Raw genomic sequence first — 55321 nt, 5'->3', positions numbered from 1 at the left:
CTGGTACGGCGAGATCGTGCGCCTGCTCGACCACGGCCTCGGCTGGGCCCGCCTCACGCCTTCGCCCGACGGCGGCCAGATGATCGACGACCCGCTGGTGCGCGAGCGCCTCGCCCGCATCGCCATCGGCAACGAGATCTCCAACCTCCTCGGCTGGCGGGCCGCGTGGATGGCGGCCGAGGGCACCCTGCCCGGCGTCGAGGGCACCATGGCCAAGCTCTTCACCACCGAGCACTACCAGTGGGCCGGCAACGAGCTCATCGATGCGCTCGGCGCCGAGGGCCTGCGCCGCCACGGCGATGCCACCACCGGTCCCGACGATGGCTGGATCGAGGCGATCTACCGCCACTGCCAGGTGACCACCATCTACGGCGGCACCAGCGAGGTCTGCCGCGGCATCATCGCCGAGCGCGGCCTCAAGCTCCCCCGCAACCGCTGACCGCGGCGCCTACGGGGCGCCTGATGGGTCGCAGGCCTTGCCTGGCAACAGATCGCGCGCATTGCATTGTGCAATGCACGATGCAATGCTCTCGACCATGACGCAGGTCGTGGCCCGACTCGACGATGCCCTCGCCGCTGATCTCGATGCCCTCGTGGCGAGCGGTGTGGTGGCGAGCCGATCCGAGGGGATCCGGGTGGCCATCGAGCGGTTCGTCGACGAGCACCGCCGCGCCGAGGTCGGCCGCCAGATCGTCGCGGGGTACGTCGCCGTGCCCCAGGACGACGATGACGGCCTCTGGTCCGATGACCAGACGATCGCCATGATCGAAGCGGAGCCGTGGTGAACCCGGTCCAGGGCGACATCTGGTGGGCCGAGGCCAGCGACAAGCGGCGGCCGGTCCTGATCGTCACCCGAACCGAGGCGATCCCCGTGCTCAGCCGCGTCGTGGTCGCCCCGATCACGCGCACGATCCGAAGCATCCCGAGCGAGGTCCCCCTCGGTCCCGAGCACGGTCTCAGCGCACCGTGCGTGGCGTCGTTCGACAACCTCCAACCCATCCGCCGCAGCTTCCTCACCGAACGGGTGGGTCACCTGGAGGTCGATCAGCACGACGAGGTCTGCCGGGCGATCCGAGCCATGACCGACTGCTGATCCCCACCGCCCCCGCAACGAGCACCGCGGCCGCCCTCCGCGTCGTGCGCACCATCAGCCGGACCCCGCTCCCGACCGGACCGCCATCGTACGGCCGGCTCCGGTGCAGCCGGCGGCGGGTCCGCTGTAGACCGGGGCCATGGGTACGCACGAGGTGTTCAACCAGTCGGTGCCGCTCCAGGACCACGATGCGGCCGGGCTGGACACCGCGCTGCTCGACGGCGTGGCCCGAGAGGGCGGCGAGCTCCACATCGAGGACCTGCGGCGGCTGGGCCGCCTGGCCGGCGACCCGGCGTGGATCCACAAGGGCGAGCTGGCCAACCAGTACCCGCCGGTGTTCAAGCCGTTCGACCGCTTCGGCCACCGCACCGACGAGGTCGAGTACCACCCGGCGTACCACGACCTCATGACCGTGGCGGTCGCCGAGGGCCTGGGCGGCGCCCCGTGGGCCGACGAGCGCCCCGGCGCGCACGTGGGCCGGGCCGCCAAGTTCGCGGTGTGGACCCAGGTGGAGGCGGGGCACGGCTGCCCGATCTCGATGACGTACTCGATCGTCCCGGCGCTGCGGGCCGAGCCGGCGCTGCGCGCCGCATGGGAGCCGCTGCTCACCTCGACCACCTACGACCCCGACCAGCGCCACGCGCTCGGCAACGGGGTGGGACCCAAGGCCGGCGCCATCGCCGGGATGGCCATGACCGAGAAGCAGGGCGGCTCCGACGTGCGGGCCAACACCACCCGGGCCGTGCCCACCACCAACAACGCGGGTCCAGGCGAGGAGTACGCCCTCACCGGCCACAAGTGGTTCTGCTCGGCGCCGATGAGCGACCTGTTCCTCACCCTCGCCTACACCGACGCCGGCCTGTCGTGCTTCGCCATGCCGCGGTGGCTGCCCGACGGCACCCGCAACGGCATCGAGATCCAACGGCTCAAGGACAAGCTCGGCAACCGGTCGAACGCCAGCAGCGAGATCGAGATGGACGGCGCCCTCGCCCGGCTCGTCGGCGAGGAGGGCCGGGGCATCCCCACGATCCTCACGATGGTCAACCACACCCGGCTCGACTGCGTGATCGGTGTGACCGGGCAGATGCGGGCCGGGTTCAGCCAGGCCGTCCACCACGCCCGGCACCGCAGCGCGTTCGGCAAGCCGCTCATCGACCAGCCGCTCATGCGCAACGTGCTCGCCGACCTGGCGGTCGAGTCGGAGGCGGCCACCACGCTGATGACCCGCCTGGCCGGCGGCTACGACCGGGGCGAGGGCGACTTCACGCGCATCGCCACCGCCATCGGCAAGTACTGGGTGTGCAAGCGGGCCCCCGTGTTCGCCCACGAGGCGCTCGAGTGCCTGGGCGGTGCCGGCTACGTGGAGGAGGCGCCCATGGCGAGGCTCTTCCGGGAGTCGCCGCTGAACGGCATCTGGGAGGGGTCGGGCAACGTGATCTGCCTAGACGTGCTGCGCGCCGCGGCCAAGGACCCCGAGTCGGTGCAGGCGCTGCTCGCCGAGATCGGCCTGGCCGCCGGCGCCGACCCCCGCCTCGACCGCGCCGTCTCCGACCTCCACGCCGAGCTGGCCGATCCCACCGACCTGGAGGTGCGGGCGCGGCGCATCGTGGAACGGGCGGCGCTGGCGCTGCAGGGCTCGCTGCTCATCCGCACCGCGCCCCCGGCGGTGGCCGACGCGTTCTGCGCCACCCGCCTCGGCGGTGACGGAGGCCGGGCGTTCGGCACGCTGCCGCCCAGCAGCGACCTCACCGCGATCATCGACCGGGCGTGGCCCCAGGACTGATCAGCTGGGGTACACGGCGTCGTCGGAGGTGGGGTCGGGGCCCTTGGGCACCTCGACCGGGCCTCGGGCCGACGACGTGGCCGCGGGAGCGGCCGCACTGGAGGCGACCGCCGGCGACGAGGTGGACGACGGCGCCGGGGTGACCGGCGGGGCGACGGCCCGGCGCACCACGATCTCGGTGTCGAAGTCTCGCCAGCCGCGGTAGGTGCCGCGCATCCAGCTCAGGGCCTTGTACGGGCCGCCCGCCGCGATGGAGGGGCGGAGGTTGTCGAGGACGCTGTCCTGCGTGAGGGCGGTGAACTGCCACGACCCCTCGCCGACGCGCTTGCCCTGGAACAGCTCCCAGTGGACACGGCCGTCGGCCTCCGACACCAGGGCCTTGCCGGTGACGGGGTGGACGTTGGTGGAGACCACCACGCGGGTGGCATCGGACGGGTCCTGGGCGACGAGGCCGGAGTAGTCGGGCTGGGTGGAGCACAGCTCGCTGCCGCCCCAGCACAGGGGCTCGACGATCCAGCCCGTGGGCCGCTGGCGGATCCACAGGTAGCGGTGGCGGTACGACCCCACCGAGGTGGGCCCGTCGTCGTCCTCACGGTCGCCGTCGGCCGGCCAGTTGTCGCGGTGGCTGAGGACACCGGTGGGGTGGTTGTCGATGAACCGGAGGTCGCACTGCCAGAAGTCGTCGTCGAGGGCCTCCGAGAACCCGGGGATCCCTTCGACCAGGCGGGTGAACTTCTTGGGCATCGGTGCCTTGGCCCCCACGGAGCCGACGACCGTGCCGTCGGACCGCTTCATCGTGAGGTCCCACTCGAGGGTGCCGGCGTAGACGCTGGTGCCGCGGTACTCGGTGGGGTTGTTGTCGGTGACGGTGAGGTGGAGGCGATCGCCGTCGCTGACCGCCACCACGTAGGGCCGGGCGCCCGAGTACGCCGGCTTGATGACCAGGCCCCGGTACTGCCACGTGACGCCGTCGAGCGAGGTGAGGAGGTTCCACGAGAACTCCTCGCCCCGGTACAGGATCCAGCGGACGCCCTTGACGATGTGGGCCGACGAGTACGCCATGCCCCGTCCCGGCGCGGTGAGCGCCCCCGGGCGCTTGATCCGCCGCGACACGAGCGACCCGTTGGTGGACCCGTCGGCGATGTCGAGGTAGTTGACGCGCTGGTGCAGCGCCCACGAGATCTGCACCTTGTCGCCCAGCGCCAGGACCGACGGCGACGTGTGGTCGTCGACCTGGGTGGTGGTGAGCGTGCGCTTGAGGATCACCTTGCGGGCCTTGATGTCGAACGCGGTGGCCTGGACCGCACCCTTGTCGGGGGCGCTGGTGCCGACGCTCGACCCGAGCCACAGGACGCCGTTGGGGCCGAACGAGGTGCGGGGCGACTGGAACCAGCACCACGCCCCGGTGCCGAGCACCGTGTCGGTGCCCCCGATGAAGCCCAGGCCCCGCATGGAGGGATCGGGCGTCAGGGGCTGGGGCTGGGGCGGCGTGGCCGGCTCGCACGCGGCGAGGCCGATCGGCACCGCGGTGGCCGCCCCGGCGATGCCCATCCAGCGCAGCACCTGGCGGCGCGATGGGCGGCCGGAAGCGGTGGCCGGGTCGAGAGGCGTTCCGCCGCTGGTGTTCTCGAGCATGGGGGAACGATCTTCGCAGACCGGCCCGGGTGACCCGAAGTCACCCCCTGTGACGGCCATGTGAAGGCGCCGTGAACGAGGCCCGAATGGCCCCGATCAGCCCCGCCGGCGCGCGTACCCTCCCAGCGTGGACGAGTTGGCGAAGCGAGCCATCGAGGTGCTGCACGGGAACGACCGCGGGACGTGGACGCGGCCGTCCCCCCGCCTGTACCCGCACCAGTGGAGCTGGGACGCCGCATTCGTCGCCATGGGCTGGGCCCAGCTCGACCCGGTCCGGGCGCTGAACGAGCTGTGGTCGCTCCTGCGGGGCCAGTGGTCGACCGGGATGATCCCGCAGATCGTGTTCGACCTCAACGTCGGGCGGGGCAAGTACGAGCCCGGTCCCAACACCTGGGGCACCATCCTCAACGCCCCGCCCGGCATCGCCACCAGCGGGATCTGCCAGCCGCCGGTGCACGCCATCGCCGTCGCCCGCATCCGCGAGGTGGCTGCCGGTCGGGCCGACGGCACCCTGCACGAGGTCGACGACGCCATCGTCGACCTCTACCCCCGCCTCGACCGCTGGCACCGCTGGCTGCGCACCGCCCGAGACCCCGAGGGCACCGGGCTGGTCACGATCCTGCACCCGTGGGAGAGCGGTCTCGACAACTCGCCCCGCTGGGACCGTCCCCTCTCGAGGGTCGAGCCCGACGAGATGGACGACCTGCCCCGGCCCGACCTCACCTGCGTGGCCGACCCCGCCGAGCGGCCCACCAACCCGGAGTACCAGCGCTACCGCCACCTGGTCGATCGCCTCATCGCGGTCGACTACGACCAGGACAAGGCCATGGCCGAGCACCCCTTCCGCGTCGCCGACGTCTTCTTCAGCGCCATCTTGGCGACGGCCGACGACGTGCTCGCCGACCTGGCGGCCGTGGCCGGGCGGCCCGAAGAATCCGACCGCCACCGCACCGACGCGGCCCGCACCCGCCAAGCCCTCGACTGCTGCTGGGACCCCGACCTGCAGGCCTGCCTCGACCAGGACCGCATCACCGGGCGCCCCATCCGCGCCGACACCATCGGCGGCTTCGCCCCGCTCATCGCCGGGTGCGACCTCGACCGCTCCGCCGTGCTGGTCGACCGCCTCCTCGGTCCCACCTACGCCGGCGCCGACGGGCTGGTCTGGCCGCTCCCGCTGTCGACGGCCACCACCGACCCGCGCTTCGACCGCCGCGGCTACTGGCGGGGCCCGCAGTGGCCCCCGATCACCTGGCTCCTGTGGCGGGGCCTGAAGAAGGCCGGCCACCACCGCACCGCCAACACCATCCGCACCACGGCCATCGATCAGCTCCGCGACGTGGGGTGCACCGAGTACGTCGAGCCCTTCAGCGGCCGCCCGCTCGGTTCAGCCGCCCAGTCCTGGTCGGCCGCCGTGGCGCTCGACCTGCTCTCGTACGACCCCTGACCGGGCCGTCCTAGGCTCGGCCGCGTGAAGGTCGACGCACTCTTGATGGCCCGCCCGCCCCAGCTCGCCGAGCGGGCCGAGGCGCTGGCCGCCACCGGGGTCGACGGGCTGTTCACCTTCGAGGGCCCCCACGACGTGTTCCTGCCGCTGGCCATCGGGGCCGGGACCGGCTGCGACGTCTACACCAACGTGGCCATCGCCTTCCCCCGCTCCCCCATGCACCTGGCCCACCAGTCGTGGGACCTCGCCGAGCTGAGCGACGGCCGCTTCGCCCTGGGCCTCGGCACGCAGATCAAGGCCCACATCGACCGCCGGTACGGGTCGACCTGGACCAAGCCGGTGGCGCAGATGACCGAGTGGATCGACGCCCTGCGGGCCATCTACGCCCGCTGGCAGGACGGCGCCGAGCTGGCCTACGAGGGCACCTACACCCGCCACACCCTGATGACCCCGGCGTTCGATCCCGGCCCGCTCGCATCGGGACCGCCCCCGATCTGGCTCGGTGCGCTGGGCCGGAAGATGGTGGAGCTGGCCACCGCCAAGGCCGACGGCATGCTGATCCACCCCTTCACCTCCGACCGCCACCTGCGCGACGCCACGCTGCCCCGCATCGACGCCGGGCTCGCCGCCGCCGGCCGGGCTGCCGCCGACCTGACGCTCGTCGGCCAGTCCATCGTGGCGTGCACCTCCGACCCCTCGAAGCAGGCCGACCTCGATCTGGCGGCGCGCTGGATGATCGGGTTCTACGGATCGACCCCGGCGTACGTGGCCGTGCTCGAGACCGAGGGCCGCGACGGCCTCCACCCCGAGCTGCGGCGCCTGTCGCGCGAGGGCCGCTGGGACGAGATGGCCGGGCTGATCGACGACGACCTGCTCGACGCGGTGGTGCTCCGCGGCGACCCGGCCACGGTGGCCGCCCGTCTGCAGGCGCGCTACGGCGACCGCGCCGACCGGGTGGCCCTGAGCACGCCCGGCGGCATCGACGATGACGACCTGGCTGCGCTGGTCACCGAGGTGCGGGCGTGACCGGCCCCGCCATCCGCGACGCCACCGAGGACGACCTCGAGCAGATCACCGCCATCTACAACGACGTGATCCTCACCTCCGACGCCATCTGGCTCGACGAGGTCATCGACCTCGAGGACCGGCGGGCCTGGTTCCGCGGCCTGCGCGACGACGACGTCGTCCTCGTCGCCGACGACGGCCACGGGACGGTCCTCGGGTACACGGCCTGCTTCGAGTTCCGCACCAAGTCGGGTTACTGGCCGACCGTCGAGCTCACGATCCTGCTGCACCGCGACCACCGCGGGACCGGCCTCGGCGAGCAGCTGCTGGGCGCGCTCATCGAGCGGGCCCGGGCCGCCGGCCGGCACGTCATGATCGCGGGCATCGACGGCAGCAACACCGGGTCCATGCGCTTCCACGAACGGCTCGGGTTCCGAGAGGTGGCCCGGATGCCCGGCGTGGGCCGCAAGTTCGGACGGCCCGTCGACCTGGTGCTGCTCCAGCTCGACCTCGACGCATGACGGCCCCCACCGTGCTGGTCATGGACCTCGGCGGGGTCACCTGCCGCTGGCTGCCCGACCGCCGCCTCGATGCCCTGGCCGCGCTGTCCGGCCTGCCCGCCGGCACCATCGACCAGCAGGTCTTCGGATCCGGCTTCGACGACGCCGGCGAGCGCGGCCGGTTCACGCTCGCCGCCTTCACCGAGCAGCTCGTCGCCGTGCTGGGCCTGGCGGCGTCGCCCGACGACGACCAGGCGGTGCGCACCGCCTGGTCGCTGGCGTTCGAGCCCGACCGCGCCGTGCTGCGCCTGATCCGGGCGGCCACCTGCCGCACCGCCCTGTTCACCAACAACGGCCCCCTCCTCGAGGCCGCCCTGCGCGCCGAGCTGTCCGACGTCGGCGATGCGTTCGACCAGCTCGTGCTGTCGCACCGGCTCGGCGTCACCAAGCCCGAAGCGGCCGCGTTCGAGCGCGCCACCGAGGCCCTCGGAGCGGCGCCGGGCGACGTCTTCTTCGTCGACGACAGCCCCGCCAACGTGGCGGCCGCGGCCGCCGCCGGCTGGCGCTCTTACCACTTCACGACGGCGCTGAGCCTTCAGGCCGCCCTCACCGACGCCCACATCCTCTGATTTCACGACAGATGCCCAGGTCAGCGGCGTGACGGAGGTCCCATCTCGGCTTTACCTCCCTCTGCGGTCCGATCCGTCAATGTCGACGGCGTACACCAACCGGTGACCCGTTGAGGGACGAAGGAGCAGAGATGGACGAGGCCGATGTCGTGTGGATGCAGGAAGGGCACTGCCGCTACTACCCGCCCGCTGCCTTCTTCCCCAGCGACGGTGTAGGCGTCACCCAGGCCCGCCAGATCTGCGGCGAGTGCCCCGTCCGCGAGCAGTGCCTCGAGTACGCCCTCGAGAACCGCATCGAGCACGGCGTCTGGGGCGGGTGCTCCGAGCGTGAGCGCCGCCGGATCCTCAAGCGCCGCCGCCAGGAGACCCTGGTCGCCAGCTGACCGTCCCGCCGATCTGATCCCCCCACACGACGAAGGGGCCCCTTGCGGGGCCCCTTCTTCGTGTTCCGGACAAGCCCCCAGCGGGCGCCAGATCTGTCCGGCGATGCTCAGCGGAGACAGGTGTGGCGGGCGGGGGGAGGGATCAGGAGAGCCGCTCGATGATCATGGCCATGCCCTGGCCGCCACCGACGCACATCGACTCGAGGCCGAAGGTCTTGTCGTCCTTGGTGAGGCCGTTGATCAGCGTGCCCATGATGCGGGCGCCGGTCATGCCGAAGGGGTGGCCGACGGCGATGGCACCGCCGTTGACGTTGAGCTTGTCCCAGCTGATGCCGAGGTGCTTGGCCGACGGGATCACCTGGGCGGCGAACGCCTCGTTGATCTCGACCAGGTCGATGTCGTCGATGGTCATGTTGGCCCGCGAGAGCGCCTTGCGGCACGCCTCGATGGGACCGAGGCCCATGATCTCGGGGTCGAGCCCGGTGACGGCCGACGACACGATGCGGGCGAGCGGGGTGAGGCCCAGCTCCTTGGCCTTGGTGTCGCTCATGACCACGACGGCAGCGGCACCGTCGTTGAGCGGGCAGGCGTTCCCGGCGGTGACGGTGCCGTCGGGGCGGAAGGCGGGCTTCAGGCCGGCGAGGCCCTCGGCGGTGGTGCCGGCGCGGATGCCGTCGTCGCGGGTGACGGTGACCTCGTTGCCCTCGTCGTCGGTGGTGACGACCGGGGTGATCTCGTTCTCCCAGAAGCCGTTCTCGAGCGAGGCGGTGGCCCGCTGCTGCGAGAGGGCGGCGAACTCGTCCTGCTCCTGGCGGGAGACCTTCTCCAGGTTGGCGACGTTCTCGGCCGTCTGGCCCATGGAGATGTAGACGTCGGGGAGGCTGCCCTCGATGGGGGCCCACTCGGTCTGGGCGTTGGCGGTGCGCTCGGCGGTGCGGGCCTCGGCGGCCGCGTACAGCGGGTTGTGCGGGCCACCGTCGGCCATGCCGTGCAGGAAGCGGCTCACGGTCTCGACGCCGGCCGCGACGAACACGTCGCCGTCACCGGACTTGATGGCGTGGGCGGCCATGCGGATGCTCATCAGCGACGACGAGCAGTAGCGGTTGATGGTCACGCCCGGCACGTTGGCCATGCCGGCCTGGATGGCGACGATGCGGGCCAGGTTGTAGCCGGACTCACCGGCGGGCTGGCCGCAGCCGAGGATGAGGTCCTCGACCAGGTTGCGGTCGAGCTCGGGCACCTTGTTGAGGGCGGTGTCGACGATGAACGACGTGAGGTCGTCGGGGCGCTCGTTCTTGAGCGAGCCCTTCATGGCCCGTCCGATCGGAGTGCGGGCGACGGAAACGATGACGGCTTCGGGCATGTGAGCTCCTTGTGAGATCCCCTGGGAGACCAACTTGTCTAGCCAAAGGCCCCACCGGCGCCCGAATCCGGCAGCCCTACGCGCCCAGCCACTCCATCCACTTCCCGTGGGGGTGCTGGTCAGCCAGCCGGGTGATGGTGCGGTCACCTCGCCGCCACTCGATGCGGACCAGGGCCGTGGCGCGCCCGTCGGGGCCGCCGTCGGGGCGGGGCGGGACCGGGATGCCCGGCACCCGTTCGGGCTGCTCCGAGAACACCATGGCCAGGTCCCGTCGGGAGCCGATCAGGTCGAGGATGGCGATCAGCTCCTGCTGGCGGTCGATCGGCAGGTAGGTGAGCACCCACGTGGAGACCACCACCGGGAGGGCGTGGGACGGGACCCGCTCCACGTACGACCGCAGCTCGGTGACCGCGTCCGCGGCCCGCACCGGCGGCGGATCCTCGTAGGCCAGGGCGATGGCCGCCCGCAGCCGGGCCAGGCGCGCCTGCTCCTCGGGCCACTGGCACGCCACGAGCCAGCGGGCGTCGAGGGGCTCGGTGACGTCGAGGGGGTGGACGTCGAGCCCCACCGCATCGTCGATGGGCAGCGACGCCTCCGGCAGCGGCGGGACGAGATCGCCGCGCAGCTCGCAGTCGAGCATGAGCTTCGAGCTGGAGCCGACCGACGTGAGCACCTGCTCGGGCTCGCCGCCCGTGGCCGCCCGCCGGTACCGGTAGCCGTAGTTGCCCGGATGGAGGTTGAGCCCCGCCGACGAGCCGATCTCGATGAGGCTCAGCGGCCGGAGGGCACCCAGCCCGCTCGAGCCCGAGACCAGCGCCTGGTAGAGGCCGGGGAACAGCGTGGCGCTGCGGCCCACCTCGTTGGTCTGGGTGCTGCGGGTGCGCAGCAGGTGCTCGACCTCGGGGTGGTGCAGGGCCATGGCACGGAAGTGCGGCCACGGGTCGTCCTCGCCCCGACCGACCGGGCGGCTGCGGGCGTCGGTCGACGGGTTGCGGCCTGAGACCGACGGGTACCAGTCGGCCAGCGGCTCCAGCGCACCGGCCAGCAGCACGTCGTGCACCGCGGCCAGCAGCAGGTTGGGGGTGCGCTGGTTGGGCGCGGCGAGGAGCAGGCGCGCACAGACGTCGGGGTCGCCGGCCGCGCCCGTGCACAGGCGCCGGTAGAGCGGGAGCCGGGTCACCACCTGGTCGGCGAAGACCTGGAACCGCTCGGCGATCTCGGCCAGGTCCTGGGGATGGGTGGCGGCATGGGGGGTGCTCACCCCCGACAGCCTTCCAGCCCCGGTCCCTCCAGCCCGGGATTCACCTCCCGGGCCGGAGCGGCTCAGGAAGCGCCGTAGACGGGCGTCGGAGCCGGCGCCTCGGCCAGCAGCTCGGTGACCGCGGCCCCGACCGCGATCGGCTCCCAGCGGGCGCCGTGGTCGATGACCCGGCCGTGGTGCCAGCCGTCGGCCACCGAGACCTTGCCGCCCTCGACCTCGAAGACGCGGCCGGTGACCCCGGCGGCGTCGGCCGAGCCGAGCCACGTCACGAGCGGGGCGACGTTGTCGGCCGCCATCTCGTCGAACGCATCGGGGTCGTCGGGGGCCGCCATGGTGGTGGCGAAGACCTGCTCGGTCATGCGGGTGCGCGCCGCGGGGGCGATGGCGTTGGCGGTGATGCCGTAGCGGCCGAGCTCGGCGGCCTGGACGAGGGTGAGCGAGATGATCCCGCCCTTGGCGGCCGAGTACGCGGCCTGGCCGATCGAGCCCATGAGCCCCGCGCCCGAGGTGGTGTTGATGATGCGGGCATCCACCGTGCTGCCCGCCTTGACCTGGTCGCGCCAGTAGGCGGCGGCGTGGCGGGCGGTGGTGAAGTGGCCCTTGAGGTGGACCTGCATCGTGAGGTCCCACTCGTCCTCGGTGGCGTTGGCGAACATGCGGTCGCGCACCACGCCGGCGTTGTTGACCACGACGTGGAGGTCGCCGAACGCGTCGATGGCGGCCTTCACCAGGTTGGCGCCGCCCTCCCAGGTGGAGATGTCGTCGCCGTTGGCCACGGCCTCGCCGCCCATGGCGCGGATCTCCTCGACCACCTCGCCGGCGGGACCGGTGGAGCCGCCGCTGCCATCGAGCTCGGCTCCGATGTCGTTCACCACCACCTTGGCGCCCTGGCGGGCGAACTCGAGCGCGTGGCCGCGGCCGATGCCGCGCCCCGCACCCGTGATGACCACAACTCGACCGTCGCAGAGGAAACCCATGGATCGCACCCGTTCGTTCTGATGTTTCTGACGGGTCGTCAGGTTACTGTCAACGCATGACCGGCATGGACTTGGGCGTCACGATCTTCCTCACCGACCAGAGCATCGACCCGATCGAGCTCGCCCGGGAGGTCGAGGAGCGGGGCTTCTCGTCGATCTGGCTCCCGGAGCACACGCACATCCCCACCAGCCGCCGGACCCCCGCACCGATGGGCGAGCCGCTCGACGAGGAGTACCGCCGCTGCCTCGACCCGTTCGTGACCATGGGCATGATGACGGCGGTCACCGAGCGGGTGCGGATGGGCACGGGCATCAGCCTGCTCGCCGAGCGCGACCCCATCGTGACCGCCAAGGAGATCGCCACGCTCGACCACGTCTCCGACGGCCGCATCACGCTGGGCATCGGCTACGGCTGGAACATCGAGGAGCTCGAGAACCACGGCGGGTCCAAGAAGACGCGGCGCGCCGTGGTGCGCGAGCGGGTGCTCGCCATGCAGGAGCTGTGGGGCGAGGAGGCCGCCGCCTTCCACGGCGAGCACGTGCACATGGACGAGGCCTGGGCCTGGCCCAAGCCGAAGCAGCAGGTGCGCGGGCGGTCGGGCGTCCCCGTCCTGGTGGGCGGCGCCGCCGGACCCATCCTGTTCGAGCACATCGCCGAGTTCGGCGACGGCTGGATCCCGATCGGCGGGGCGGGCGTGGCGGCGGCCATGGCCGACCTGCACGCCGCCGGCGAGAAGGTCGGGCGCGACCCGAGCGAGTTCACGGTGGTCCCCTTCGGCACCCTCCCCGACCAGGGCAAGCTCGACCACTACCAGAGCCTGGGCATCACCGAGACGGTGCTGCGCCTCCCGTCGGCGCCCCGCGACGACGTGCTGAAGGTCCTCGACTCGTACGCACCCTTCGTCGGGGGCTGATCAGCTCCTCGGCCGCGGGACGGCGCGGGCGCCCGCGCCCGACCCCGCCACCACCTCGTGCACCTCGTCCGGCACGGCCACGAGGGTCAGCGTCCGATCGCCCGACGGCACGGCCTTGCTGCGAGACGCGAGCCGCTCACCGGTCGCGGCGGTTCCCGTCGCCGATGCCTGCCCGACGGTGAGGTCGACGCCAGAGGCCGACGCCAGCCCGAGGTACCAGTGGCCGGCGAGGAGCGCGCTGACCGCCATCGTCCCCGCCTCCTCCGCGCGGCTGCACCGCCGGATGCCGTCCACCAGGAGGCACACGGCCGGATCGCCGGGCTCGCCCCAGAGCTCCACCACGCCGGCCCCCAGGTCGTCCGAGGCGAGCCGGTGCGAGCCGGCGAGCTGGGCATCGAGCGAGTCCCGCAGCTCGTCGATGTCGTCGTCGCGCACCCACCGGAGCCCGATCGCCACCGCGGCGAGGTCCTCCTCGGTGCCGCGTCCCTCGGCCACCTCGATCGTCACGTCGGCGCGCCCCGGACCGATGATCAGCGCCCGGTCGTACGACGCCGAATGGGAGCGGACCGACGGGGCGTCGCGCTCCTCATCCGAGGCGTTGGCCAGCCGCGCCTGGAGGTGCGCCACGCTCGGCTCCTGCAGCGGGCTCGCGGCGGTGGCCGCGTTGGTGGTGGTGCGGATGCGCAGCTCCTGCACGGAGCCCGCCTTCGACCCGGGCTCGGGCTCTCGGTAGGTGAGCTCGGTGATCGACGCGGGCGTCCTCTCCGGCCCGGCCTCGCCGAGGTCGATCACCTCGCCGCCGGCAGGGGGATCGAAGCCCTGCACGGGATCGGCGGAGCGCCGGGTGAGGGAGTCGAGCAGCTGCACCAGGTCTGCGTCGGCCAGGCCGACCGACTGCGCCGACAGCGTCGCCCCGCCCTCCTCCCAGACCACCGTGGTGCCGGTGGGCCCGAGGCCTGGGGCCGGCTCGATCCATGCCGGCTGGCCTCGCACCACCGTCTGCGCCCCGACGCCGACCACCAGCCTGGGATCCGCGCTGACCAGCACCTTCACGCCTTCGGTACGGGTACCGAACAGCTGGGTGCGGTCGCTGGTCGACGGAGGCTGGATCCAGCGCTCGACGGCGGCCAGGTGCAGCCCCAGGGGCGACAGCGCGGAGGGCGCCGCCACCTCCGGCAGCTCGACCCCACCGTCGAAGGGCACCGTGGTGGTGACGCTCGGGGTCACGGTCACCGGCTGCGGATCGTCGCTCGAGCGGCGGGTGACGACGACGGCTCCCACGACCAGCAGCACCACCGCCGCGCCGACCAGCAGCCGCTTGTCTCGCCGGGACGGCGGGCGGCGCCCGGAGCCCGGCGCCCGGAGGGGGACACCGTCGAGCCGCGGGCGGCTGGGGTCGAAGGGCCGATCATCCACCACGAGGTCGCGCACGTGCGCCGCGCACGCCACCCGGATCCGATCGGCGAGGACGCCGTCGCTGAGGTCGGTCGGTGGGCTCATCGCTCCAGCTCCTCGCGGAGGTCGGCGAGCGCTCGGCGAACCCGGCTGCGGACCGTGCCCGCCGAGCAGCCGAGCACCTCCGCGATCTGCTCGTGGCCGAGGTCCTCGTAGAACCGCAGGACCAAGACGGTCGCCCGCTCGGGCGGCAGCCGGCCCAGGGCCTCCCAGGTCTCATCGGGCTCCTCCATGTCCGGGTGGCGCACCGGCGGGAGCAGGGCGAGGCGGGCGCGCTCCATGTCGTCTCGGCCCCGCGCGGTGATCGCCAGGCGGACCACGACCGTGCGCAGGAAGCCGGCCGGGTTGTGCACCTCGCCGAAGTGGTCGTGCAGGCGCAGGAACGCCTCTTGGACGAGCTCCTCGGCGACGGGCTGCGACCGGAGGAGGACGCGGGCGAGCCGGAGCAGGCCGGGCCGCTCCTCGCGGTAGATCGCGTCGAAGTCCATCGGGGACGGGACCGTCCCGAGCATGACCAGCTCGGGGAGCGGTTCCGCGTGGTCCCGCTTCACCGCCGTACGACCAGCGAGGGCACGAGAACGTGCCCGACTCGCCCGAGCCATGCCCGAGGGTAGGTCGCAGCGAGCGGGCGGCGCTGGTGAACAGCAGCCGAACGACGGGTTCACACAGCGTTGACACGCTTGTGACAGACGGAGGGGGTGGCGCGTCGGCGCGGTGTCTAGAGTCCCGTGCCGACGGAACGCCGGATGGGGCCTCGCGATGCGATGCCCGGTCCCCTTCGTCGCCCAAGTTCCCCGTGCCCGCGCGAGCGGGCCGACGCCTTTCCAGGAGACCACGTGAGTCGCACCTCGTCCCGCAGCCTCAAGCTGCTCAGCCTGGCCCTCGTGGCCGCCCTCACCCTCGTGGCCGCCGGCTGCGGTGGTGACGACGACGCCTCGTCGTCCACCACCACCGCCGCCAAGGGCGGGTCCGGCGACCCGGTCAAGGCGGCGTGGGTCCTCGTGGGCCCGGCCAACGACGGTGGCTGGTCGCAGGCGCACAACGAAGGCCGGCTCTACGTCGAGAAGCAGCTCGGCGACAAGGTGATCACCACCTACAAGGAGAACGTGCCCGAAGGCCCCGAGGCCAAGCAGGTCATGGAAGACCTGGTCAAGGACGGCAACAAGATCATCTTCGCCACCTCCTTCGGCTACGGCGACGCCCTCGCCGAGCTGGCCAAGGAGCACCCGGACGTGAAGTTCGAGCACGCGACGGGTGCCGCCACCGCCGACAACCTGGCCACCTACTACGGCGGTTCCGAGGACACGATCTACCTCACCGGCATCGCCGCCGGGAAGGCCATCCCGCAGGGCGGCAAGGTGGGCTTCGTGGCCCCCTTCGCCATCCCCGAGGTGATCCGCCACATCAACGCCTTCGAGCTGGGCGTGCAGTCGGTCAACCCCGACGCCACCACGCAGGTGGTCTGGACCAACACCTGGTTCGACCCCGAGACGGAGCGCAAGGCCGCCGACAGCCTCATCTCCGATGGCGTCGAGGCCATCGCCTCCGGCCAGGACAGCCCCGCCTCCGGTGAGGCCGCCAAGGCCAAGGGCCTCCCGTTCGTGGGCTACGACTCCGACCAGAGCAAGAACCTGTCCCCGTCGTGGCTCACCGCCTCGATCTACCACTGGGGCCCCTACTACACGAAGCGGATCCAGGCCGTCGCCGACGGCACCTGGAAGACCGGCTCCTACTACGGCGGCATCGATGACGGCTTCGTGAGCCTCGCTCCCTTCGGCCCCAACGTCGCCGACGAGACCAAGGCCCTCATCAAGAAGCAGAGCGCCGCCATCGCCGACGGTTCGTTCGAGGTCTTCGGCGGCCCGATCAAGGACCAGGCCGGCAAGGTGACCATCCCCAAGGGCTCGACGGCTTCGCTGCCGGACCTGCTGTCGATGGACTGGTTCGTCCTCGGCGTGGTGGGCGACCCCACCCCCTCCTGAGCCAGCACGTGCCCGAGTCGGCACCGATCGTTGCGAGTGCCGGGGGACCTCCCCCGGCACTCGCCGCGCACGGGATCACCAAGCGGTTCCCCGGCGGCGTCGTGGCCAACGAGGCCGTCGACCTCGAGGTCCTGCCCGGTGAGATCCACGCGCTCCTCGGTGAGAACGGCGCGGGCAAGTCCACGCTCTCCAACTGCTTCACCGGCCTCTACCGCCCCGACGAGGGCACCATCGCCCGCCACGGCACCGAGGTGGAGCTGCACTCCCCGCGCGATGCCATCGAGGCCGGCGTCGGCATGGTCCACCAGCACTTCCGGCTGGTCGACACGTTCACCGTCGCCGAGAACATCGTCCTGGGAGAGCACGGCCGCATCCGCCGGTCCGCCGCCGAGGCCCGCGTCCGGGAGCTGGGCGAGCGCTACGGGCTCGAGGTCGACCCCGCCGCCCGCATCTGGCAGCTCTCGGTCGGCCAGCAGCAGCGCGTCGAGATCATCAAGGCCCTCTCGCGGGAGGCCGACCTGCTGATCCTCGACGAGCCCACCGCGGTCCTCACGCCGCAGGAGGCCGAGTCGCTGTTCGAGGTGCTGCGCCGCATGGCCGCCGAGGGCCGCTCGGTGATCTTCATCTCCCACAAGCTCGACGAGGTCCGCGCCGTGGCCGACCGGGTCACCGTCCTGCGCGACGGCCGCTCCGAGGGCACCCACCTCGTCGCCGGCACCGACAGCCGGAGCCTCGCTCGGCTCATGGTCGGCCGCGACATCCTCCTCGGCCGCGCGCCTGTGGCGCGGGCCGTCACCAGCGCCCCGAGCTCCGAGGTGGTGCTCGAGGTCGACGACGTGCGCGCCGCAGGTGACCGGGGCGACGCCGCGCTCGACGGCATCAGTCTCCAGGTGCGAGCCCACGAGATCCTCGGGGTCTGCGGCGTCTCGGGCAACGGGCAGAAGGAGCTGGCCGAGGTGATCGCCGGCATGCGCACCCTCGAAGGCGGCTCGATCACCATCGCCGGCACCCCGCTCACCGCCGCCGATCCCCGCAAGGCCCACGCCGCGGGGCTCGCCCACATCCCCGAGGACCGCATGCACACCGGTCTGTCGCCCTCGCTGCCCATCGAGGAGAACCTGGCGCTCACCTCGTACCGCCGGCCGCCCATCAGCACCGGGCCGTTCCTGCGCCGCAAGGTCATCCGGGCCCGCGCCACCGACCTCATGGAGCGCTACGACGTCCGGGCCCCCGGGCCCGCCACGCCCACGCGCGTCCTGTCGGGCGGCAACGTCCAGAAGGTGCTGCTGGCACGGGAGCTCTCCTCGAACCCCAAGGTGCTCGTGGCGGCGTCACCCACCCGGGGCCTCGACGTCGGCGCCATCGAGACCGTGCGCGACCTGCTGGGCGCGGCCGCAGACGGCGGCGCTGGGGTGCTGCTGCTGAGCGAGGACCTCGACGAGATCCTCAGCCTCTCCGACCGGATCGCCGTGATCTACGAGGGCCGCATCCTGGCCGTCGTCGACCGCGCCGATGCCGACGTCGAGGAGCTCGGCCTCCTCATGGGCGGCGACGCGTCCCACCTCGCTGGAGGCGCGGCCTGATGCGCCTCGAACGACGGGTCGACAACCCGCGCTGGCTCAGCGTCGCCGTGCCGCTCGGGTCGGTGCTGGCCGCCCTGGTGGCCGGCGCCGTCCTGCTCGCACTCACCGGCCACGACGCCCTCGACACGTACCAGCGCATCCTGGAGCGCGGCTTCACCTCGCAGGGCGCCTTCACCGCCACGCTCACCGCGGCCACGCCCCTGCTGTTCACCGGCCTGTGCGCGGCGGTGGCCTTCCGCATGCGCATCTTCAACATCGGCGGCGAGGGCCAGCTCATCATGGGTGCCATCGGCGCCTCCGGAGCCGGCCTGGCGCTCGGCGGAGGGCCGCTGTTCATCACCGTGATCGGCATGGTCGTCGCCGGCGCGCTGTGCGGGGCTGCGTGGGCCGGGATCGCCGCCGCCCTCCGGGCCTGGGCCAACACCAACGAGATCATCACCACGCTGATGCTCAACTACATCGCCGCCAACATCGCCACCTACCTGGTGTTCGGCTCCAAGAGCTACTGGCGCAAGCTCGACGGCACCGGGAAGATGTTCCCGCAGGGCAAGCCGCTGGCCGCCGGGGCCCACTGGCCGAGCGTCGACTTCGGCAACTTCACCGTGGGCTTCGGGTTCTTCCTCGGCACCGTCATCGCCTTCACCCTGTACGTCGTGTTCCGCAGCACCCGGTTCGGGTTCCAGGTCAAGGTGATCGGCGACGAGCCCCGCGCCGCCCGCTACGCCGGCATGCGCACCAAGCGCACGATCTTCTTCCTCCTGGCCCTGTCGGGCGCCATCGCCGGCATCGGCGGGGCTGCCGACGTGGGCGACACCCGCTACATCCTCGATCCCAAGGCGCTGTCGCAGGCCGGGTACGGCTACGCCGGCATCGTGGTGGCCGCCCTGGCCCGCCTCAACCCGATCGCCGTCGTCTTCGTCGCCGTCTTGATGGGCGGGCTGGCCAATGCCGGCCGGGCGCTCCAGGGCCCCGACTTCCCCGCCGGCCTGGTGGGCACGCTCCAGGGCCTGCTCCTCCTGTTCACCCTCGCCGGTGAGCTGTTCGTCCGCTACCGGATCCGCCGCACCTCCTCCACCCCCGCCGCAGCCGCGCCGACGGCCGACCAGCCCGAGCCCATCGGGGCCGGCGCATGATCGCCCTCACCACGCTCCTCGGGGCCATCGTGCAGGTGCCGGGCGGGTCGGTCCAGTCGATCGCCACCGGCGGCGGCGTCAACGACAACCTGTTCGTGGTCATCGCCGTGTCGGCCATCTTCTACGGCACCCCCCTGCTGCTCGCCGCCCTGGGCGAGATGCTCACCGAGCGCTCCGGCATCCTCAACCTCGGCGTCGAGGGCGAGATGCTCATGGGCGCGGTCGCAGCGGCGTGGACCGCGATCCACGCCAGCGGGCCCGGCTGGCTCGTGGTCCTCCAGGCGCTCCTCGCCGCCATGGTGGCGGGCGGGCTCGCCGCGCTGCTCCACGCCGTGCTGGTGATCACGTTCCGGGTCGAGCAGATCGTGTCGGGCCTGGCCATCACCATCCTCGCCGGCGCCGCGGGCCTCTCGTCGTACCTCGCCAGCACCTGGGACCTGGCGTCGGGGCCGGTGCCGCACCGCCTCGAGCTGCTCGACGTGGGCGGCCTCGGGAGCACCCCCATCGTGGGACCCCTGCTGTTCAGCCAGAACGTCCTCACCTACTTCTCCTGGGCCCTGGTCGTGTTCCTGTGGTGGTACCTGTTCCGGTCCCGCGCCGGGCTCCACCTGCGGGCCGTCGGCGAGTCGCCCGCCACCGCCGACGCCATGGGCATCAACGTCAACCGGTACCGCTACGTCCACACGGTCGTCGGGGGCACCCTGGCCGGGCTCGGCGGCGCCTTCTTCCCGCTGGCCATCATCCCGCTGTGGTCCGATGGCGTGACCGGCGGCCGCGGCTGGATCGCGCTGGCCCTGGTGATCTTCGGCTTCTGGCGGCCCGACCTGATCCTGGTGGGCGCCTACCTGTTCGGCGCCTTCTCGAGCCTCGGGCTCACGCTCCAGGCCCGCAACGTGCAGGTGTCGCCGCAGCTGCTCGACTCGCTGCCGTACCTGATGACCATCGTCGTGCTGGTGTTCGTGTCCACCGGCTGGGCCCGCCGCCGTCTCGGGGCCCCCGCCGCGCTCGGCACGGCCTACGAACGAGAAGAGCGCTGAGCCCATCGGCCATGCTGGCCTGGTGGCGCAGATGCACCGGGTGACCGAGCCGACCGACCCGCTGCTCGCCGACTTCACCGCCCTCAACGACCCCGCCCGGCGCCGCCGCGTCGAGCGCGACGGCGGCTACTTCGTGGTCGAGGGCGTGCTGGCCATCGAGCGGCTGCTCGCGCTGCCGCAGTGGCAGGTCCGCAGCCTGGCGCTCCTGCCGAAGGTGGCCGACCGGCTGGCCGACCAGCTCGACGCGCTCGACGCCCCGGTGGCGGTGGCCGACGAGGCCGTGCTGCGCGAGGTCGTCGGGTTCGACATCCACCGGGGCGCGCTGGCCTCTGTCGAGCGCCGCCCCTTCCCGTCGCTGAGCGAGCTCGTCAACACCGGCTCGCCCCAGCTCCTCGTCGTGGCCGAGGGCGTGAACGACCACGAGAACCTGGGGGCGCTGTACCGCAACGCCGCCGCGTTCGGCGTGGCCGCCGTCCTCCTCGACGACGGGTGCGCCGACCCCTTCTACCGGCGCTCGGTCCGGGTGTCGCTCGGCAACGTGCTCGCCGTCCCCACCGGGCGCTCCCGCCGGCTGGCCGACCTGCACGAGCAGGGCGTGACCACGGTGGCGCTCACGCCGAGGGGCGACCGCCGCCTCGCCGATCTCGGCGCCGACGTGCTGGGACCCGGCCCGCTCGCCGTGGTGGTCGGCGCCGAGGGCCCCGGCCTCTCCGACGAGACGATCGCCGCGGCCCACCACCGGGTGGCGATCCCGATGGCGACCGGCGTCGACTCGCTCAACGTGGCCACAGCGGCCGCGGTGGCGCTGCACCACCTGGCGACGGTGGCTGCCCGCTGAACCTCGGACCGCGGTTCGCTACCCGCTCGTCGAGGCACCGAGGAAGGTGACGGCGATGATCACGCCGTAGAACAAGATGACGAGCACCAGCAGCGCCGTCGACACCATGCCGAGGATCCGGCCGGCCTGCACCGGGCCGCGGTTGCTGTAGTAGCCGGGGCGGGCATCGATCTCCTTGATGGCGTGGTTGCCCATGATCCACGCCACCGGCCCCAGGATCTGGCAGCACGCGAAGCTCAAGATGCCCAGGACCAGCACGGTGCTGCCCTGCGGGTGCTCCTGCTGCTGCGGCGGGTACCAGCCGTAGCCGCTGGGCGCGTAGCCGGAACCGGGCGGCCCGTAGGCCGGCGGGGGCGGCCCGTAGCCGGGAGGCGCGGCCGGCGGCTGGTACCCACCGGGCTGGCCGGGAGGCGGACCGGCCGGAGGCGGCGAGGCGGGCCCCGGTGCCGGCGGCCACCCGGGCGGGCCGGCCGGAGGACCAGCAGGACCGGCCGGCGGAGGGCCCGGCGGCGGCGTCCAGGGACCGCCCGGCGGGGCGTCGTCGGGTGGTTCGTCGTCGCTCACGGGCCCCACTCCTCCCACCGACGCGCCGCGCGCCCGTCAGTGCCGCGGGACCCTACCGGCCGCCGGCTGGTCACGTGCTCGACGCGACGACGACCGCCATGATCACGCGGACCCCGATCATCACCACCCACAGGACCGACGAGACGATGCCGATGATCCGACCGGCCTGCACCGAGGAGCGATTCGTGTAGGCGCTCGGGTTGGCGTCGATCTCCTTCATGGCGCTGTTGCCCATCAGCCAGGCGATCAGGCCGAGGATCCCGCCGATGCACGCGCACAGCAGCGGGAGGCTCAAGATGCCGAGCACCAGGATCGTGGTGCCCTGCGGGTGCTCCCGGGGGCCGTACCCGTAGCCGCCGTAGGGCACGTAGCCGCTGGGCGCGTAGCCGCCACCCGGGGGCATCGCGCCCGGCGGGTAGCCCGGGCCCGCAGGACCGGGCGCGCCATACGCGGGAGGCGGGTACGCCGGAGGCACCGCCCCAGGAGCGCCGTACCCGGGAGAGCCGTAGGCCGGAGGCGGGTAGGCCGGAGGCGGGTAGGCCGGAGGGACGGCACCGGGAGGGCCGAAGCCGGGAGGTGCACCCGCGGGTGTCGGGGTGGAGCCCGGCGACGGATCGATCGGCGGCTGCCACGGGCCCGAGGGCGGATCCTCGGGGGGTTGCTGGTAGCTCACGGGGCCGGCTCCTGCCGTTGTGGGCGCTGCCGCGCGTCGGGGTTGGGCGGCGACCCTATCGGCCGCGGTCAGCCGGAGGTGACGGGCCGGGCCCGGGCCATCCGACCCCTGGCACGGCTCCGTACACCCAGCAGACCGCACCACACGCAAGGAGCCCGACGTGCGCATCGCCATCATCGGTTCGGGCATCTCGGGACTCGCCGCGGCCCACCACCTGCACCCTCGCCACGACATCACCGTGTTCGAGGCCGACGATCGGGTGGGGGGCCACGCCCACACCGTCTCCATGGCGCTCGACGACGGCACCTGGAACGTCGACACCGGGTTCATCGTCTACAACCAGCGCAACTACCCGGTCTTCTCCCGCCTCCTCTCGGAGCTGCGGGTGGCCACCCAGCCCAGCGACATGTCGCTCGCCATCAGAGACGAGCGCAACGGGCTGGAGTGGGGCACCAACACGGCTCGCCTGTTCTCCCAGCGGCGCAACGCCGTGCGGCCGAGCTTCGTGGGCATGGTCGGCGAGATCCTCCGCTGGAACCGGCTGGGCCAGCGCGTGCTGGCCGGGACGGTCGACGTCGACGAGCTGGCACCCGTCGGCGACGTGCTGCGCGACCGGAGGTTCTCCCGCCGCTTCTTCGAGTGGTACCTGGTGCCCTTGGCCGCCGCCGTGTGGTCCGCCGACCCGTCCACGGTCGACCGCTTCCCGATCGCCACCTTCTGCCGGTTCCTCAACAACCACGGGATGCTCTCGCTCGGCGACCAGCCGGCGTGGCGCACCGTCACCGGCGGCTCGCGCTCCTACGTCGATGCGCTCACCGCGCCCTTCGCTCGTCGGATCCGCACCGGGACGCCGGTGACCTCGATCGAGCGGGTGGGTGACGGGATCGAGGTCCGGACGAAGGCGAGCGACCGGCCGGAGCACTTCGACCGGGTGGTGCTCGCCACCCACTCCGACCAGGCCATCCGCCTCCTCGCCGACGCCGAGCCGGCGGAGAAGGAGATCGCCGGTGCCGTCCGGTACCAGCGCAACGTGGCCACCCTCCACACCGACCGGCGGATGCTGCCGGTCAACGAGCGGACCTGGGCCAGCTGGAACGTGCACGTGCTCGACGAGGCCCAGCGCCGGGTCACGATGACGTACCACATGAACCGGCTGCAGGCCCTGGCCTCGCGCCACCAGATCTGCGTCACCCTCAACCGCCACGACGACATCGATCCGACCCGCGTCCACGCCCGGATCGACTACGACCACCCCGTCTTCGACGCCGAGGCCATCATCGCCCAGCGCCGCCGCCACGAGCTCCAGGGCCGCGGCGGCCTGTACTGGGCGGGCGCGTGGTGGGGCTACGGGTTCCACGAGGACGGGGCGCGATCGGGCGCCGAGGTGGCCCAGCTGATCGAGGCGGGACGATGACCGCCCCGGTCCACAGCGCCCTGTACGAGGGCACGGTCCGCCACGCCCGGCTCGACGCCACGCCGCACGCGTTCACCTACCAGGTGCTCATGGCGTGGCTCGACCTCGACGAGCTGCCGGCCGCCCTCGACGCCCACCCGCTCTGGTCGGCCCGCCGCTGGGCACCGGTGTGCTTCCAGCGCCGCGACTTCCACGGCGACCCCGACCTGCCCCTCGACACGGCGGTCCGCGACACGGTGGAGCGGGAGCTGGGCCGGCGCCCCGAGGGCCCGATCCGGCTGCTCGCCCACCTCCGGACCTGGGGCTGGGCGTTCAACCCGATCGCCTTCTACTTCGTCCTCTCGCCCGACGGCTCCCAGGTCGACACGCTCCTCGCCGAGGTCACGAACACGCCGTGGCGCGAGCGCCACGCCTACGTGGTGCCGGTGAACGCCCCCGAGCTGGTCGAGCCCGTCCGGTTCCCCAAGGCGATGCACGTGTCGCCGTTCCTCGACCTCGACCTCGACCACTCGCTGGCCTTCACCCGGCCGGGCGCCGACCACCTCACGATCCGGATGGACGACTGGCGCGGCGACCACCGCGAGCTGGCCGCCACGCTGAGCCTGCGCCGCCTGCCGCTCGACCACCGGTCCATGGCCCGGACGCTCCGGCGCCACCCTCTGCCGGCCCAACGGGTCTCGGCCGGGATCTACCGGGAGGCGCTGAAGCTCCGGTGGAAGCAGGCGCCGTTCCGCCACCACCCGCAACCGGTCGGCCCCACCCGGTCCACCAGCTCGCATCCCCCCGAACCGATCACCACCACGACGAGGAGCATCTCGTGACCTCCATGCTGACCCCTTCGGGCCCCGACCTCGCCGAGGTGCCGCCGCCGCGCCTCCGGCTGGTCGACCGCCTCCCCGATCCGGCGGCCGGCGCCATCCGGCCCACGACCGTCCGGCCGGCTCCGGCCCGCACCACCCGGCTCGACACCGCCGCTCGCACGCTCCTCCTCCGCCTGCTGCAGGAGCTGCACGGCGGCCGGCTCACGATCGTCGAGCACGACGGCACCACCACCACCCACGGCGACCTGGGCCACCCCGATGGCCTCGACGTCACCGTGCGGCTCCACACCGCAGCGGTGTGGCGCGAGGTGGCGGGCAAGGGCTCGCGCGGCCTGGGCGAGTCGTACGTCGACGGCTGGTGGACCACCGATGACCTGGTGGGCCTGATGCGCCTGCTGGTCCGCAACCTCGACGGCCTCGACCGGCTCCGCAACCGGTGGACCAAGGTGAGCTCGCCCGTGGCCGACACCTGGCGCCGGCTGCGGCCCCCGAGCAAGCGGCGCGACCGCCGCGAGATCGCCGCCCACTACGACCTGGGCAACGACTTCTTCGAGCTGTTCCTCGATCCGACGATGGCGTACTCGTGCGGGCTGTTCACCTCACCCGACGCCACCTTGGCCCAGGCGCAGGTCACCAAGTACGACCGGCTCCTGCGGTCGATCGACCTCCAGCCCGGCGAGCACCTGCTGGAGATCGGCACCGGATGGGGCGGCCTGGCCGTCCACGCCGCCCAGATCTTCGGCGCTCGCGTGACGACCACGACGATCAGCGTCGAGCAGCACCGCTACGCCACCGAGCTCGTCAACCTCTTGGGCCTCCAGGACCAGATCACCGTGCTCCTCGACGACTACCGCGACCTCACCGGCACCTACGACAAGCTGGTGTCCGTCGAGATGGTCGAGGCGGTCGACTGGCGGGACCACGACGCCTTCTTCGGCGCCTGCAACCGGCTGCTCGAGCCGGGAGGCCGCATGGCCATCCAGGCCATCACCGTGGCCGACAGCCGCTTCGCCCGCGTGCGCCACACCGAGGACTTCGTGAAGCGCCACATCTTCCCGGGCTCGTGCATCCCGTCGGTCGACGCCATCACCCGGTCGTGCTCGCGCTCCGGCGACTTCTGGCTCACCCGGCTCGACGAGTTCCCCCAGCACTACGCCGAGACGCTCCACCGCTGGGGCCAGGCCCTCGACGCCAACGCGGAGGAGGCGCGGACCCGCGGCTACGACGACGCCCTGCTGCGGCTGTGGGCGTTCTACCTGGCCTACTGCGAGGGGGCCTTCGCCGAGCGGTACGTCTCGCTCGTGCAGCTGGTCCTCGACCGGCCCGGTGCCGTCCCCACCACCCTGGAGGTCCGGCCGTGAGCGCACCGACGCCGCTGCCCACGCCCCTCTCGTTCCGCCTCCTCGACTGGGGCCTGGTCCCCCAACCGGTCCTGCGCGCCGTGTGCACCCTGCGGACCCGCCACCGCCTGGAGGTCGAGCGGGCGGGCTCGCTCGACGAGCAGACCGAGCGCACCCGCGCCCTGCGCGAGCGGCTCGGCAAGGGGGCCGTGGCCACCCACACGGCCGAGGCCAACCAGCAGCACTACGAGGTCCCCACCGAGTTCTTCCGCCACGTCCTCGGACCCAGGCGCAAGTACTCGTCGTGCTACTGGCCGACCGGCGTCGAGACGCTGGCCGACGCCGAGGACGCCATGCTCGGCCTCTACGCAGAGCGGGCGGGCCTGACCGACGGCCAGCGCATCCTGGAGCTCGGCTGCGGGTGGGGCTCGTTCTGCCTCTGGGCCGCCGAGCGCTGGCCGTCGTCGGAGATCGTCGCCGTCTCGAACTCCCGCACCCAGCGCCGGCACATCGAGGCCGAAGCGGCCGCCCGCGGCCTGGGGAACCTCACGGTCCTCACCGCCGACATCACCACCTTCGACCCGGCCGACCTGGGCGAGCCCGGCCCGTTCGACCGCATCGTGTCCATCGAGATGCTCGAGCACGTCAGCAACCACGAGCAACTGTTCGCCCGCATCGCCCGCTGGCTGGCCCCCGACGGCCGGTTCTTCGCCCACATCTTCACCGGCAACGACGTCGCGTTCGCGTACGACGCCGACGATCCCCGCGACTGGATGGGCCGGTACTTCTTCTCCGGCGGCCTGATGCCCAGCGACGACTGGTTCCTCCACCTCCAGTCCGACCTGGTGTGCACCGATCACTGGCAGCTCTCGGGCGAGCACTACGAGAAGACCGCGAACGCCTGGATCGACAACCACCGCGCCCACCGCAAGCAGATCCTGGCGGTGCTGGCTGCCGACGGCGGATCCCGCCACGCGCGGGTCTGGTACCGCCGGTGGACCGCGTTCTTCACGGGCTGCGCCCAGCTCTGGGGCTACCGGGACGGCCGCGACTTCGGGGTGAGCCACTACCTGTTCGAGCCCCGCCCCCACGAGTAGCGCGGCCGCCTACCCTTCGGCGCATGCCCGCCACCGACGACCGCCGCCTCGACCTCGTGCTCTTCGGGGCCACCAGCTTCGTGGGCCAGATCCTGGCCCGGCACCTGGTCGACCGCCATGGCACCGACGGCTCGCTGCGGTGGGCGATCGCCGGCCGCAGCGCCGCCAAGCTCGATCAGGTCGCGGCGGCCACCGGCGCCGACGTGGAGCGCATCGTGGTCGACGCCTCCGACGACGCCGCCCTGGCCGACCTGGCGTCGTCGACGCGGGTGGTCGTGTCCACGGTCGGCCCGTACGCGCTCTACGGGTCGCCGCTCGTCGCCGCCGTGGCCGCCGCCGGCACCGACTACTGCGACCTGACCGGCGAGCCGCAGTGGATGCGCAAGATGATCGATGCCCACAGCGCCGCCGCGGCAGCGTCGGGCGCCCGGATCGTGCACGCCTGCGGGTTCGACTCGATCCCCTCCGACCTCGGCGTGTGGTTCACGCAGCAGCGCGCCGCCGAGCGGTTCGACGAGCCCTGCACCCGCATCGACATGCGCGTCGAGACCATGAAGGGCGGGGCGAGCGGCGGCACCATCGCCTCGATGCTCAACCTGGTCGCCGAGGCGTCCGCCGACCCGGTGCTGCGCAAGGAGCTGGCCAACCCGTACCTCCTCGCCCCGCCCGACCTGCGCAGCGGTCCCGCCCAGCCCGACCTGAACCGCCCCACGAAGGACGACGCCGGGCGCTGGCTGGCGCCGTTCGTGATGGCCGGCGTCAACACCCGGGTGGTCCACCGCAGCCACGCCCTCCTCGGCCGGCCGTGGGGACCGGGCTTCCGCTACCGAGAGGCCATGGCCATGGGCGAGGGCCCCGTCGGCGCGGCCAAGGCATCGGGCCTGTCGGCGGGCGTCGTCACCATGCTCGGCCTCGGTGCGCTCGGCCCCACCCGCAAGCTGCTCGGCCGGGTGCTGCCCAAGCCCGGCGAGGGCCCGTCGCCGGCTGCTCAGGCCAAGGGCTCGTTCGACCTCCGCTTCACCGGCACCACCGCCGACGGGCGCACGATCGAGACGCAGGTGACCGGCGACCGCGACCCGGGCTACGGCAGCACCGCCAAGATGCTCGGCGAGACGGCGGTGGCCTTCTTGGACCTCGACCCGGCCGAGGTGCCCGGCGGGTTCTGGACCACCTCCACCGCGTTCGGCGACCGGCTGATCGAGCGCCTCGAGGCCCATGCCGGCCTCGGCTTCTCGGTGGTCAGCTAGGGACCGGCCCGGATCCCGCTAGGAGTCGGCGTCGGCGGGCTTGCCGCGGCGGGTCACCCGGCGCAGGCCGGGCACGGCGTTGATGGTGCCCACCACCGAGCCGCTGACCTGGGTGAGCAGGTCGTCCATCCGCTCGACGCGCTCGTCGAGGCGGACCACCACGTCGGACACCAGGGGCAGCGCCTGATCGAGGCCCGACGCGGTGGAGCTCAGCTCGCTGGCCAGCCCGTCGATCGACGTCTGGAGCAGGTCGAGGCGGCCGCTCACGTCGCTGACCGCATCGCGCACCTCGCCCAGGCTGGTGTCGAGCAGCTCGGTGAAGCGGTCGAGCGCGCCGATCAGCTCGGCCAGCTGGTCGGGCAGGACGGCGACGGTGCGCCGGGCGTTGGCCACCGTGGTGGGGAGCCGGGCGACCTCGCCGCCCAGCACCGCGCCCCACCCGAGCAGATCGGTCACCGAGGGCAGCCCCATGCTGCCCGCGGCCTGGTCGTCGTCGGTCCCGTCACCCATGCCGGGCAGTCTGGCCGAGGCTCAGCCCAGGCGCTCGATGATGGTGACGTTGGCCTGGCCGCCGCCCTCGCACATGGTCTGCATGCCGTAGCGGCCACCGGTCTGCTCGAGGTGGTTGAGCATGGTGGTCATCAGGCGGGCGCCGGTGGCGCCGAGCGGGTGGCCCAGAGCGATGGCGCCGCCGTTGGGGTTGACCTTGGCCATGTCGGGGCGGAGCTCCTTGGCCCACGCCAGCACGACCGACGCGAAGGCCTCGTTGATCTCGACGGTGTCGATGTCGTCCATCGTCAGGCCGGTCTTCTCGAGCGCGTACCGGGTGGCCGGGATGGGGGCGGTGAGCATGAAGATCGGGTCGTCGCCGCGCACGCTCATGTGGTGGATGCGGGCGCGGGGCGTGAGGTCGTGGTCCTTCACCGCCTGCTCGGAGGCGATGAGGATCGACGCCGAGGCATCGCTGATCTGGCTGGCGACGGCGGCGGTGAGGCGGCCGCCCTCGACCAGGGTGCGCAGCGAGCGGATCTTCTCGACGTTGGGCTCGCGCGGGCCCTCATCGAAGGTGAGGCCGTTGAGCGGGGCGATCTCGGCCTCGAACCGGCCGTCGGCCTGGGCCTTGAGGGCCCGGGTGTGCGACTCGATGGCGAAGTCCTCCATCTCCTCGCGGGAGAGGTCCCACTTCTCGGCGATCATCTCGGCGCCGGTGAACTGGCTCACCTCGTTGGGCCCGTAGCGCTCGACCCAGCCGGGCGAGGTGGTGAACGGGTCGGGGAAGCCCAGGTCGGTGGCACAGGTCATGGCCGAGCTGATCGGGATCTGGCTCATCTGCTGCACGCCGCCGGCGACGACGAGGTCGTTGACCCCGGCCATCACGGCCTGGGCGGCGAAGTGGACGGCCTGCTGGGCCGAGCCGCACTGGCGGTCGACGGTGGTGCCGGGCACGTGCTCGGGGCCACCGGCCACCAGCCAGCAGGTGCGGGCGATGTCGCCGGCCTGGCCGCCGACCGAGTCGACGTTGCCGAAGATGACGTCCTCGACAGCGCCCGGGTCGATGCCCGTGCGCTGCAGGAGGGCCTTGATGGAGGCGGCGCCGAGGTCGGCCGGGTGGACGCCGCTGAGCGATCCACCCCGCTTCCCGACTGGCGTGCGGATGGCGTCGACGATGTAGGCCTCAGGCATGGGCCCAAATCTAACGCCCCGTCAGAAAACCGCTCCAATGGCCATCGGCCGTCCGGGTGGGGACCGCTGGTAGCTTCACGCGCTCGGGCCTTCGGGACCGCGGGAACCGACACCAAGGAGCGGGGCATGTTCAAGGTCACCTCCACGCGCAGGCGCGTGGCATCGATCGCGGTGGCTGCGGCCGCCACCATCGCCGTCTGCGGGATCGGGTCCGGCCCGGCCTCGGCCGACACGCCCCCGAGCGGCCGGCTCATCGTCCTCCCCACGGCGCCCGGTCCGTCCACCATGATCCGCGACCACGCTGCCTCCACCCTCGCCATCGGGTCCGGGGCCGAGGCCTTCGCCGGCACGTTCTCGTCGGCCACGGGCGCCGATCTGCTCGTGTACTCGCCTGGTGCCGGCACCGACTACATCGCCCACATGTCGAACTCGATCCCGGCCACGGCCACGTTCACCACGTTCACCGTCACCAACAGCTACATCCCGGTCATCGGCGACTTCGACGGCAACGGCATCGACGACATCCTCTGGTACGCACCCGGGAGCGGCGCCGACAAGCTGTGGCTGTTCACCGGCGCCACCGCCCACACGTCGGTCGCCGTCTCCATCAGCGGCAGCTACCGGCCCACCGTGCTCGACGCCGACGGCGACAGCCGCGACGACATCCTCTGGTACAGCTCGTCGGGCGCCGACTCGCTGTGGCTGTTCGGCAGCGGCGCCACCAGCCACGTCAGCAAGGCCATCACCGCCGGCCCCGGCTACCAGATCGTCGCCGGCCACTTCGGCCTCCCCGCCGCCGGCCAGCCCCAGGACCGCGTGGTCTTCTACAACCCCAGCGGCAACGACTACTTCTGGACCTTCGACACCCACGGGAACCACACGTCGGCGCTGCTCCCGGCCATCGACGGCAGCTACAAGCTGCTCCCCGGCCAGTTCTTCGAGGAGACCTACGGCGGCCTGGTGTTCTACGGCCCCGGCTCGCTCCCCGAGAAGGAGTGGGCGTTCGGCCCCGGGCCCGGTGGCGACGTCGCCCCCGAGGACGACATCCCGGCCATCGCGGGCACCTACACCACCCAGGTCGGCGACTTCGACGGCAACGGCTTCACCGACATCGCCTTCACGAGCGGCACCACCACCACGGTGTGGAACTTCACCGACTCCGGGTCGCACACCCAGAACGTGTTCACCGGGCTGCCGTCGGGGGCGCTCGTCCGGCCCGTCACCCAGCACTGAGCCGGTCCCAACCTGGTCCCACCAGGGCGAACGGGCCTCCAGGCCCATGACGCCGCGATGGTCCTTCGGTAGGGTTCGGCGCCGCCGGACACCTCCCCAGCCGGTGCCCAACCCTAGAGACGGAGCTCGGGCATGATCCGATCCAACAAGCACCACCCCCTCGCGATGGCGGCCGCGGCCCTGGTGGCCACCATGGCGATCATCGGGCTGGCCACCACGCCGGCCGGGGCCGACCCGGTCGACAGCGACACCCTGGTGTTCGTGCCCTACAACGGCCAGACGTTCACCATCTGGCGCAACGGCAACATCTCCCAGCCCACCTACGGCACCACCCAGCAGACCTTCCCGGGCGTCTTCGACGGCAACCCCGGCACCGACCTGTTCCTGTACAACCCGGGGTCGGGCGCCGACGGCATCTTGCACATCACCCCCTCGGGCTCGTCGTTCACCAGCTCGTTCAAGGCCACCCCCGTCAGCGGCACCTACACCCCGCTCGTGGGCGACTTCGACGGCAACGCCATCGACGACATCTTCTGGTACGCCCCGGGCGCCGCCGCCGACTCGCTCTGGCTGTTCAAGGCGAACGGCACCCACATCACCAAGTCGGTGTCGGTGAGCGGCACCTACCGACCGCTGGCCATCAACACCGATGGCGACGGCTACACCGACATCATCTGGTACGCCCCGGGCTCGGCCGCCGACTCCATCTGGCGCTTCGGCCCCAACGGGAACCACACCACCAAGGCGCTCAGCATCGCAGGCGACTACCAGCTGATCCCGGGCTACTTCGGCCTCGCCCCCGAGGGGTCCCCGCAGCGACGGATCATCTTCTTCAACAAGGCCGGCGCCGACTCCATCTGGACGTTCGACTCGGTGGCCAACCACATCTCGGAGCCGCTGCCCAACATCGACGGCTCGTTCCAGCCGGTGGTGGGCAACTTCCTCGACAAGCTCAACGACTCGGTGCTCTTCTACCGGCCGGGCACCGCGTCGGAGCGCTTCATCACGTTCGACGACGACGGCAACCTCGAGCAGCTCGAGCCCCCCACCGTGAAGGGCACGTACGACCACACCGTCGGCGACTTCGACGGCAACGGCTACGCCGACATCGCGTGGAGCTCTGGCGGCAAGGCCACCCTGTGGAAGTTCAACGGCGGCGGCTACAGCCAGGCCACCATCACCACGAACACCACCAACACCACCGCCGCCGTGGTGAAGAGCTTCCTGTACTCGAACTGAGTCAGATGCCGAGCGCCGTCGCCACCCGGCGACGGTGCCAGGCGGCATCGCCCCAGCTGCGGCTGAGCGCCTCGGCCCGCTTCAGGTAGAGGTGGAGGTCGTACTCCACCGTGTAGCCGATGGCGCCGTGGCACTGGAGGGCCTGCGCCGCGGTGAACCGGGCCGCGTCCGACGCCAGCGCCTTGGCGGTGGACACCGTACGGCTGGCGGTCGGTGCGCCGGTGCTCAGCTCCCACGCCGCGGCGTAGACCGCCGGGGCGGCGAAGCGGAGCTTCATGGCGGCGTCGGCCAGGTGGTGCTTGACGGCCTGCTGGGTGCCGATGGCGACGCCGAACTGCTTGCGCTCGATGGCGTAGGCCACGGTGAGGTCGAGCATGCGGCGCCCGAGGCCGACGAGCTGCGCGGCGGTGGCCAGGGCCCCACGGTCGAAGGCCCGCGCCGCCGCTCCCTCGTCGCCGAGGCCGCCATCGGCCTTCCACATCCCGAGCTGGACCACGCGCCGCCCGCCGTCGACGGCGTCGGCCAGGGTCCGGCGGTGCTCGTCGGTGTCACCCACCGCGACGCCCCGGTCGATCCGCATCGCCTGCCACTGCGGGCGCTGGCCGAGGCTCACCAGGTAGGTGACGGCGTCGCCCCACGGGACGAGCGCGGAGTTGAGCGGCACCACGCCCGCCTGGCGGGAGCCGTCGAGCAGCTCGGCCAGCACGCCGTGGGGATCGTCGGTGTCGTCGAGCAGCGGGGCCACCACGCAGGCGGTCTCCACGAACGGGTGCGGCAAGGCGGCGTAGCCCGTCTCCTCGGCCAGCAGGACCCAGTCGACCTCGGCCAGGCCCAGGCCACCGTTGGCCTCGGACACGCCGATGCCGAGCACGCCCATCTCGGCCAGGTCGGCCCAGACCTTGGTCACCTGGCCGGCGTCGGCCCGCGACCCTTCGCCCTTGCGGGCGCCGTGGTCGTCGGTGCCGTCGGGCCAGGCGGCGCGCACCACCTCGGGCGCGCACTCCTTGGCCAACAGGTCGCGCACGGCGTCGCGGAAGTCGAGCTGATCATCGGTGAAGGCGAAGCGCATCGTCTCGGCCCCTACTTCCTCGGGAGGCCGAGGACGCGCTCGGCGGCGATGTTGCGCTGGATCTCGTTGGTGCCCGCGTAGATCGGGCCGGAGAGGGCGAACTGCCAGCCCTTGCTCCAGGGCCCGTCGAGCTCGGCCTCAGGGCCGAGGACGTCGAGGGCGGTCTCGTTGAGCTTCACGTCGAGCTCGCTCCACCACAGCTTCACGAAGCTGCTGGCGGCACCGGCGCTGCGGCCCTCGGCATCGTCGGTCACGGTCTGCAGGGTCTGGAGCCGGTAGGCCTCGGCCTCCATCCAGCCCTGGACCACGCGGTCTCGAAGCCCCGGATCGAGCTCGTCGGCGGCGGCCGACCCCGCCCGTTCGCGGTACAGGTCGACCAGGCGGTCGGCGGTGGCGGTGAAGCGACCGGGGGCCCGCAGGGTGAGCCCCCGCTCTGACGACGTCGTGGCCATGGCGACCGACCAGCCCTGGCCCTCGCCGCCGAGCACGACCCCGCCCGGGACGGCGTCGTCGGGGAGGAAGGCACCGTCGAAGAACACCTCGGCGAAGCCCTCGTCGCCGTCGAGGCGGCCGAAGCCCCGCACCGTGATGCCGTCGATGTCGAGCGGGACCAGGAGGTAGGTGAGGCCCTTGTGGCGCTCGCTCTCCGGGTCGGTCCGGAACAGGCCGAACAGGTGGGTGCAGAACGCGCCGCGAGTGGTCCACGTCTTCTGGCCGTCGAGCACCCAGCCGCCGCGCTCGTCGTCGCGGGTGGCCTTGCAGGTGAGGCTGGCCAGGTCGGAGCCGGCGTTGGGCTCGGACCAGCCCTGGCACCACAGGTCCTCGGCGCCCGCCATGCGGGGGAGGATGTGGGCCTGCTGCTCGGGGTTGCCGAACTCGAAGATGGTGGGGGCCAGCAGGAAGATCCCGTTCTGGGTGACCCGCTGGGGCCCGCCCGCCCGGTAGTACTCCTCCTCGAAGATGAGCCACTGCCACCGGCTGGCGGCCCGGCCACCGAACGCCTCGGGCCAGCTCACCACCGCGTACCGGGCGGCGAACAGCGTGCGCTCCCAGTCGAGGTGCTGGGCGAAGCCCTCGGTGGTGTCGCCGCTCAAGATGCGGTCATCGTGGCGGGACCGCCACGCGGCCAGCTCGGTCTCGAGCCAGCCCCGCACCTCGGCGCGGAAGGCGTCCTCGTCGGCGCTCCAGGTCAGGTCCATACAGCTGCGGAGCGTATCTGACGACCCGTCAGGTCCCGAACTCCGCCCCGACCCACCGCTCCCACGCACCGCCGCCGCCGCCACCACTCGAGCTCGGCAGCGTTCCCGGACACCACGGTCCGGGATCGGTGCCAGGTTCGTGCTAGGCGGTGAGGCGGGTGAGGGTGGCGCGGGCTTCGGCGACGAGCTGCTGGAGGAGGGCCTCGACGGTAGGGAGGTCGTCGATGACCCCGGTGACCTGACCGGTGGGCAGCACGCCGACCGAGGCGTCGCCGTCGACCAGGGCGGTCTTGATCAGCATCGGCGCGTTGGCGGCCATGGCCAGCTGGGCCCAGGTGAGGTCCTGGTCCTTGCGCATCGCCATGCCCTCGGCCCACAGCTCCTTGAGCGAGGTGCCGGTCTGCTTGCGGAACTCGAGCGCCTTGAGCGCCGCCTTCGGCATGCGGGTGACGATCGACGCCTTCTCGAGCCCGTCGATGAGCTCGGTGCGGATCACCCGCTGCGGGGCCCCGTCGAGGGCCGTGGTCACGACCGTGTCGAAGACGGTCGCCTTGGTGTAGTCGCCCTTGATGGCCTCGGGCACGCGGCTCTCCTGGGTGAGGAGGAACCGGGTTCCCATGGCGATGCCGTCGGCGCCGTACGCCAGGGCGGCGACGAGCCCCTGGCCCGAGTGGAAGCCGCCGGCGCCGACCACGGGGATCTGGTCCCCGACGGCCTCGACCACCTGCGGCAGCAGCAGCGACGTGGGCACCGACCCGGTGTGGCCGCCGCCCTCGCCACCCTGGGCGATGACGGCGTCGACGCCCCACTCGGCCATCTTCTCGGCGTGGCGGCGGGCGCCGACCGTGGGCATGACCAGGCCCCCGGCGTCGTGGATCTTGGCGATGGCGTCCTTGGTGGGCGCGCCGGCGAACGAGAACAGGCGGATCCCCTCGCCGGTGGCGAAGCGTATGCGCTCGTCGAGGTCGGGCTGCCCCGCCCGGAAGTTGGCGCCGAACGGGGCGTCGGTCCGCTCCTTGACGGTGCGGACCGCGTCGGCGAACTGGTCGCTGGTCATGGTGATCGACGCCAGGATGCCGAAGCCGCCCGCGGCGCTGGTGGCAGCGGTCAGGTTGGCGCCCGACACCCACCCCATGCCGGTCTGCACGATCGGGTACCGGCACCCCAGCAGGTCGACGAGCCGCGTCCGCAGCACGTCTCGCTCGCCCGCAGGCTCGGCAGGGGGAACAGTTTCTGATGACCCGTCAGACATGGCCCGCAGCGTACGACGACCACCGGACCGCTCACGAACCCCGCCCGACCGATCGCCTCCGCCCGTCCTTGGTGGATCCGGCGCACCCGTGCACCAGAGCCACGCGAGGTCGAGGACCGTGAGCGGCGCCGTGCCGGTTGGCGGGGAGCGTGGGCCCTAGAACTCGAAGCCGTACAGGATCTCGGAGTCGGCGCTGTGCTGACCGTTGGCGCTGTCGAAGATGGCTCGGGCCTCGCGGTCGCTTGCCGCGGCGAAGGCGAAGCCGCGGTCGATGCCCATCTGGCGGGCCTCGGCGCCGATCCCCTCGAGCAGGATCTTCCCCACGCCCTCGTTGCGGTGATCGATGTCGATCCCGATCTCGTAGACGCACAGGTGCCGGAGCTTGGTGTGGCGCCGGTACAGCACCCCGCCGTAGACGAAGCCCGCCATGTGGTTGGTCTCCATCTGGATCGCCACCACGCAGATGGTCCGCGGGTCGTTGACGAACTCGCTGGCCTCGTCGCTGCTGAGCGGTGGGACCCAGGGCCGGTCCTCGCCCTCGCCGAAGCGCGCGTTGCCCTTGGCGAGCGTGCTGAGCGCCCACTCGTCACCCTGTCGCAGCCGGTGCAGCCGGTACCGATCACTCACCACGGCGCGGAGCGTAGGCGCGTGGCGACCCTCTGCGTCGCCATTCGGACACCTCCTCCCCACCTGCCCCGAACTTTTCGTGCTCGTGGTGGTCCTGCCACCACCATCACGAAGGGTTCGGCGGGGCAGGGCGGCAGGGAGGGGCGAGGGGTCAGACCGGTTCGGGGACCTCACGGAGGCGGGTGCCCTTGGGGTCGATGACCTCGGACAGCAGCCGGAGCTCCTCGGGGGTCGGGAGCCGCGAGGTGGGCAGGTCGTCGGGGATCACCAGCTCGAACCCGGTGGCGGCGACGACCTCGTCGACGGTGACGCCGGGGTGGAGCGAGCGCACCCGCATGCGGTGGTCGGGGGTCTCGAAGTCGTACACCGCGAGGTTCGACACCACCCGGCGGATCTCGTGGTGGCGCGCGGATTCGGGCGCCAGCGCGGCGGCCCGGTCGTACCCGATGCCGGTGACGATGTCGACGGCCTCGACGAACACCTTCGAGCTCTGGGCCGGGACCCAGTACGAGGTGGTGTTGTGGATGGTGTTGCCGGGGGCGCCGCGGAACCCGAGCAGCTGCGTGCGCGGCTTGTCGGGCGTCCCGCCGATCCCGGCGATGTTCTGGTTGCCGAAGCGGTCGACCTGCGTGGCGCCCATCATCACGTGGCGCCGGCCGCTCCACACCACGTCGAACATGCGGCGGTACGGGTTGTAGGTCTCGTACTGGCGGTCGCCGACGGCCGGGATGGCCTCGTCGTTGGCGATGAGCGCGGCCTCGCCGTCGGTCATCATCAGGTCGGGCTCCCACGTGGCGCGGGCGAGGCGCCCGCCGATCATGGGGATGGTGCCGATGGGGTTGGCGAGGATCTCGCCGTCGCCCCGGAAGCAGTCGGCCACGGCGACGGCGCAGACGTCGGCCCGGGTCACCAGCGAGGACAGGTCGGTGGCGCTCACTTGGCATCCTCCACGGGTCGGGCGGCCAGGGCGGCCTGGTACTCGGCTTCGGAACCGAACGACAGCCACCGGCTGCGGAAGGCCTCCCACAGCTCGGGGTCCTTGGCCGTGCCGAGGTACTCCTTCTGGAAGGCGAGGTCGCGGCCGTAGTCGGGGTCGCACTCGGTGGGGTGGGCCCCGTTGGGCGCCTCGACGATCGCGTCGACGAACAGGCGGTTGATGCGCAGGCGGGTGATGTCGCCGGCCGCGTCGACCAGGCCGCCGGTGGGCACGATGCGCTCGACCGACACGAAGCGGCGCTCGGCCGCCTCGAGCAGCAGGTCGTCGTAGTAGAGGTCGGGGCCGGTGAAGGCGGCGTTGCCGCGCTCGTCGCCCACGTTGAGGTGGCAGATGGCGGCGTCGAGGGCGATGGCGGGCTGGGCGATCAGCTCCTCGCCGTCGGCGTAGGGCGAGGTCACGGTCTTGTAGTCGTTGACCAGGTGCAGGTCGGAGCCGAGGCCGACTCGGGTGGGGAGGAACGGCACCCGCCAGGCGGCGGCCTGGAGGCCGAGGCCGAGCATGCCCTCGTCGAGCTCGGTGCACGTGATGGCGCCGGACTGGCGGGCGGCCCGGAAGTGCGGCTCGAGGAGCACGGCGGACGTGCTGTTGTCGGGGGCGACGAAGGCGAACGTGAGGTGCGCCACCTTGCCGGCGGCGCAGAGCATGCCGACCTCGGGCCCGCCGTAGGTCACGAGGTGGAGGTCGGTGAGGTCGCTGCGGAGGATGGCCCGCACGATCGACATGGGCTTGCGCCGGCTCCCCCACCCGCCGATGCCGATGGTCATGCCGCTGCGGAGCTGGGCGACGACGTCCTCCTCGCTCAGCCGCTTGTCCTTGCGGGCCGGGAAGGCCTCGTCGATGGTCGCTGCGCTCACTTGGTCACATCCGTGTCTCGCTTGGCGACGAAGGCGTCGCGGTGCTCGTCGGCCACGCCCGACAGGTTCAGCTCGAAGGTGAAGCCCTGCTCGAACCGGTAGCTCTTCTTCACGTCCCAGAGGTCGATGCCGTTGAGCGACTCCTTGGCCGCCCGGATGACCGTGGGCGACTTGGCGGCGATCTGCTCCGCCACCCGGAAGGCGGCGTCGCGCAGCTCGGCCTGGGGGACGACCTCGAGGACCGACCCGAAGGCGTGGAGCTCCTGGGCCGTCGCCGTGGCCGACGTGTACACCATCGCCCGCATCTTGTGCTGGGGGACCAGCCGGCTCAGGTGGGTGGCCGCACCGAGCGCCCCCCGGTCGACCTCGGGCAGCCCGAACGTGGCGTCGTCGGCGGCCACGATCACGTCCGCGTTGCCGATGAGGCCGATGCCGCCACCGACGCAGAAGCCGTTGACCGCCGCGATCACGGGCACCTTGCACTCGTAGACGGCGGCGAAGGCCTCGTAGCAGCCGCGGTTGGCGCCGATCAGGGCGGTGTAGCCCTCGGTGGCCTGCATCTCCTTGATGTCGACCCCGGCGTTGAAGCCCTTGCCCTCGGCCCGGAGCACGACGACCCGAACGTCGTCCTGCTCGCCGAGGCCGCGCACGATGGTGGCCAGCTCGAACCAGCCGGCCACGTTGAGGGCGTTGACCGGCGGGTTGTCCATCACCACCTCGGCGATGCCGCTGGGGTGGAGCGTCGACGTGATGCCCATCTCGGGACTTTCTGATAGGTCGTCAGATTCCGGCGGTCACCGTAGCCGAGGCCCCTCGGCGGTGTGGCAGGGTGACGGCCGTGACGATCGAGATCGACCTTGCGGGACAGGTGGCGCTGGTGACGGGCGGAGCCCGGGGCGTGGGACGCGGCATCACCGACCGGCTCCGCGCCGCCGGGGCCACCGTGGCGGTGTGCGGGCGCAACCAGCCCGAGCCCGGAGCGCTGCCCGACGACGTGCTGTTCGTCCCCGCCGACGTGCGCGAGCCCGAGTCGGTGCAGGCCCTGATCGACACGGTCGTGGGCGAGCTGGGCGCGCTCCACATCGCCGTCAACAACGCCGGCGGCTCCCCGGGCACCGACGCGGCCACCGCCTCCCCGCGCTTCAGCGACAAGATCCTGGCGCTCAACCTCATGGCGGCCATCCACGTCGGCCAGGCCGCCAACGCCGTGATGCAGACCCAGGACGAGGGCGGGAGCATCGTCAACATCGGCTCGCTCTCTGGCCTCCGGCCCACCCCGGGCACCGCCGTCTACGGCGCAGCCAAGGCCGGCCTGCTCAGCCTGACCACCACGCTGGCGATGGAGTGGGCACCGAAGGTCCGGGTGAACATGGTGTCGGCCGGCATGGTGCGCACCGAGGTGTTCGAGGACTACTACGGCGGTCCGGACGGGGCGGCCGCGGTGTCGGCCACCGTCCCGCTGCTGCGGGTCGCCGAACCGACCGATGTGGGCAACGCGGTGGCCTGGATCGCCAGCCCGCTCGCCTCGTTCGTCAGCGGCACCAACCTGGTGGTCCACGGCGGCGGCGAGCGCCTGGCCTTCTTCGACCACCAGCGCGGCTGAACCGCCGCCACGCCAGGCCCTGGCTCAGCAGACCTGCAGATCGAGGCCGGGCGCGAGCGCCCGCAGAGCGTCGGGGTCGCTGGTGACGACGACGGCGTCGTGGAGCTGCCCGGCCAGAGCGACGCTCGCGTCGACCACATCAGACGTGCCGGTGTGCGCGCACAGCACGCCGATGACGCGGGCGGTGACGGCATCGAGCGGCTCGATGGTGGCGTTCTGCGCCTGCAGCAGCCGAGCGATCCGGGCCTGCCGAGCACCGCCGCGCCAGACCTGGGCCACCACGCCGGCGGGGATGATCAGGTGGTCCGCCTCCCGGAGGAGCGCCCGGATCGACCGGTCGCCGCGCTCGAACGCGATGAGCGCTCCGCAGTCGACGACTACGGGGCGAGGCGTTGGCGCGCCCACGCACGCTCCTCCTCGGTCAGCGGGCCGTCACCCCAGCTGTCGGCGAGGTCGTCGATGATCTGGGCCACCGTCCGAGGTTCGGCCTTGGCCTGCATCGCTTCGGACACCCAGGCCGACACCGACGCGACCCGACCCGCAGCCACCTCGGCCTCGACCACATCGAGGAGCTCCTTGGGGACCGTCACCGTGATCCGGGCCTTCGTGCGCATACAAAGATCATACCGATCCTGCTCCTCTGCGTGCCCCCTGTCCTGGTCCTTCGGCCCTCGCAGCAGAACGTACTGAGGGGGTCTGACGGCGAGCGCCGTCGAGCCCGCAGATCCGAGCGGCGCTCGTCAGCGGGTCGCGCGCTCCCGGGACGCCGGGTCCTGGCGGTAGAAGTCGGCGAGGACCGCGTAGAGGTCGGGGCGGTCGGCTCGCAGGTCGGCGCCGCGGTCGAAGAACACCTCGGTGACCACGGCGAAGAACTCCCCCGCGTTCACGCCTGCGTAGTCGCGCAGCAGGTCGCTGCCGTACCCGGCCCGCAGGTCCTCGAACTCCTTGGTGCACACCTCGACCCAGCGCTGGGCCTGCTCCCGCGTGGCGAGCGGAGGCGTGCCGTCGACGACCCCGTCGAGCATGTCGATCTTGTGGGCGAACTCGTGGAAGACCACGTTGAACCCTCGTTCGGGGTGCCGGGCGTTGCGCACGGTCTCGTCCCACACCAGCACGATCGGCCCGCCCTCGTGAGCGGCCTGGCCGAGGATCGCCATGGGCTCGTCGGTGGCCAGCCCGGCCGCCGAGGCCGACGCCCGCTCGCCCTCGAGGACGATCGTGGTGGGGTGGACGATGATGTTGCCCACCTTCCGGTAGGCGGAGAAGTCGAGCTCGAGCACCAGCAGCGCGGCCTGGGCGGCGATGACCAGGCGCATCTCCTCGGTGAGATCGAACCCCCGGGCTGCCTCCCACCGCTTCTCGCCGAGCAGCCGGACCATCAGGTCCCGCAGCCGCGCTCGCTCCTCCGGCGTGAAGTCGAACCACCATGCCACGCTCCCGCCGACGGTGGCCTCCCAGTCGGCCGGCAGCTCGTACTTCGATCGTCGTCCCCAAAGCGCCATGGCCGCAGTCTGCCCTCCCCCCATCCAGATTCGAGCGGCGAGGTCGGGTTTGTCTTCGAGCGAAGCGAGCCCGGGGGGGTTCGGGGGGCAGAGCTTGCGGAGCCCCCCGATCGAGGGCGCCGGCTCCGCCGGTGCCCGAGCGAAGACGGCGACGTCAGGAGTTCCGTCAGTTCGAGGAACGGAGCGAGCGCAGCGAGCGAGTGACGAGACCCCTAGCTACCGGTGGCCGCCTCGATGCGGCCCTGCTCGAGGAGGTAGCCGCGGCTGCGGACGGTGCGGATGACCAGGCCCAGGGGGACCAGGCGGCGGCGCAGGCGGACGATGTGGACGTCGAGGACGTTGCGGCCCGGGATGCCGTCGGGCCAGCCGGCGCGGGCCAGGGCGTCGCGGCTGACCACGGCGCGGTAGCGGTCGAGCAGCACACCCATCAGTCGGTGCTCGACCGGCGGCAGCGACACCCACTGGCCGCCCAGGCGGAGCAGGCCGTTCTCGTCGAGCTCGGGCACGTTGGCCTCCTCGGCGCCTCGGGCACGGTCCTCGAGCACCCGCACGCGGGCCCGGACGTCCTCGTCGGACGCCGGCAGGCGCACCCAGTCCTCCAGGGGATCCGAGGTCAACGGGGGTGCGACGCCCTCGGGGACCAGGACCAGGCGGGGCTGACCGGAGACACGGATCTCTGCCAGGCGAGCCTCCTCGGCGGGCCATCGGACCATCTCCACCTGCATGACGTGGAACCGTACGGGTGCGACGTTTCCTGTTTGTTTCGCCGCTGTGAAGGCCGGACGCACGGCCGCGCGCGGCCGAGACGGCGGCTTGTCGCCCGCTGGCGTTTCTGACGTACCATCAGAAACGTGATCCGAGACCGCAGGGGCCTGTCATGACCACCACCACCCGCGTCGCCGCGCTGGGCTCCGAGGGGTGGTTCACCCTCGACGATCCCGAGCCTGCCCTCCTGGGCATGCGGTGCACCACGTGCGCCACGTACGTGTTCCCCAAGGCGGCCTACGGCTGCCCCAACCCGGCCTGCGCCGGCATCGAGTTCGACGAGGTCCGGCTGTCGCGGTTCGGCTCGGTGTGGAGCTACACCGACGCCTGCTACCAGCCGCCGGCGCCCTACGTGGTCCCCACCGACGAGCACGTCCCGTTCTGCATCGCTGCCGTCGAGCTGGCCGACGAGGGCCTGGTCATCATGGGCCAGGTGGTCGCCGGCGTGACCGTCGACGAGCTCACCGTGGGCCAGCGCATGGAGCTGGTGGTCGACGTCCTCTACCGCGAGGACGACACCGAGCACCTCATCTGGAAGTGGAAGCCGGTCTCGACCGAAGGAGCCGTGGCCTGATGGGCGATCACGATGTCGCCGTGCTCGGCGTGGGCATGCACCCGTGGGGCAAGTGGGGCCGCAACTTCGTCGAGTACGGCGTCGCCGCCGCCAAGGACGCCCTGCGCGACGCCGGGATCGACTGGTCCGACGTCGACTTCGTCTCGGGTGCCGACACCATGCGCAACGGCTACCCGGGCTACGTCTCGGGCGCCACGTTCGCCCAGGCCCTCGGCTGGACCGGCGCCCGCGTGGCGTCGTCGTACGCCGCCTGCGCCTCGGGCGTGACCGCGCTCGAAGCGGCCCGCACCCGCATCCTGGCCGGGCTGTGCGACGTCGCCCTCGTGGTCGGCGCCGACACCACGCCGAAGGGCTTCTTGGCCCCCAACGCCGGCGACCGCCCCTCCGACCCCGACTGGCTGCGGTTCCGGCTCGTCGGTGCCACCAACCCCACGTACTTCGCGCTGGCCGCCCGCCGCCGCATCGACCTGTACGGCGCCACCAGCACCGACTTCGCCAAGGTCAAGGTCAAGAACGCCGCCAACGGCCTGGCCAACCCGAACGCCCGCTTCCAGAAGGCGGTGACGGTCGACGACGTGCTCGCCTCGCCGATGGTGGCCGACCCGCTGCACCTGCTCGAGATCTGCGCCACCTCCGACGGCGGCGCCGCCGTGGTGCTGTGCTCGATGGAGTACGCCAAGCGCCACGCCGGCTCGTCCGGTGCCCCGGTGCGGGTGGCGGGCGTGTCCACCGTGACGCCCACCTACCCCAACACCGTCATCGACCTGCCCGACATGGCCACCGACTCCACGGCCGTCGTCGCCCGCAACGAGCGCACGTTCAAGCAGTCGATCGCCCACGCCGCCTACGAAGAGGCCGGCATCGGCCCCGACGAGCTGTCGCTCGCCGAGGTCTACGACCTCTCCACCGCGCTGGAGCTCGACTGGTACGAGGACATCGGCCTGTGCAAGCAGGGCGAGGCCGAGCGCCTGCTCAACGACGGCGACACCCAGCTGGGCGGCCGCATCCCGGTGAACCCGAGCGGCGGGCTGGCCTGCTTCGGCGAGGCCGTCCCCGCCCAGGCCATCGCCCAGATCTGCGAGGTCACCTGGCAGCTCCGCGGCCAGGCCACCGGCCGCCAGGTCGAAGGCGCCACGTCGGGCCTCACCGCCAACCAGGGCCTCTTCGGCCACGGCTCCGCCGTCCTGCTCACCCGCTAGGCACCCGGGCCGACCTGAGCGGCCAAGGCAGCCTTGTCAGATCACACAACTGCCTTGTAACCTGAGCACATGGCTGTTGCTGCGTTCAAGGTGTCCGACCGCGGGCAGATGGCCCTCCCCGCCGTCACGCGCCGCCGCTGGGAGATGACCGAGGGCGGCACCGTCGAGGTGGTCGACCTGGGCGAAGCGCTCGTCATCGTGCCGGCCGGGCGCGGCGGCCTCACCGCGATGCTGGGCCAGGCCATCGACGAGGCCGGCGGCTACGACGCCCTCGTCGAGCGGGCCCGTGAGGCCGATCCCGACCTCGCGTGACCGACCGTCCCCTGCTCATCGACGACCACCTCCTGCTCCGGGTGCTGCTCGCGGACGAGCCCGCATCGCTCCGGGAGGGTGGGGCCCAGCTCTTCACCACCGGCCTCTGGTACCACCGCCTCGGGCGGGCCCTGAGCGACCAGGCCGTCACGGGGTCGATGTCGCGCCGGCTCGGCAGCGCACCTCCCGCCCTCGCGGCTGAGGTGGTCGCGGCCGTCGCATCGCTGCCCGCCACCATCGGCCTCGTGTCGCTCCGCGAGCTGGCCTGGCCCATGGCCGGGCTCGTCGCCGCGGGAGCGCACCTCAACCTGCTGTCGCTCGAGGCGCTGGCCGCGGCCCGGCACCTCGGCGCCGAGATCTGCCTCGCTCGTGCCGACGACAACCCGCCGCTGTCCGCCGCGGCCGAGGCCGCCGACATCGGGCTCCGCGTGATCGATCGGTGAGGCGGGCTCCGCGACCGATGCGGGTCAGTACTCGCGCTCGGGGACCTCTCGGTCGGGGTGGTCGAGCTGGATGTGGAACTGGAGCTCCGCCAGGTTGACGAAGCGGAGCTCGCAGAAGGGGCACTGGTGCACGTCGCTCATGGGTCCACTGTCGCGCCGATGCGGCGACCGCGCCCGAGGGCCCGATCGCCGCACCTGCTGGCCGCCGCCTGGGAGCGCTCGCCCTACCGGAGGGCGGTGTAGCGGCGCAGCACCGCCTTGAGGTCACGTCGGCGCTGCTCGAAGGTGGCGCCGACCGCCAGGAGCAGCACGCCCGTGGCGCCGATCGTCGCCCAGTTCGGCATCGACCCGACCACGGGTGCGATCTGGTGCAGCCCGAGCAGGATCACGGTGGCCGCCCCCACGTCGACCAGGGCCCGACGCCCCGAGGCCACCCCGCCCACCAGCACCACGGCCCCGGCGACCAGGGCCACCAGGGGCCGCACCGCGCCCGGCTGGGTGAAGGACAGCCAGACGGTGGGGGCGAGCGCCACCACCAGCGCCGGGCCGTAGGTGACCCACGACCCCACCTCGTGGCGGTTGGCCCGGGCCAGGCGCTCCCCCACCAGCCCGGCGGCGAGGAGCAGGAGGGCCAGTGGCAACGAGTACGCCTCGACGGTGGTCACGTGGGCCGAGCCCAGCTGGATCCACACGAAGGCCAGCGCCTCCACTCCCGCCGCCAGCCCGGCGAGCCGACGGTGGGGACGAGCGGCGTGGAGGCCGAAGCCCAGCACGCCGGTGGCCAGCACGAGGCTCAGCGACGGCATCGAATCGAGCTCGACGACGGCCGCGAACGCGGCCAGGTAGGCCAGCAGCGAGGTCAGCTCGATCGAGGTGGACATGGCCTGGCTGACGGGACCGGCGTCGCCCTCGGGATCGAGCAGCAACGCCCCCACGATGCTCAGCACCGCGGCTGCCACCGCCACGACGGCCCAGCAGTCGTGGGCGGCGAGGCCGGCGTCCACGGCGACCAGGCCGGCGAGCAGCGGCACGGCCGCCGCCACCCAGATCGAGGCCGACGCGGCCGCCTCGACGGCCTCGTCGCGGCGAGCGACCGCCCCGATCGCCACGGCGGCCAGCAGGCCGGTCCCCAGGGTGGCGAACGTCAGGGTGGGCGTCGCCAGCGACCACGGGGTGGCCCAGGCGTAGGCCGCGAGCGCCGTGGCGATGGCGGCGAACCATGCCGGACCGCGGCCGCCGATGACCACGGCGGCCACGGTCGCGGCGATCACGGCCCCGAGGGCGAGCCCCACCGTGGCGGCGATGGTCAGCGAGGCCAGCAGGGGGCTGAGGACGAGGGCGGTCAGGCCGACGACGGCGAGGCCGCCGGCGGCCACCGCCTTGGTGCCGCGGCGGGCGAACGCCAGCACCCCGATCGCCAGCGCGAGCAGGTGCAGGCCGAGCGCCGCCGGCCCGGGGACATCGGTGCTGGGCACCTGCAGGCCGGCCGCGGCCTGGGTGGCGGCGACGTGCCAGGCGCTCGGCGAGACCCGAGACGCCGCCACGAGCATCGACGCGACCGCGCCGACCAGGGGCAGCGAGGCGACGGCCGCGGTCGCCCCCGTGAGGATCGACGCCGGCTCGCCCCACACTCGGGGCAGGCGCAGGGTGACGAACAGGAGCACGGCCCCCGCCACGGCGACCAGCGCCAGCGCCGTCCACCCGTCGGTGGCGGCCATGGCGGCGAACCAGACGGACCCGAGGACCATCGCCGCGGCGGCCAGGGAGCCGAAGGTGCGCACCACGACGGACTCGACTCGGAGCCAGGTGACCCACAGCGCCAGCGCGGCGACCGCCAGCAGGCCGGCCGCTGCCCACGCGCTCGTGGCCGCCGCGCCCTCGTCACCGAACGCCAGGGCGACCGCGGCATCGAGGGCCACCGCCACGGTGGCGAGCGCCACCGCACCGAGGGCCCAGCCCCAGGCGATCCGACCCACCCAGGGCGGTCCGGGGACCACCCGGTCGGCGGCGAAGGTGACCACCAGCGCCTGCGCCACCAGGGCGAGCAGCCAAGCCGCCGGCGCCGGCTCGATCGAGCCGAGCACCGCGAGCAGCGGCACCTGCGCGAGCGCGGCGGCCACGATCTGGGGCGACGCGATCCCGGCCGATCGGCCGAGCACCCAGGCCAGGGCGGCCACCACCGCCAACCCGCCGGCCCAGAACAGCCCGGCGTCGGCGCCAGGGGCCAGGCCCACGCGGAGCGCGTGCACGTCGGCGATCGCCAGGAGCACGGCCACCACGCCGAGGGCCTCGCCGGTGGACGGCATCGCCCGGTGCGAAGCCAGCGCGGCGGCGGCGCCCGCCAGCACGGTGAGCCCCACCAGGATCAGCCCCTGGACGCTGGCATCGAGCTGGCGCCAGTTGACCGCCGTGAACACGGTGACGGCGACCGCCACCAGCGACGTGCCCAGGCCGAGCAGCAGGTTCTGCAGGCCGACGGGCGGTCGGGACCGCTCGGGGCCCGATGGATCCGAGTCCCACCCGGCGGGCGGCTGGGGCGGTGGCGGCCTCCAGCCGGGTTGGGGCGGCGGGGCCGGGGCCGACGGCCAGACGGGAGGAGCGGCGGGAGTGGTCATGCCGCCATCGTCCGCGCCGATGTCCGGTTCAGCGGTGGGCGCTGGCCCCCAGATCCGCCTGGGGGAACCCCCCAATCCGGCGATCCGGCGTCAGGTCACCCCGCCGTGGGCGATTCGGCGCCCCGCCCCTCAGGCCAGGTAGCGGCTGAGGCTCTCGACCACGCACACGGGCTTGTCGGCACCCTCGCGCTCGACCGTGATCACCATCGTGGTGTCGATGCCCGTCACCACACCGTCGCGCTCGACGTCGACGGCCGCGACCAGCTCGACGCCCCCGCGCAGGCGGGAGCCGACCGGGACCGGGGCGGGGAAGCGGATCTTGCCCGTGCCGCGGTTGACGCCCATCGAGACCCCGCGCACCTCGACCACCTGGGGGAGGAAGAGGTTGGTCAGCGACACCGTGAGGTAGCCGTGGGCGATGGGCCCACCGAAGGGCGACTCGGCGTTGGCCCGCTCGACGTCGACGTGGATCCACTGGTGGTCGCCGGTGGCGTCGGCGAAGGTGTTCACCTGCTCCTGGGTGACCGTGGTCCAGTCGCTGAAGCCGAGGTGGGTCCCGACCGCGGCGCGGACCGCGTCGATGCCTTCGAAGGTGGTGGCAGCCATGGGTGTCCTCGGGCTCAGGCTCGCTGGGAGCTGGCGGAGATGATCTCGCCGGTCAGGTAGCTGGAGTAGTCGCTGGCAAGGAAGACCATCACGTTGGCGATCTCCCACGGCTCGGCGTAGCGGCCGAACGCCTCGCGCTCGGTCAGCTCGGCGAGCAGCTCGTCGGTGGTCACCTTGGCCAGGAACGGGTGCATCGCCAGGCTCGGGGCGACGGCGTTGATCCGGATCCCGTGGGGCGCGGCCTCGATGGCGGCGCAGCGGGTGAACGCCATGACGCCGGCCTTGGCCGCCGCGTAGTGCGCCTGCTCCTCCTGGGCCCGCCAGCCGAGGACCGAGGCGTTGTTGACGATGACGCCGCTCCCCTGCTGGTACATCTGCTTGAGCACGGCGCGGGTGCAGCGGAACGTGCTGGTGAGGGTGACGTCGAGGACGCTGCTCCACTGCTCGTCGGTCATGTCGACCACCGCCGCCGAGCCGCCGAGGCCGGCGTTGTTGATCATCACGTCGATGCGGCCGAGGCGCTCCACCGCTGCGTCGACGAGGCCCTGGACCTGGGCCTCGTCGGTGACGTTGCAGACCTGGGTGTCGGGACGGGTGCCGGTCTCCTCGCCGAGCCGGTCGGCGGTCTCGCCGAGGCGCCGCTCGTGGAAGTCGGAGATGAGGACGGTGGCGCCCTCCTCGATGGCCTTGCGGGCGACGGCCGAGCCGATCCCCGTGCCGGCCGCGGCCGTGACCACCACGGTCTTGCCGGCGAGCAGGCCGTGGCCGCCCACGTACTCGGGTGCAGGTACGGGCATCGTCACTCCTTGGCGGTCGGCGGCGCGACCTTCGGTTCCGGCGGAAGGCCGAGGGCCCGCTCGCCGATGATGTTGCGCTGGATCTCGTTGGAGCCGGCGTAGATGGTGTCGCTGCGGGTGAACAGGAACAGGCGCTGGGCCGCGGTGAGCTCGTAGCCGTCGCCCGGAGCGACCGCCTGCTCGCCGAGCAGGGCCTCGGCGCCGAGCACGTCCATGGCCAGCTCCCCCAGGTCGCGGTGCCAGTTGGCCCAGTAGAGCTTGGTGATCATGGTGGCGGGAGGGACGCGGGCGGCGTCGTCGGGACCGGAGAGGACGCGCAGGGTGTTCCAGCGCATGATGTCGAGGCCGCTGTGGGCGGCGGCGATGCGCTGGCGGACGATGGGGTCGTCGATCTTGCCGTTGCGGCGGGCGGCGGCGATCAGGTCGTCGAGCTCGTTGCGGAACGCCATCTGCTGGCCGAGCGTGGACGCGCCGCGCTCGAACGCCAGCGTGCCCATCGCCGTCTTCCAGCCGTTGTTGACGCCGCCGACGACGTCGACGCCCTTGGCCAGCGCGTTGTCGAAGAAGACCTCGTTGAACTCGCTGGTGCCGGTGACCTGGCGGATGGGCCGGATCTCGATGCCCTCTTGGCGCAGGGGCATGAGGAAGTAGGTGATGCCGCGGTGCTTGGGCTGGGCGTCGCGGTCGGTGCGGGCCAGCACGAAGACCCAGTCGGACCAGTGGGCCAGGGAGGTCCAGACCTTCTGGCCGGTGATGCGCCAGTCGTCGCCGTCGGGCTCGGCGCGGGTCTGCACGTTGGCCAGGTCGGAGCCGGCATCGGGCTCGCTGTAGCCCTGGGCCCACAGCTCGGTGCCGGCCACGATGGGCGGCAGGAACCGCTGCTGCTGGTAGCTGTCGCCGAAGGCCATGATCGTGGGACCGGCGAGGCCCTCACCGATGTGGCCGAGGCGGCCGGGGCCGCCGGCGCGGGCGTACTCCTCGAACCAGATCACCTGCTGGTGCAGGCTGAGGCCGCGCCCGCCGTGCTCCTTGGGCCACCCGACGCAGTTCCACCCGCTGGCGCCCAGGTGCTGCTCCCACACGAGCCGCTCGTCGAACAGCACGTGCTCGTCGCCGGGACCGCCGCGGCCCTTGACGTTGGCGAAGTCGCCATCGAGGGCCTCGGTCAGCCAGCTCCGCGCCTCGATGCGGAAGGCCTCGTCCTCGTCCGAGAAGCGCAGATCCATGGGCGAACCGTACCGTGATCTGACGGTGCGTCAGAAACCGAACGAGCCCTGGTCGCCCGCGGGCGCGGCGTCGCGGACGAACGCCCGGGCGCGCGCCAGGCGCTCGGCGTCGTAACCGGCCCACTTGACCGACGGGATGGCGTCGTGGGCCACCTCGGCGAACCCCTTCCGCACGAAGAACGATGCGGCCAGATCGGACACCGTGATGGCGAAGACCGACGCCAGCCCGAGCTCGCTCGCCCGGTCCATCAGGGCGTCGATCAGCAGGCCGCCCGCCCCCGAGCCGGAGAAGCGGCTCACCGTGTAGAGACCCGACACCTCGCCCACGCCCTCGGCCCGGTAGGCCTCGGTCTCGAGGCCGACGATCCCCGCGAGGTGGCCGCTCCCCACCACGCGGGCGCCGATGCCGCTCACCCCCAGCTGAGCCACCTCCAACCGGGTGCGCGGCCGGAGCAGGCCGTCGGCGGTGCCCTGGGCCACCAGGCGCTCCACCGCCGGGAGGTCGTCGACGCGCAGCGACCCGAGGGCCAGGTAGGCACCGCTGGTGAACAGCGTGCCGGCGCCGTCGAACGTGAACAGCTCGCGGTCGATGTCTTCGGGCCGGCACAGGTTGACGTTGGTGACGCCCCCGGCGAGGGCTTCGTCGAGCGCGGCCACCACCGCACCGCCCTGGCGATCGGCGAGCTGGTGCTCGAACGCGTCGGCGTGGGTGGCGATGTCGGCGAAGCTCCGCGGCGGCCGGCCCCACCCGCCCTGGGCGTCGGTGAGGACCAGCTTGAGCGCCTGCAGGGCCACGGCGAGACGGGCCCCGACGCCGGCCTCTTGGCCTGGCACCGTGGTGACCAGCACCTCTTGGCGGTCGGTGATGGCCAGCCACAGCTCGGCCAGCCAGGCCGGGGCGAGCCGGCCGGCCGGCGCGGCCAGGACCACCGGTGGCGCCGGGAACGCGGCGGCCAAGGCTGGATCGGGCTGGTCGCGCCCGACCACGAGGACCAGTCGGGCCGCCCCGGCGGCCAGCGATCGGGCCGCCCGCTCCACCGAGGCGACCGTCTCCGGGGACGGCGCCGCCATCGACGCCACGATGGTGGCGCCGCTGAACTCGGTGACGTAGAACGCGCGCTCCGAGGCCGGGATGGTGTCGGCCGCCGCGGCAGCAGATGACGTGGCGCGGAGCTCCTGATCGACCATGGCCCGACGATTCTGGCCGATGGGGCCGCGCGCACGGCGAGCGTTCCACTTGACCTGGGAAACAAAGATTGCTCTTCGGCTGTATTCGGACACCCCGCTCCCAGTAGCATCGGGCCATGCGCACCCGTGCCCTCCTCATCGTCGCGGCCGCCGCCGCGGTCACCGCCGGCTGCGGGAACGGCGAGCCCGCCGTCCCCATGACCGAAGCCGCCGTCGCCACCACCGCAGCGGCATCCGGTGCCGCTCCGGCCGGCCCCGACCTCTCGGCGGTGGAGTTCACCGACCTGACCGCCGACTCGAACGTCACCGTGCAGGCCCGGGACAACCAGTTCGTGGCCCCGAACATCGAGATCAAGGCCGGCACCACGGTCACCTTCGACAACAAGGGCCGCAACATCCACGACGTCGCCCCGGCCACGCCAGGCGCCTTCAAGGAGATCCCGCCCGCGAGCTTCGATCCCGGCGAATCCGGCAAGGTCGTGTTCACCCAGCCCGGCGACTACGCCTACTACTGCACGCTGCACGGCACGCCCACCAAGGGCATGATCGGCTCCGTCCGCGTCCTGCAGTAGCCGGCCCGCCCCCGGCCACCACCGGCCGCGGGCCCCCGCCGCCCAAGGTTCTCCGACGAACGGACCTCCCCCGAGGTCCGTTCGTCGCGTCCGGGCCCCGATCCCGATCCGACGCGGCAAGGCCTCGTGGCCGGTCCGTTCGTCGAGTCGGAGCCGCGATCCCGAACCGGCGGCAAGGCCGCGCCGGCGGTCCGTCCGCGTCCCGCGCCCAGCCAGCGCCATCGCCAGGATCCCGGCCCGCGCCACGAGCAGAGCCGGCGCCAGGACCAGGGCGGACCGCCCGGCCCCTCCCCCGGATCGCCCGGCCCGGCGCCGGACGAGCAACGAGCCCCGGCCTGAGGCCGGGGCTCGCAGCGGGGGGAGCTTGTGATGCACCGGGCGGTGCCGGTGCGTCGGTGGCGTCGGTGCCACCGGCCGGTTCAGGTGGTGTAGCTGAACAGGCCTTCTTCTTGGCGGTTGGTGGCCAGGTCGCACACCGCGCCGCGGTTGATGCAGCCGACGACCTCGCGCTTGAGGCCGGCCGGGTCCCAGCCGTCCATGAAGTCGCCGTGGGCGGAGTAGACGCTGCCCGAGGCGAGCTTCAGGTCGTGACCGGTGCCCACGATGGGGAACCGGATCGCCAGCGTCAGCTGCGGGATGTGGACCGGGAAGCCCTTCGGGCAGTCGCCGTGCGCCGAGTAGGTGGCGTGGGAGACGTGGTCGACGCTGTCGAGGTACTTGCCGTCCCAGCAGTCGGGGAAGGTGAGCACCAGGTGCAGCGGCGCACCCGTCGGGCAGGTCGGCGGCACGTCGTAGATGTCGGTGCGCACGCCGCAGGCCCAACCGGCGGCTTCGCCCGGCTGCGGCTTGGTGGCCGTCTGGTCACCGGCGAGCAGCTTGATCCCGAACGGGAACGGCACGACGGCCTTGGCGTCGACCCCGGGCGCGGCCCGGTAGTAGGCGCTCAGGTCGTAGGGCGTGACCTTCTTGCCGTGGTCGTACAGGGCAGGGTGCCAGTAGCCGGCGCTGTCGAACTCCTTGTCGCACGTCGTCGGGCTGTTGTGCAGGCTCTCGGGCGTGGACTGGGCGTTGGTGTCGACCGATCCGTAGAAGTCGTGCAGGTGGGACATGCCCGCCATGTCGGGGTGCACGATCGGATCGTTGGTGCCGGAGTGGCTGTACTTGCAGTGCGCCACGAACTGGCCGACGTTGCCCTGGGGCCCGTGGTAGCGGGAGGGCACGGCGCCGGGCACGCCGGTGCCGGCGGCCTTCTTGGGCTGCTCGCTGGTGGGGAGCTTGTCGGAGCTGGCCGCGGAGGTGCCTCGGTCCGAGCCGCTCGTGGCCACCACCGAGATCGCCACCATGATGATGGCGATCCCGGCGATGCCCAGGAGAGCGGAGCGCTTCTTCAGGCTCAATTGCTCGGCTTCTGCGGCACCTTGATGGAGGCCACGTCGGGGGTCGCAGGGCCCTTGAAGAGCGGAGCCGGGGCCTTGGCGGCGTCCGGCATGTTCTCCTGGGCGGGCGGCGTGGGCTGGGTGCGGTACAGCTTGGTGTTGTCGGGCTTGGCGGGCTGCTCGGCCACCAGGACGGTGATGTCGAGCGCCCCGGCGGCGAAGTCGCCACCGCTGCCCTCACCCTCGCAGGGGGCGAGCTCCTGGAGGTTGGTGGGCGAGGTGCTCTTGACCTCGTTGTCCGAGAAGCAGTTGTTCAGCGCCTTGATGGTGGCGGCATCGGCGGGGATGGTGCCCTCGGCGATGTCGGCCAGGCCGGAGCCGGAGATCACGTTGCCGATGATCTTGTTGCCGGTGGCGGGCCACAGGACGAAGCCGGGCGACTTGGCGGGCACGCCGGAGGTGTCCTGCGGGTCGCACGTCTTGTCGAGCTCGCTGGCCGGCGGCGGGGTGTCGCTGGCGTCGTCTTCGGGGAACGGCACGGCGGCGATGCCGGTGCGGTCGTGGTTGTAGACGAGGTTGCGCTCGACGTCGTTGTTGATCGAGCCGGCGAGGAGGATGCCGTTGCCCTGGGCGAGCAGGGAGGCGTCGATGCCGGGGCCGTCGAGGTAGTTGTTGTCGTGGACGGTGTTGCCGACGATCGTGTTGGCGCGGCCCGGGTAGCAGGGCTCGTACGAACCGGAGTTCGGCACCATGCCGGCGCGGTTGTGGGCGAACTCGGAGTTGATGATGTAGAGGTCGCCACCGGAGTTGGTGCCGGAGTAGCCGAGGCCGTTGTACTCGGAGACCACCGTGTCGATCACGGCGTCGCACTTGTAGCAACCACCGATGTAGAAGCCGGCGTCGGGGCTGCCCGAGCCGTAGGAGTGGTCGAACTGACCGTGGTGGGCCTGGAAGCTGTACACGCCGTAGTCGCCGTTGCGGTAGGCGGTGAGGTACGAGCCGCGGTAGTAGTCGGAGCCGGTCCAGAAGAAGCCGTTCGACACGTAGTTGCGGGCGGTCATGTTCTCGACGACCACGCCGTCGGTGTCGAGGATGCGGATGCCGTTCTCGAGCTTGAACTGGCCATCGAGGATGGTCTTGTTGCGGTCGAGGCCGCGGATGGTGATGTTGGGGGTGGTGACGTCGACGGCCTCGTTGTAGGTGCCTTCGGCCACGAGGACGAGATCGCCCTTCTTGGCGGCGTCGACCGCCTTCTGGATGGTGGGGTAGTCGGCGGGGACGTTGATCGTCTTCCCCGCGTCGGTCCCGCTGGGCTTCGTGGTGGAGGAGCTGCTGCTGCCCCCGTCGCTCCCACAGCCGACGGCCGCGGTGGTGAGGGCCAAGAAGGCCGCCGCGGTGCCGAGCAGGCGCCAGGTCCGGTTGGTCATTGGATGGTTCCCCTTCGTCGGACGACGGACGTCGCCAAAGACTGTTCTTTGATTCTTGCACACGCATGTCCGGGGAACCCAAAACAGCGGTCCCGGTGCACCCCCCTGAGGCGCGCGGACACGGCCCCGAGCCTGGCACGAAGTCGGGCATCGTGCCGGGGTGGGGCCGGTCGCGGAGATGTGGGGCCGGGGGACGGGCGCTCCCCCGGACGGGTGACTAGTAGCGCAGGCCGGGCGCCCGCGTGAAGAACACGTCGGTGGCCAGCTGCGAGCCGAGCTTCTCGGCGTCCCAGCGCTTGCCCTTGTTGTTGATGGTCGGGCCGTCGGCCCAGCCCTTCATCAAGATGATGTTCTCGGCCACGGCCCGGATGATCTGGCCGGTCACGTGCTGCGACTCGTCGCTGGCGAGCCAGGCCACGAGCGGCGAGCTCACCGAGGGGTCCATGCGGTTCCACTCGCCGTCGGGCACGTCGTCGGCCTCGATCACCTCGGGGGCGCCGGGCATGGTGCCGGTGATGCGGGTGGCAGCAGCGGGGCCGACGCAGTTGACGGTGACGCCGAGCTTGGCCAGCTCGAGGCTGAGGGTCTGGGTCATGCCGGCGATGCCGGCCTTGGCCGTGGCGTAGTTGGTCTGGCCGAAGTTGCCGACCAGGCCGGCGCCGGAGGTGGTGTTGATGATCCGGCCGGTGAAGGCCTCGCCGGCCTTGTTGCGGTCGCGCCAGTGGCGGGCGGCCCAGTGGGCCGGGGCCCAGGTGCCCTTGACGTGGACGGCGATGACGGCGTCGAAGTCGC

Annotated in this window: 57 protein-coding genes (2 of these 57 only partly in view); 28 read left to right on the top strand and 29 right to left on the bottom strand. The window is 72.3% G+C overall.

Annotation, left to right across the window (positions count from 1 at the left end):
* From ACPPVX_RS17855 to ACPPVX_RS17840, 4 genes are all read left to right on the top strand, one after another.
* Positions 1 to 439, top strand: the 3' portion of a protein-coding gene (locus ACPPVX_RS17855) for an acyl-CoA dehydrogenase (protein WP_426571927.1). Its footprint begins 1865 nt before the window's first position; only the last 439 of its 2304 coding nucleotides appear in the window; its start codon lies off the left edge, out of view; it ends in the stop codon at positions 437 to 439.
* A gap of 97 nt (positions 440 to 536) precedes the next feature.
* Complete coding sequence (locus tag ACPPVX_RS17850; RefSeq protein ID WP_426571926.1) at positions 537 to 785, top strand: ribbon-helix-helix protein, CopG family; 249 nt, start codon at positions 537 to 539, stop codon at positions 783 to 785.
* Positions 782 to 1093, top strand: a complete 312-nt coding sequence (locus ACPPVX_RS17845; protein ID WP_426571925.1) for a type II toxin-antitoxin system PemK/MazF family toxin — start codon at positions 782 to 784, stop codon at positions 1091 to 1093. Before ACPPVX_RS17850 ends, ACPPVX_RS17845 begins: the two co-directional genes overlap by 4 nt.
* Before the next feature lie 139 nt (positions 1094 to 1232).
* The gene (locus ACPPVX_RS17840; RefSeq protein WP_426571924.1) at positions 1233 to 2876 is read left to right on the top strand and encodes an acyl-CoA dehydrogenase family protein; all 1644 of its coding nucleotides are present in this window, start codon (positions 1233 to 1235) and stop codon (positions 2874 to 2876) included.
* Here ACPPVX_RS17840 and ACPPVX_RS17835 read toward each other — a convergent pair whose 3' ends face one another.
* Complete coding sequence (locus ACPPVX_RS17835; RefSeq protein WP_426571923.1) at positions 2877 to 4511, bottom strand: hypothetical protein; 1635 nt, start codon at positions 4509 to 4511, stop codon at positions 2877 to 2879. It lies immediately after the preceding gene.
* 127 nt (positions 4512 to 4638) lie between these two features.
* On the opposite strand from ACPPVX_RS17835, the gene ACPPVX_RS17830 reads away from it, so the two are divergent.
* From ACPPVX_RS17830 to ACPPVX_RS17810, 5 genes are all read left to right on the top strand, one after another.
* Positions 4639 to 5955 (top strand): MGH1-like glycoside hydrolase domain-containing protein, encoded by a 1317-nt coding sequence (locus ACPPVX_RS17830; RefSeq protein ID WP_426571922.1) that lies wholly within the window; start codon positions 4639 to 4641, stop codon positions 5953 to 5955.
* 24 nt (positions 5956 to 5979) lie between these two features.
* A complete protein-coding gene (locus tag ACPPVX_RS17825; protein ID WP_426571921.1) occupies positions 5980 to 6981 on the top strand; it encodes a TIGR03617 family F420-dependent LLM class oxidoreductase in 1002 nt (333 codons plus the stop codon).
* Complete coding sequence (locus tag ACPPVX_RS17820) at positions 6978 to 7481, top strand: N-acetyltransferase family protein (RefSeq protein WP_426571920.1); 504 nt, start codon at positions 6978 to 6980, stop codon at positions 7479 to 7481. The genes ACPPVX_RS17825 and ACPPVX_RS17820 overlap by 4 nt, the downstream gene beginning before the upstream one ends.
* Positions 7478 to 8089, top strand: coding sequence for an HAD family hydrolase (locus ACPPVX_RS17815; RefSeq protein WP_426571919.1), 612 nt, complete (start codon positions 7478 to 7480; stop codon positions 8087 to 8089). Before ACPPVX_RS17820 ends, ACPPVX_RS17815 begins: the two co-directional genes overlap by 4 nt.
* Positions 8090 to 8220: 131 nt before the next feature.
* A complete protein-coding gene (locus ACPPVX_RS17810) occupies positions 8221 to 8472 on the top strand; it encodes a WhiB family transcriptional regulator (RefSeq protein ID WP_426571918.1) in 252 nt (83 codons plus the stop codon).
* Between the two features lie 142 nt (positions 8473 to 8614).
* Here the strand turns inward: ACPPVX_RS17810 and ACPPVX_RS17805 are convergent, their stop codons facing one another.
* The 3 genes from ACPPVX_RS17805 to ACPPVX_RS17795 form a co-directional block, all read right to left on the bottom strand.
* Positions 8615 to 9835: an acetyl-CoA C-acetyltransferase gene (locus ACPPVX_RS17805; protein ID WP_426571917.1), complete on the bottom strand. Its 1221-nt coding sequence runs from the start codon at positions 9833 to 9835 to the stop codon at positions 8615 to 8617.
* A 76-nt stretch (positions 9836 to 9911) separates the two neighbouring features.
* Complete coding sequence (locus ACPPVX_RS17800; RefSeq protein ID WP_426571916.1) at positions 9912 to 11096, bottom strand: DUF2332 domain-containing protein; 1185 nt, start codon at positions 11094 to 11096, stop codon at positions 9912 to 9914.
* Between the two features lie 62 nt (positions 11097 to 11158).
* The gene (locus tag ACPPVX_RS17795) at positions 11159 to 12073 is read right to left on the bottom strand and encodes an SDR family oxidoreductase (RefSeq protein ID WP_426571915.1); all 915 of its coding nucleotides are present in this window, start codon (positions 12071 to 12073) and stop codon (positions 11159 to 11161) included.
* 65 nt (positions 12074 to 12138) lie between these two features.
* Here ACPPVX_RS17795 and ACPPVX_RS17790 point away from each other — a divergent pair, with 65 nt between their 5' ends.
* Positions 12139 to 12987, top strand: a complete 849-nt coding sequence (locus ACPPVX_RS17790; RefSeq protein ID WP_426575052.1) for a TIGR03619 family F420-dependent LLM class oxidoreductase — start codon at positions 12139 to 12141, stop codon at positions 12985 to 12987.
* On the opposite strand, the gene ACPPVX_RS17785 is transcribed toward ACPPVX_RS17790, so the two are convergent.
* Together ACPPVX_RS17785 and ACPPVX_RS17780 are read right to left on the bottom strand one after the other, a co-directional pair.
* The gene (locus ACPPVX_RS17785; protein WP_426571914.1) at positions 12988 to 14487 is read right to left on the bottom strand and encodes a hypothetical protein; all 1500 of its coding nucleotides are present in this window, start codon (positions 14485 to 14487) and stop codon (positions 12988 to 12990) included.
* On the bottom strand, positions 14484 to 14930 hold the full coding sequence (locus ACPPVX_RS17780; RefSeq protein WP_426571913.1) for an RNA polymerase sigma factor: 447 nt from the start codon (positions 14928 to 14930) through the stop codon (positions 14484 to 14486). The genes ACPPVX_RS17785 and ACPPVX_RS17780 overlap by 4 nt, the downstream gene beginning before the upstream one ends.
* 348 nt (positions 14931 to 15278) lie before the next feature.
* Here ACPPVX_RS17780 and ACPPVX_RS17775 point away from each other — a divergent pair, with 348 nt between their 5' ends.
* The 5 genes from ACPPVX_RS17775 to ACPPVX_RS17755 are packed head-to-tail and all read left to right on the top strand — an operon-like array spanning position 15279 to position 21015.
* Complete coding sequence (locus ACPPVX_RS17775) at positions 15279 to 16424, top strand: BMP family ABC transporter substrate-binding protein (protein ID WP_426571912.1); 1146 nt, start codon at positions 15279 to 15281, stop codon at positions 16422 to 16424.
* Between the two features lie 8 nt (positions 16425 to 16432).
* Entirely contained in the window at positions 16433 to 18007 is a 1575-nt protein-coding gene (locus ACPPVX_RS17770; RefSeq protein WP_426571911.1) for an ABC transporter ATP-binding protein, read from the top strand.
* Positions 18007 to 19140: an ABC transporter permease gene (locus tag ACPPVX_RS17765; protein WP_426571910.1), complete on the top strand. Its 1134-nt coding sequence runs from the start codon at positions 18007 to 18009 to the stop codon at positions 19138 to 19140. The genes ACPPVX_RS17770 and ACPPVX_RS17765 overlap by 1 nt, the downstream gene beginning before the upstream one ends.
* Positions 19137 to 20177, top strand: coding sequence for an ABC transporter permease (locus tag ACPPVX_RS17760; RefSeq protein WP_426571909.1), 1041 nt, complete (start codon positions 19137 to 19139; stop codon positions 20175 to 20177). Before ACPPVX_RS17765 ends, ACPPVX_RS17760 begins: the two co-directional genes overlap by 4 nt.
* Before the next feature lie 31 nt (positions 20178 to 20208).
* A complete protein-coding gene (locus ACPPVX_RS17755; RefSeq protein ID WP_426575051.1) occupies positions 20209 to 21015 on the top strand; it encodes a TrmH family RNA methyltransferase in 807 nt (268 codons plus the stop codon).
* 18 nt (positions 21016 to 21033) lie between these two features.
* Here ACPPVX_RS17755 and ACPPVX_RS17750 read toward each other — a convergent pair whose 3' ends face one another.
* Positions 21034 to 21579 carry a hypothetical protein gene (locus ACPPVX_RS17750; RefSeq protein WP_426571908.1) on the bottom strand — a complete coding sequence of 182 codons (546 nt, stop codon included), beginning with the start codon at positions 21577 to 21579 and terminating at the stop codon, positions 21034 to 21036.
* Positions 21580 to 21649: 70 nt separating this feature from the next.
* Positions 21650 to 21982, bottom strand: a complete 333-nt coding sequence (locus ACPPVX_RS17745) for a DUF4190 domain-containing protein (protein WP_426571907.1) — start codon at positions 21980 to 21982, stop codon at positions 21650 to 21652.
* 430 nt (positions 21983 to 22412) lie between these two features.
* Between ACPPVX_RS17745 and ACPPVX_RS17740 the strand changes: the two genes are divergently transcribed.
* From ACPPVX_RS17740 to ACPPVX_RS17720, 5 genes are read left to right on the top strand one after another with little or no spacing between them, the layout of a single operon-like run.
* Positions 22413 to 23666, top strand: coding sequence for an NAD(P)/FAD-dependent oxidoreductase (locus tag ACPPVX_RS17740; protein WP_426571906.1), 1254 nt, complete (start codon positions 22413 to 22415; stop codon positions 23664 to 23666).
* Positions 23663 to 24487, top strand: a complete 825-nt coding sequence (locus ACPPVX_RS17735) for a DUF1365 domain-containing protein (protein ID WP_426571905.1) — start codon at positions 23663 to 23665, stop codon at positions 24485 to 24487. Before ACPPVX_RS17740 ends, ACPPVX_RS17735 begins: the two co-directional genes overlap by 4 nt.
* Positions 24488 to 24492: 5 nt before the next feature.
* Positions 24493 to 25848 carry a class I SAM-dependent methyltransferase gene (locus ACPPVX_RS17730; protein WP_426575050.1) on the top strand — a complete coding sequence of 452 codons (1356 nt, stop codon included), beginning with the start codon at positions 24493 to 24495 and terminating at the stop codon, positions 25846 to 25848.
* Complete coding sequence (locus ACPPVX_RS17725) at positions 25845 to 26924, top strand: SAM-dependent methyltransferase (RefSeq protein WP_426571904.1); 1080 nt, start codon at positions 25845 to 25847, stop codon at positions 26922 to 26924. Before ACPPVX_RS17730 ends, ACPPVX_RS17725 begins: the two co-directional genes overlap by 4 nt.
* Positions 26925 to 26947: 23 nt before the next feature.
* On the top strand, positions 26948 to 28171 hold the full coding sequence (locus ACPPVX_RS17720) for a saccharopine dehydrogenase family protein (protein ID WP_426571903.1): 1224 nt from the start codon (positions 26948 to 26950) through the stop codon (positions 28169 to 28171).
* An 18-nt stretch (positions 28172 to 28189) separates the two neighbouring features.
* Here the strand turns inward: ACPPVX_RS17720 and ACPPVX_RS17715 are convergent, their stop codons facing one another.
* Both ACPPVX_RS17715 and ACPPVX_RS17710 read right to left on the bottom strand, forming a co-directional pair.
* Positions 28190 to 28681: a hypothetical protein gene (locus tag ACPPVX_RS17715; protein ID WP_426571902.1), complete on the bottom strand. Its 492-nt coding sequence runs from the start codon at positions 28679 to 28681 to the stop codon at positions 28190 to 28192.
* A 21-nt stretch (positions 28682 to 28702) separates the two neighbouring features.
* The gene (locus tag ACPPVX_RS17710; protein WP_426571901.1) at positions 28703 to 29854 is read right to left on the bottom strand and encodes an acetyl-CoA C-acetyltransferase; all 1152 of its coding nucleotides are present in this window, start codon (positions 29852 to 29854) and stop codon (positions 28703 to 28705) included.
* Between the two features lie 126 nt (positions 29855 to 29980).
* On the opposite strand from ACPPVX_RS17710, the gene ACPPVX_RS17705 reads away from it, so the two are divergent.
* Positions 29981 to 31087 (top strand): FG-GAP repeat domain-containing protein, encoded by a 1107-nt coding sequence (locus tag ACPPVX_RS17705; RefSeq protein ID WP_426571900.1) that lies wholly within the window; start codon positions 29981 to 29983, stop codon positions 31085 to 31087.
* A 132-nt stretch (positions 31088 to 31219) separates the two neighbouring features.
* Positions 31220 to 32326 (top strand): hypothetical protein, encoded by a 1107-nt coding sequence (locus ACPPVX_RS17700; protein ID WP_426571899.1) that lies wholly within the window; start codon positions 31220 to 31222, stop codon positions 32324 to 32326.
* Between the two features lies 1 nt (position 32327).
* Here the strand turns inward: ACPPVX_RS17700 and ACPPVX_RS17695 are convergent, their stop codons facing one another.
* The 7 genes from ACPPVX_RS17695 to ACPPVX_RS17665 all read right to left on the bottom strand — a co-directional run bounded on the left by ACPPVX_RS17695 (position 32328) and on the right by ACPPVX_RS17665 (position 39082).
* The gene (locus ACPPVX_RS17695) at positions 32328 to 33395 is read right to left on the bottom strand and encodes an acyl-CoA dehydrogenase family protein (RefSeq protein WP_426571898.1); all 1068 of its coding nucleotides are present in this window, start codon (positions 33393 to 33395) and stop codon (positions 32328 to 32330) included.
* 11 nt (positions 33396 to 33406) lie between these two features.
* On the bottom strand, positions 33407 to 34594 hold the full coding sequence (locus ACPPVX_RS17690; protein WP_426571897.1) for an acyl-CoA dehydrogenase family protein: 1188 nt from the start codon (positions 34592 to 34594) through the stop codon (positions 33407 to 33409).
* Positions 34595 to 34736: 142 nt separating this feature from the next.
* Positions 34737 to 35846 carry an NAD(P)H-dependent flavin oxidoreductase gene (locus ACPPVX_RS17685; protein WP_426571896.1) on the bottom strand — a complete coding sequence of 370 codons (1110 nt, stop codon included), beginning with the start codon at positions 35844 to 35846 and terminating at the stop codon, positions 34737 to 34739.
* A gap of 156 nt (positions 35847 to 36002) precedes the next feature.
* The gene (locus tag ACPPVX_RS17680) at positions 36003 to 36476 is read right to left on the bottom strand and encodes an N-acetyltransferase family protein (protein ID WP_426571895.1); all 474 of its coding nucleotides are present in this window, start codon (positions 36474 to 36476) and stop codon (positions 36003 to 36005) included.
* A 148-nt stretch (positions 36477 to 36624) separates the two neighbouring features.
* Positions 36625 to 37410 carry a CoA-transferase subunit beta gene (locus ACPPVX_RS17675; protein ID WP_426571894.1) on the bottom strand — a complete coding sequence of 262 codons (786 nt, stop codon included), beginning with the start codon at positions 37408 to 37410 and terminating at the stop codon, positions 36625 to 36627.
* The gene (locus ACPPVX_RS17670) at positions 37407 to 38324 is read right to left on the bottom strand and encodes a CoA transferase subunit A (RefSeq protein WP_426571893.1); all 918 of its coding nucleotides are present in this window, start codon (positions 38322 to 38324) and stop codon (positions 37407 to 37409) included. Before ACPPVX_RS17670 ends, ACPPVX_RS17675 begins: the two co-directional genes overlap by 4 nt.
* Complete coding sequence (locus tag ACPPVX_RS17665; RefSeq protein WP_426571892.1) at positions 38321 to 39082, bottom strand: enoyl-CoA hydratase family protein; 762 nt, start codon at positions 39080 to 39082, stop codon at positions 38321 to 38323. Before ACPPVX_RS17665 ends, ACPPVX_RS17670 begins: the two co-directional genes overlap by 4 nt.
* A gap of 80 nt (positions 39083 to 39162) precedes the next feature.
* On the opposite strand from ACPPVX_RS17665, the gene ACPPVX_RS17660 reads away from it, so the two are divergent.
* The gene (locus ACPPVX_RS17660; RefSeq protein ID WP_426571891.1) at positions 39163 to 39927 is read left to right on the top strand and encodes an SDR family oxidoreductase; all 765 of its coding nucleotides are present in this window, start codon (positions 39163 to 39165) and stop codon (positions 39925 to 39927) included.
* A 24-nt stretch (positions 39928 to 39951) separates the two neighbouring features.
* Here ACPPVX_RS17660 and ACPPVX_RS17655 read toward each other — a convergent pair whose 3' ends face one another.
* The 4 genes from ACPPVX_RS17655 to ACPPVX_RS17640 all read right to left on the bottom strand — a co-directional run bounded on the left by ACPPVX_RS17655 (position 39952) and on the right by ACPPVX_RS17640 (position 42154).
* Positions 39952 to 40332, bottom strand: a complete 381-nt coding sequence (locus ACPPVX_RS17655) for a PIN domain-containing protein (protein WP_426571890.1) — start codon at positions 40330 to 40332, stop codon at positions 39952 to 39954.
* Positions 40305 to 40541 carry a hypothetical protein gene (locus tag ACPPVX_RS17650; protein WP_426571889.1) on the bottom strand — a complete coding sequence of 79 codons (237 nt, stop codon included), beginning with the start codon at positions 40539 to 40541 and terminating at the stop codon, positions 40305 to 40307. Before ACPPVX_RS17650 ends, ACPPVX_RS17655 begins: the two co-directional genes overlap by 28 nt.
* 126 nt (positions 40542 to 40667) lie before the next feature.
* Entirely contained in the window at positions 40668 to 41429 is a 762-nt protein-coding gene (locus tag ACPPVX_RS17645; protein ID WP_426571888.1) for a zinc-dependent peptidase, read from the bottom strand.
* Positions 41430 to 41641: 212 nt separating this feature from the next.
* Positions 41642 to 42154 carry a winged helix-turn-helix domain-containing protein gene (locus ACPPVX_RS17640; RefSeq protein ID WP_426571887.1) on the bottom strand — a complete coding sequence of 171 codons (513 nt, stop codon included), beginning with the start codon at positions 42152 to 42154 and terminating at the stop codon, positions 41642 to 41644.
* 152 nt (positions 42155 to 42306) lie between these two features.
* Between ACPPVX_RS17640 and ACPPVX_RS17635 the strand changes: the two genes are divergently transcribed.
* The 4 genes from ACPPVX_RS17635 to ACPPVX_RS17620 all read left to right on the top strand — a co-directional run bounded on the left by ACPPVX_RS17635 (position 42307) and on the right by ACPPVX_RS17620 (position 44722).
* Positions 42307 to 42768, top strand: coding sequence for a Zn-ribbon domain-containing OB-fold protein (locus tag ACPPVX_RS17635; protein WP_426571886.1), 462 nt, complete (start codon positions 42307 to 42309; stop codon positions 42766 to 42768).
* Entirely contained in the window at positions 42768 to 43967 is a 1200-nt protein-coding gene (locus ACPPVX_RS17630) for a lipid-transfer protein (RefSeq protein WP_426571885.1), read from the top strand. The genes ACPPVX_RS17635 and ACPPVX_RS17630 overlap by 1 nt, the downstream gene beginning before the upstream one ends.
* A gap of 69 nt (positions 43968 to 44036) precedes the next feature.
* Positions 44037 to 44279 (top strand): AbrB/MazE/SpoVT family DNA-binding domain-containing protein, encoded by a 243-nt coding sequence (locus ACPPVX_RS17625; protein WP_426571884.1) that lies wholly within the window; start codon positions 44037 to 44039, stop codon positions 44277 to 44279.
* Entirely contained in the window at positions 44276 to 44722 is a 447-nt protein-coding gene (locus ACPPVX_RS17620; RefSeq protein WP_426571883.1) for a hypothetical protein, read from the top strand. The genes ACPPVX_RS17625 and ACPPVX_RS17620 overlap by 4 nt, the downstream gene beginning before the upstream one ends.
* Positions 44723 to 44946: 224 nt before the next feature.
* Here the strand turns inward: ACPPVX_RS17620 and ACPPVX_RS17615 are convergent, their stop codons facing one another.
* The 5 genes from ACPPVX_RS17615 to ACPPVX_RS17595 form a co-directional block, all read right to left on the bottom strand.
* Positions 44947 to 47337, bottom strand: coding sequence for an SCO7613 C-terminal domain-containing membrane protein (locus ACPPVX_RS17615; protein ID WP_426571882.1), 2391 nt, complete (start codon positions 47335 to 47337; stop codon positions 44947 to 44949).
* Positions 47338 to 47466: 129 nt separating this feature from the next.
* Positions 47467 to 47943, bottom strand: a complete 477-nt coding sequence (locus ACPPVX_RS17610) for a MaoC family dehydratase (RefSeq protein WP_426571881.1) — start codon at positions 47941 to 47943, stop codon at positions 47467 to 47469.
* A gap of 14 nt (positions 47944 to 47957) precedes the next feature.
* Complete coding sequence (locus tag ACPPVX_RS17605; RefSeq protein ID WP_426571880.1) at positions 47958 to 48740, bottom strand: SDR family oxidoreductase; 783 nt, start codon at positions 48738 to 48740, stop codon at positions 47958 to 47960.
* A gap of 2 nt (positions 48741 to 48742) precedes the next feature.
* Entirely contained in the window at positions 48743 to 49966 is a 1224-nt protein-coding gene (locus tag ACPPVX_RS17600) for an acyl-CoA dehydrogenase family protein (protein WP_426571879.1), read from the bottom strand.
* Between the two features lie 30 nt (positions 49967 to 49996).
* On the bottom strand, positions 49997 to 51154 hold the full coding sequence (locus ACPPVX_RS17595; protein WP_426571878.1) for a GNAT family N-acetyltransferase: 1158 nt from the start codon (positions 51152 to 51154) through the stop codon (positions 49997 to 49999).
* 116 nt (positions 51155 to 51270) lie between these two features.
* On the opposite strand from ACPPVX_RS17595, the gene ACPPVX_RS17590 reads away from it, so the two are divergent.
* Entirely contained in the window at positions 51271 to 51726 is a 456-nt protein-coding gene (locus ACPPVX_RS17590) for a cupredoxin domain-containing protein (protein ID WP_426571877.1), read from the top strand.
* A gap of 419 nt (positions 51727 to 52145) precedes the next feature.
* Here the strand turns inward: ACPPVX_RS17590 and ACPPVX_RS17585 are convergent, their stop codons facing one another.
* From ACPPVX_RS17585 to ACPPVX_RS17575, 3 genes are all read right to left on the bottom strand, one after another.
* Positions 52146 to 53123, bottom strand: a complete 978-nt coding sequence (locus ACPPVX_RS17585; RefSeq protein ID WP_426571876.1) for a DUF1996 domain-containing protein — start codon at positions 53121 to 53123, stop codon at positions 52146 to 52148.
* Complete coding sequence (locus tag ACPPVX_RS17580; protein WP_426571875.1) at positions 53120 to 54529, bottom strand: right-handed parallel beta-helix repeat-containing protein; 1410 nt, start codon at positions 54527 to 54529, stop codon at positions 53120 to 53122. Before ACPPVX_RS17580 ends, ACPPVX_RS17585 begins: the two co-directional genes overlap by 4 nt.
* Positions 54530 to 54746: 217 nt before the next feature.
* On the bottom strand, positions 54747 to 55321 hold the 3' portion of the coding sequence (locus ACPPVX_RS17575; RefSeq protein ID WP_426571874.1) for an SDR family NAD(P)-dependent oxidoreductase. Its footprint extends 337 nt past the window's final position; the window shows 575 of its 912 coding nt (coding positions 338-912); its start codon lies off the right edge, out of view; the stop codon is at positions 54747 to 54749.

The organism is Aquihabitans sp. McL0605 (assembly GCF_049993875.1).
Lineage (GTDB): Bacteria > Actinomycetota > Acidimicrobiia > Acidimicrobiales > Iamiaceae > Aquihabitans.
Note: the sequence above shows the minus strand (reverse complement) of the source record. Positions and strands in the feature narration are given on the sequence as shown.

Coding starts and splice junctions, on each gene's coding strand:
- ACPPVX_RS17850 (WP_426571926.1), top strand. CDS start 537: ATGACGCAGGTCGTGGCCCGACTCGACGATGCCCTCGCCGCTGATCTC.
- ACPPVX_RS17840 (WP_426571924.1), top strand. CDS start 1,233: ATGGGTACGCACGAGGTGTTCAACCAGTCGGTGCCGCTCCAGGACCAC.
- ACPPVX_RS17835 (WP_426571923.1), bottom strand. CDS start 4,511: ATGCTCGAGAACACCAGCGGCGGAACGCCTCTCGACCCGGCCACCGCT.
- ACPPVX_RS17815 (WP_426571919.1), top strand. CDS start 7,478: ATGACGGCCCCCACCGTGCTGGTCATGGACCTCGGCGGGGTCACCTGC.
- ACPPVX_RS17810 (WP_426571918.1), top strand. CDS start 8,221: ATGGACGAGGCCGATGTCGTGTGGATGCAGGAAGGGCACTGCCGCTAC.
- ACPPVX_RS17805 (WP_426571917.1), bottom strand. CDS start 9,835: ATGCCCGAAGCCGTCATCGTTTCCGTCGCCCGCACTCCGATCGGACGG.
- ACPPVX_RS17795 (WP_426571915.1), bottom strand. CDS start 12,073: ATGGGTTTCCTCTGCGACGGTCGAGTTGTGGTCATCACGGGTGCGGGG.
- ACPPVX_RS17790 (WP_426575052.1), top strand. CDS start 12,139: ATGGACTTGGGCGTCACGATCTTCCTCACCGACCAGAGCATCGACCCG.
- ACPPVX_RS17785 (WP_426571914.1), bottom strand. CDS start 14,487: ATGAGCCCACCGACCGACCTCAGCGACGGCGTCCTCGCCGATCGGATC.
- ACPPVX_RS17780 (WP_426571913.1), bottom strand. CDS start 14,930: ATGGACTTCGACGCGATCTACCGCGAGGAGCGGCCCGGCCTGCTCCGG.
- ACPPVX_RS17765 (WP_426571910.1), top strand. CDS start 18,007: ATGCGCCTCGAACGACGGGTCGACAACCCGCGCTGGCTCAGCGTCGCC.
- ACPPVX_RS17760 (WP_426571909.1), top strand. CDS start 19,137: ATGATCGCCCTCACCACGCTCCTCGGGGCCATCGTGCAGGTGCCGGGC.
- ACPPVX_RS17755 (WP_426575051.1), top strand. CDS start 20,209: ATGCACCGGGTGACCGAGCCGACCGACCCGCTGCTCGCCGACTTCACC.
- ACPPVX_RS17745 (WP_426571907.1), bottom strand. CDS start 21,982: ATGCCCCCGGGTGGCGGCTACGCGCCCAGCGGCTACGTGCCCTACGGC.
- ACPPVX_RS17735 (WP_426571905.1), top strand. CDS start 23,663: ATGACCGCCCCGGTCCACAGCGCCCTGTACGAGGGCACGGTCCGCCAC.
- ACPPVX_RS17730 (WP_426575050.1), top strand. CDS start 24,493: ATGCTGACCCCTTCGGGCCCCGACCTCGCCGAGGTGCCGCCGCCGCGC.
- ACPPVX_RS17720 (WP_426571903.1), top strand. CDS start 26,948: ATGCCCGCCACCGACGACCGCCGCCTCGACCTCGTGCTCTTCGGGGCC.
- ACPPVX_RS17715 (WP_426571902.1), bottom strand. CDS start 28,681: ATGGGTGACGGGACCGACGACGACCAGGCCGCGGGCAGCATGGGGCTG.
- ACPPVX_RS17710 (WP_426571901.1), bottom strand. CDS start 29,854: ATGCCTGAGGCCTACATCGTCGACGCCATCCGCACGCCAGTCGGGAAG.
- ACPPVX_RS17705 (WP_426571900.1), top strand. CDS start 29,981: ATGTTCAAGGTCACCTCCACGCGCAGGCGCGTGGCATCGATCGCGGTG.
- ACPPVX_RS17700 (WP_426571899.1), top strand. CDS start 31,220: ATGATCCGATCCAACAAGCACCACCCCCTCGCGATGGCGGCCGCGGCC.
- ACPPVX_RS17695 (WP_426571898.1), bottom strand. CDS start 33,395: ATGCGCTTCGCCTTCACCGATGATCAGCTCGACTTCCGCGACGCCGTG.
- ACPPVX_RS17690 (WP_426571897.1), bottom strand. CDS start 34,594: ATGGACCTGACCTGGAGCGCCGACGAGGACGCCTTCCGCGCCGAGGTG.
- ACPPVX_RS17685 (WP_426571896.1), bottom strand. CDS start 35,846: ATGTCTGACGGGTCATCAGAAACTGTTCCCCCTGCCGAGCCTGCGGGC.
- ACPPVX_RS17665 (WP_426571892.1), bottom strand. CDS start 39,082: ATGGGCATCACGTCGACGCTCCACCCCAGCGGCATCGCCGAGGTGGTG.
- ACPPVX_RS17650 (WP_426571889.1), bottom strand. CDS start 40,541: ATGCGCACGAAGGCCCGGATCACGGTGACGGTCCCCAAGGAGCTCCTC.
- ACPPVX_RS17645 (WP_426571888.1), bottom strand. CDS start 41,429: ATGGCGCTTTGGGGACGACGATCGAAGTACGAGCTGCCGGCCGACTGG.
- ACPPVX_RS17640 (WP_426571887.1), bottom strand. CDS start 42,154: ATGCAGGTGGAGATGGTCCGATGGCCCGCCGAGGAGGCTCGCCTGGCA.
- ACPPVX_RS17635 (WP_426571886.1), top strand. CDS start 42,307: ATGACCACCACCACCCGCGTCGCCGCGCTGGGCTCCGAGGGGTGGTTC.
- ACPPVX_RS17630 (WP_426571885.1), top strand. CDS start 42,768: ATGGGCGATCACGATGTCGCCGTGCTCGGCGTGGGCATGCACCCGTGG.
- ACPPVX_RS17625 (WP_426571884.1), top strand. CDS start 44,037: ATGGCTGTTGCTGCGTTCAAGGTGTCCGACCGCGGGCAGATGGCCCTC.
- ACPPVX_RS17615 (WP_426571882.1), bottom strand. CDS start 47,337: ATGACCACTCCCGCCGCTCCTCCCGTCTGGCCGTCGGCCCCGGCCCCG.
- ACPPVX_RS17610 (WP_426571881.1), bottom strand. CDS start 47,943: ATGGCTGCCACCACCTTCGAAGGCATCGACGCGGTCCGCGCCGCGGTC.
- ACPPVX_RS17605 (WP_426571880.1), bottom strand. CDS start 48,740: ATGCCCGTACCTGCACCCGAGTACGTGGGCGGCCACGGCCTGCTCGCC.
- ACPPVX_RS17600 (WP_426571879.1), bottom strand. CDS start 49,966: ATGGATCTGCGCTTCTCGGACGAGGACGAGGCCTTCCGCATCGAGGCG.
- ACPPVX_RS17595 (WP_426571878.1), bottom strand. CDS start 51,154: ATGGTCGATCAGGAGCTCCGCGCCACGTCATCTGCTGCCGCGGCGGCC.
- ACPPVX_RS17590 (WP_426571877.1), top strand. CDS start 51,271: ATGCGCACCCGTGCCCTCCTCATCGTCGCGGCCGCCGCCGCGGTCACC.
- ACPPVX_RS17580 (WP_426571875.1), bottom strand. CDS start 54,529: ATGACCAACCGGACCTGGCGCCTGCTCGGCACCGCGGCGGCCTTCTTG.